Below are 53,585 nucleotides of genomic sequence, written 5' to 3'. Positions count from 1 at the left end.
TCGGCGGCCGCGGGGTGCCATACCGCTTCGGGTCGAGGACGGACAACGACGGCCGTACCCGGCCGGCGACCATCGAGGCCCTGCACGAGATCCTGACCCGCTTCTTCCCCGCCCTGGCGGGCGTGCGGGTGGCACACGCCTGGTCGGGTGTGCTGGGTGTGCCCCGCGACTGGTGCGCCACGGTGACGCTCGACCGCTCCACCGGCCTCGGCTGGGCCGGCGGCTACGTCGGCTCCGGCGTGGCCACCGCCAACCTGGCCGCCCGCACCCTGCGCGACCTGGTCCAGCACGACTCCGGCCAGGGCGGCCGCACCGAGCTGACGGACCTGCCCTGGGTGAACCACAAGGTCCGCAAGTGGGAACCGGAACCCTTCCGCTGGCTCGGCGTCCACGGCATGTACGCCACCTACCGCACCGCCGACCAGCGCGAACGCCTCCGCCCGGGGACGGAGTCCTCGCGGCTGGCGAAGGTGGCGGACCGGCTGGCGGGACGGCACTGAGGCCACACGACGAGAAGGGCCCCGGTCACGAGAGCGGTCCCAGGATCTCCTGGGACTCGATGAGCCCCTGCTCACTGGGGGCCTCACCGTCACCGAAGACGCGTGCGGCCTGCCGGGCGCGGAACGCGAGATGTGCTTCGGCGGGCCTGGCGTAGCCGTGGCGGGCGCGGGCTTCGGCGGGTGTCAGCACCTCCTGGCTGCGGGGCGGGATGCCGAGCTTGACGGGCGCGACCACCGCGACCGTGGAGGGCGAGATCCTGCCCAGCAGGCGCAGTTCGGCCCTGGGGTCGAGGTGGGCGAGCGCGAAGGCCGTCTTCATGACGGGCACGATGAGGATGTCGAGGAGGCGTGACTGCCGGATCCCGGCCATCTCACGCATCCAGCGCGGCATCGTGGCGATCGTGGCGATCCGCTGCGCCTTCGCGACGGCCAGGCTCGCCGGCTTCGCCCAGCGCGGCACCGGCGGCAGGACGAGCTCGGTCCTGAGCAGGTGGTGCATGGCCTGCCGGGCGATCGGGCTGGCGGACAGCCGCGGGCGCATCCGTTCGAAGTACGCCCGGACTCCTTCACGGCTGCGGGGAACGTCGTCGGGGGAGCACGTCTGCAGTTCCGCGGCCAGTGCGCACGCCTCCCAGTACTCCTTCTCCTCCTGCGCGGAGAGCTTCCCGGGCCCGTACTTCTCGTAGGCGTAGAGGATCGAGTGCCAGCCGGTGAGCTGGATCCACAGCTGCGAGGCGGGGTCGTTGGCATCGTAGGTCCCGCCGCCGTAGGGCAGGTCGCCGATCGCCTTGGAGTGGACCTTGACCAGGATGTCCGCGGCCTCGCACACCTGTCGTGAACCGGCGAAGGCCACCATCGCGAAGTACTTCAGGGTCCGGTCGTAACGGGTGCGGGAGCGCCGGTAGATGCCCTGGGTGGCGTGGACGGCGGCCACCAGCGGCGGGTCGAGTTCCTCCACCACCACGGCTCGCTGGAAGCCCACCGTCGGTGCCGTCGGATAGCTCCAGACCTTCCAGACCACCGAGCCGGGACCGAAGAAGCCGTAGTCCTCGTGCCGTTCGATCCCGTCGTGCTCCCGCTTCGCCATGGGGCCGCTCCTCGTGCGTCCGCGGCGTATGCCGCCCTCAATTACGACACTGCTGTCTTAAATTAAGACACGCGTGTCGTAAACTGCCAAGGTGTCAGCGCCCCTCTCTTCGCAGGACAGGCCGCGCAAGCGGCGCCCCTACGCCCCGCGCGTGCCGATCGAGCAGCGTCGCGAGCAACTGCTGGACGCCGCCCTCGCCGTGATCGTGAACGACGGCTACGACCGGGTCTCCATCGACGCCGTCGCCAAGCGGGCCCAGGTCGCCCGGTCGGTGGTCTACGGCGCCTACGAGAACCTCGACGCCCTGCTGACCGCCCTGCTCGACCGGCAGCAGGCGCGCGCCTTCCAACGCCTTCTCCAGACGATCCCCGGCCCCGAGAACCTGCGCGACCCGGCCGCGTTCGCCGCCGAGACCGTGCGCCGGATGTCCGCGATGCTCCACGAGGACCCGGACACCTGGCGGCTGATCCTGCTGCCCCCGGGCAACATGCCCACGGTCGTCCGCGACCGCATCGAGGCGGACAGGGAGCGGTTCCGGCTCCGGGTCGAGGCGTGGATCTCCCTCGCCCTGGCCGACCGGAGCGGCACGGCACCCGGCCCGCGGCTCGACCCGCAGGTCCTCGCCCACGCACTCGTCGCCTGCGCGGAACACTTCGGCCGCCTCGCGCTCACCGATCCCGGCATGTTCGACCCACCGCGCCTGATCGGCCAGCTGCAGGTGATCCTCGGCGCCATCCGGCCACGGACGCGTTGACGACGGCCGGACGGTCCACGGCCGAGAACAGCGTCCTGCCTGGGAGAATCCCCAGGCCGGAGAGTTTTCCAGAGCCCCCTGTCGGATTCGAACCGACGACCTACGCATTACAAGTTGTCCGATCTTGGTCCGGACGTCTCCACGGACATCCGTCACGAGCCTTGCTCCGCTGGTCAGCCGCCATGCCGGACGGCCATGGACGGAAACGAACCACCCCGGAGCTAGCGTCAACTGAGACCGCAACTGGGACCAGAGGTAGATCCCTCACGTCGAGCCGCGATAGTCCGCAGAGGTCCACCCCCACTCCGGGTTGCCGTTCTCGTGTTAGATCAACGCCAGAGTCGATGCGAGCGCGTGGTTGCTTCGAGTGAACTCGGGTCACGGATCGGTGAAAGCGCGTTCACGCTGCCTCCGAGCAGGCGCATCATGCAGCGGAACACCGCCACCACATCGGGGGGAATCGTGGCCAGCTACAGCGATGTCCAGAAGGCCGTGAACACGGAGAAGCGGCGAGTGTGGTTTGCGTGGCTGGCCGGCAACCTGCTCACGCTGTTCATCGCGCAGGCGATCAACGTCCTGACGGGTGTGCCGACGGTGGCGGCGATCCTGTTCGTGGTCGTGTTCCTACTGCTGACCATGACCGCGTACCGCATGCACGCGGCGTTGAACCGTCGCGCGGAACGGGAGCGGCGCCAGGTACTCGGGGAGGACTACCCGGCATGACCACCGGCGCCCCCGCCGGCTGTACGGCCCAGAGCTGGTTCACCCTGCGACACTGCGGGCAGGGCTCGTGAACGCGAGAGGCCCCGGACTGGTCCGGGGCCTCTTATCGGTACGGTGTCAGGAGGCTGCTCCGTTTCCGCTGGTCAAGTCATCATTGACCCCTGTGTCCCCCCTCTGGTGCGGCACTTCGAGGGATGTCGCCGCGTGCCCGGGGGACCCCTCGCGGGATCCAACAGGCAAGAGGTCATGCGGCAGGGCCACCTCGCCGGCCCGACGTTGAGCGAGCCACCCGGAGCGCCTGTGGGACGGTGCCTCGGTGCGTACGTGCTGGAACCCCAACCGCTCGTAGTAGGCGTGCAGCCCGGTGTTCGTGCGCCAGGTGTCGATGCGCACCCAGGTTCGCCCTTCCAGGGCGGCAAGCCGTGACATCCAGTCGATGACCCGGGTTCCGAGCTGCCGGCCGGATGCTTCTCGGGCAACGATCAGCTTGTAGAGGTACAGCGCTGATTCGGGACGGTCGGCATCGGTCCAGAAGTCCCGGTCGACAGGACCACGACTGACGGTGGCGAGCACCTGGTCGCGCTCGCCAACGACGACCCATGCCCGGCCCTCGTCTATGCTCGCGCGCCACTTCGCGATAGCGCGATCGCCGGTCTCCGGGTCGCTCCACTGGTCGGTTCCCTTGGTACGTAGCCACCCTTCGGCCTCTGCGCGTAGGTCCAGGAGGGCGGGTACGTCCTCCGCCGCTGCTGGGCGGAGGTACTCAGTCCGTGCTGACTTCATAGAGGATCTTGTGCCTGTCTCCTGGGAGGATGGTGACCATGCAGCGGAGGGGGCGATCGTCCGCGTCATAGCCCGTTCGGGTGTGCTCTGCGACTGGAGTAGCTGCGGGAAGGCCAAGTTGCTCCGCTTCCTGGTGAGTCGGCATACGGACTGAGATTTCGTCCACGTACTTGGCTTGCACGAGTCCCACGGAGGCGAGGATGCCGCCGGGCGCGGAGACGTCGCGAGGCTCCATCAGGGGCGTGCCGACCACGAGTTCCTGAGGGAAGTACGAGTCAGCGAGTGCATAGGGCCGGTTGTCTATGAATCGGACGCGCTTGCGCGCCACAGCCAATCCGTCTTCGGGGAGCCCAAGACGCTCTCGGACGTGGGGCGGGGGCACGACGATCGACACCGTGATCTCTTGACGGGGAGCGTTCCCGTTCTCCGCGATCGCGCTCGCCCACTGGTCGCCGGCAGTCCGTCCCTCAACCGCGTTGGCGTGGCGAGTCCGACTCTCCAGAGTCGTCCAGTTCCACACGACAGGGGGGTAGTCCTCGCGGACGTATTTCCCCTGTCCCTGTCCCGCGACGACCAAGCCCTCTTCAATCAAGAGGCGTACGCCGGCGCGGATGGTCTCGCGGCTGTAGCCGTAGTGACTCATCATCTTGGACTCGCTGGGCAGGGCTTCACCTGGCGCCAACCTGCCGGACTGGATCTGTTCGCGCAGCTCATAGGCGATTTCCTGAGCCTTCGTCATTCCGCGTCGCACTGCCACGGTGTCCCCTCTGCTCCGACTCCTCCGTACAAGTTAGACCAGGGGGCTTGACTCTCCAAGCACGACTCGTGCAGTCTCTTGCCGAGACACTCCTCCAGACAAGTCGGATGGGGTGTCACGTACGGCTCTGCCGTACAGGTGCGCCGGAGGGAAGCCCCATCTCAGCCGGGGTGAGCACGAAGGAAGCGCCGATTGCTTGAGAACTCAACAGAGAGCTGATGAGGAAGACCGCCCCACCTCTGCGAGCAAGAGGGCGGCGTACGCGGGTTCTGTCCCTGCGTGCGAGTACAGCGCAACTCGACCTTTTCGCAGCTCAACGGCTGCGGCCGGTTGCCTCCGCTGCTCGTCTCGTACGAGCAGCGCCGAGGGGAGCCGGATGTACCGACTTCAACGGCGTGCGCCCCCGGTGCGGGAACACCGGGGGCGCTGTTCGGGCCGTTCCTGTCCGAGAGGAACCAGACCCAATGAGCCACATCGTCACTGTTCAGGACGCTGTTACCGCGTTCGCCGACTTCATGGAGCCGACGGACGCAGAGCTGAACGCGATCGAGCGCGAGATGCCGCTGATCCTGGCGGACGTCGACCTGCTCGACGCGCAGATCATCACCCTGGACCGCGTCCCGACCGAACTGGACGCCCGCCGTATCCGCCGTGCCCGCCGCCGGGTGCTCGCCGAGCGGACGACGCTGACCAACCGCGCGACCACGGTGAGCCAGCCGGGGGGCGCGGCGTGAAGGCGAAGACCGCGCTGCCCGCCGTCGCGATGACGGCGGTGTCCATGGTCCTCACTCTGGCCGTGGTCGTGATGTGGCTCGGCACGGCGGTGCCGTGGCTGGTCGCCCTGGTGGTCGGTCTCGGGATCGACGGAGGATGGCTGGCCACCCTCGCATACGAGCGTCGTCTCGCCGCGCAGGGCGACCACAGCCACGCCGTGACCGGCGTCGGCTGGTCCTTCGGCATCATCGCGGCGGGCGTCCTGGTGGCGCATGCGCTGACCGTCGACGGTCACGCGGCGGCGTGGCTGGCCGTGTCCTGGTTCCCGATCGCGGCGAAGGCGCTGTGGCTGGTCCATGGGCTGTGGGAGCGCACCGCGCTGACCCCGGTCGCGCTGGACGCCATCCGGGGCATCCAGCAAGAGGCCCGCGATGAGGCGGCCGTGGCCCGCGCCCGGCTGCGTGCCGAAGCGGCCACTGAGGAGACCCGGCTGACGGCCGTGACGGGGGCCGGGGCCCGCGTCGCACGCGTCCAGGCCAAGACCGCTCAGACCCTGGCTGGGGCGTGGTCGACGCTGGAGACGGCCCGCGCCGGTGAGGAGACCGGGCGGGCGCTGACCAGCGTGACGGCCCGCGTCACGCCCGGTGTCACACCCTGCTGGGAACTGCCCGTCTGGGGCCCGCTGGAACCGGTTGTGCCGGCGCTGGAAGGGCCCGCGCTCACCGATGCGGCACTGGATGTGCTGGTGGACGACATCCGGCGCAGCGAGGACCCGGCCTTGTCCTACCGGGAGATGGCATCGCGCTTCCGGTCGGCGGGTCACTCCGCTTCCGAGGTCCGGCTGAGGGCCGCGTGGAAGCGGGTTGTGTGATGGGGGCGCTGCCGGTGTTCCGGTGGCGCCTGGCCCCGGACGGCTATGCCACCTACCGCCAGCTGAGGGCGCGCGGCCTGCGGCCCGGTGGCCAGCCGGTGGCCGCCCAGCTCGAACGCCCGCGTCGCAGGCGCGGGCCGCTGGTCGCCTATCTGTACCGCATCGACCTGGCCAAGCCGGTGCGGCCGATGACGGAGGCCAGGTGGGCGGCGCTGGCCAAGGCCAACCGTGCCCGCCGCATCTGCCCCGCCTGCCGCCGCGACGCGGGTTACGTCATCCCGCCCTCGCTCGGCATGTGCACCCCCTGTGCCTTCCCCGAACCTTCCCAAGACCTCAGGAGTGCCTGACATGGGCAAGCCCGACACCCGTCGCCTGGACAAGGCGATCCAGCAGACCACCCGCATGCTGGAGGCGGTCCAGAACCGTGAGATGTGGCCGCTGAACGGCCGCGAGCGCCGCGCCGTGCTGGGCGCGATCGGGTCCGGCGCGTACAGCCTGCACCGGGGTAACGGCACCGCCCGCGCGGACCGGAAGCTGGACACCGCGTGGATGAGCGCCGAGACCCGGCTGACGTCGGAGATCACGGCCCTGCGCATCGAGCGGCGGCGCATCGTGGCCGAGGCCGCCAAGGCCAACGCCGCGAAGAAGTCCTCGGGGTGGTGGTGACCATGACCGCCCAGCAGACGCCTCCTGGCCAGTGCAGGCAGTGCTGGCAGCACGCCTACGACCGGAGCATCCACCGGCGCCTCAAGCCCCGTGAGGACTGCCAGCCGTGCCTGGACCACATGCACAACGGCTGCCCTCCGGACCAGATCGTGCCCAAGAAGTCCTCGCGGTGGTGATGACCGTGTTCCGCACCAAAGACAGCGCCCTGCCCGTCCTCGACGCGCACTTTCACTGCCCGGACTGCGGACCGCTGGCATTCGGCGTCACCCGCGCCATCTGTGGCCAGGTGATCCCCGCTCCGGTCGTCGGCGACGGCCCCAGCCGCACATGCCCGCCGTGCAAGGCAGCACTGCGCGCCCACCAGGCCGGCCACCGACACCGCTGACCCCGTGCCCGCCCCCGCTCGCACTGCTGCAGGGCGGGGGCGGGCACCTGCAGACTTCCCGCCCCCTCGGGGCAGACAGGAGTTCTTCCGCCATGAGCGGCAACGTCGTTCACCTGCACAAAGAACCCAACCCCGACCCGGCCTCCGTGACCACGCTGACCGTGGTTCCCGACTCGCCGGCCGCGCCGCCGGTCCCGCTGTGGGTCCGCTCCGGCCGCGCCATCAAGACGGCCGTCACCCACGAGAGCACCCGCACGACCGCGCGCGCTCTCGCCCGGCACTCCCTGTACGTGGCCGGCGGGGCGAGGATCGTGGCCCGCCGGGCGTGGGACGGGCGGACCGCCGCCCGCTACGAGCGCTACATGCGCACCGCCGAAGCCGCGGGAAACTTCGAGGCGGCAGCGGAGTGGGAAGAGCGCGGGCAGCGCTTCCGCGAGGCCCGCCACCGCCGCCGCATGGACCTCCTGCACTCGCCCCTCGATGCGGCCAAGGGCGCCGCCGTCAGCGCCGGTATGGGCATCGGCGGGCTGGTCCTGCTCGGCATCGCCATGGCCGTCGCCACCAAGGACCCCACCGAGGTCGTCACCCCGCTGATGGCGGTGATCAGGTTCATCAACCTGATGATCACGATCGTGCGCGTGACGTGGGGCCCCGCCATCACCATCGGCCCGTTCCTCGCGCTGCTGGCGCTGTGGTCGGTCGGCGCCCACCAGCAGGCCGCACCCCAGTGGGCGCTCCCGCCCAATGTCCGCTCCGGTGAGGGGGAGCCGATCACGCCGTCCATCGTGGTCAAGGCCCTGCGCGACCTGGGGATTGCTCCCCTGCGCGCCGCCATCAAGGAGATGGGCGACGCCGGCGCGTCGATGCTCTCCCCGATCACGATCGCCGGGTGCGGGGTCGAGGTCGACGTCACCCTGCCCTCGGGCGTGGCCACGGACGAGGTGCAAAAGCGGCGCCGCAAGCTCGCCGAGAACCTCAACCGGCACGAGCACGAGGTGTTCATCACCATCCCGCCCGCCGCCCGCACGGTCCGGCTGTGGATCGCCGATTCCGGCGCGCTGGACGAGCCGATCGGCCCCTCCCCGCTGGTCACGGACCAGACGATGACCGCCAACTACAAGACCGGAAAGGCCCCCTGGGGGCAGGACCTGCGCGGGGATGCGGCGCTGCTGAGCCTGTATCAGCGCCACCTGCTCGTCACGGGCCTGTCCAACCAGGGCAAGACCGCTTCCCTGCGCTCGCTCGCGCTGTGGCTCGCCCTCGACAAGTCGGTGCAGTTCTGGATCGGTGACCTCAAGGGCATCGGGGACTGGAAGATGTTCAACGGCATCGCCGACGTCCTCATCGAGGGCCCGACCGATGACCACGTCATCCAGGTCACGGAGATGGTCGAGGACGCGGTCGCGGAGATGAACCGCCGTCTGCTGGCGCCGTCGGGCACGACGTTTCCACCGCTGATCGTGATCGTGGACGAGGCGCAGGTCGCGTTCATGTGCCCGGTCAAGGACGACGACAAGCGCCCGTATGGCGGTTCGTCCTCGACGTCGCGGTACTTCATGGCCGCCCGGAAGATCCACAATCAGGGGCGGGCGGTCGACGTGCTGCTGTGGCAGGGCACCCAGGACCCCACCGACCAGAACCTTCCCAAGCTGGTCCGCGAGGGCGCCCACACCCGCGCCTCGCTCGTGCTGGGCACCGAGTCACAGTCCCGCATGGCATTGGGCGACAAGGCCGTCAACGGCGGCGCCGCCCCGCACCTGCTCCGCCAGGGGCAGGACAAGGGCACCCTGGTGGTCACTTCGGACGGCATCGAGATCCCCAAGGGACAGACGTCCATCACCGTGCGGACCCACTTCATCGACGACGACCCCGCCGCCGAGATCGCTGAGCGGGCCAAGGCCCTGCGCCACGGCGTGGCCACCCTGCACGCCATCGAGCGGGGTGAGGAGCGCGACCCGCTCGCCGACATCCTCGCCGCGCTGGGCAGCGACGCCCGGGTGCGCACGCAGGACGTCCTCAAGCGGCTCGCCGCGCTGAACGAGGACGCCTACGGCGGCTGGTCCTTCCTCGACCTCAAGCGCGTCCTGGACGGCGCCGGCGCCGAGCCCTACAAGTCCGATGGCCGCATGGTCGTGGCCCGCGACCGCGTCACCGCCGCGCTCGCCAACCGCGACGGCGAGGGTTCCGCTTCCGCCTCCGAGTGAAAGGGAGGCGGGCCCCGCCGGGGCAGGGAGGCAGGGAGAACTCCCTGACCCCCTCCCTGCCCCGCCTCCCTGGCTCTGACCTGCACGGATGATCGTTCAGGGAGGCGGGGAGGGCCGCAGGTCAGGGCCTCTGAAAACCCCTCCACAGCGCACCCCGACGGGGGTGCCTCTGCCTCCCTGACCCATGTCCGGAAGGGATTCCGCATGTACCTCGAACAGGCTCCGCAGACCCCCGCCGAGCGGGCGGTCGACGTCCACCAACCCACCCCGATACAGCCCGTCGTCCTCCAGCCGGCGCCACTGCTTCCCGTGCAGCCGGGTGCGGTTGCGACGGTGGCGAGCATCGTCCTGCCGGACGGGCGGGTCGTCACCGGCTATGCCATCAGCCCCGTCCAGCCCGAACCGGTCGCCACCAAGCCGGCCGTGTCGCGTGCGGCGGTGAACGTCGCCCTCGGAGGCGTCGGGTTCCTCGCCGTGTGCGGCGGACTGCTCCTGCTCACCACGTTCATCACCGCACTGACCGCACTGATCACCCAGCTCATCACCCTCGCTGCCGTCCTCTTCGGCGGCTTCATCGCCGTCCAGGTCTTCAGCGCGAGCGGCCACCGCGAGGGGACCACGATCAACATCCGCAAAGCGATCTTCAAGCGCAACCACTTCCACGGCTGACCAGGGAGACAACCACCGTGATCCGACTTCGCTTCGAGGTCGTCGGCTGCCCCCGCCGGGCACTCGCCCTGACCGACACGCCCCGCCCCGACTGCCCCGCCTGCGAGGGCATCGGAGGCGTCGAGCACGAGTACGGCGACCACTACACCGGCGAGTACGCCGGCAGCGTCTGGGAGTTCTGCCACTGCTGGACCGCGTGGCGCCTGGTCCTGCTGCCGCTCCCGCGTCTGCCTCTCTGGCTGCGCCGTCGGGCCCACTACCGCGACCCCTGGGGCCCGGCTGGCTACAGCGACGAACCGCCCTTCTAGCTACGCCAAGGGCGGCCCCCGTCTCGCCAAAGTCCGGGGCCGCCCTTGTCCAGCCAGTCACCTACAAGGAACTGGAGATACCCAGGATGACCCAACCCACCGACATTCGGGGAGAGCATCTGCGTACCGCTCTCTTCCTGGCGGCCTCGGGCGTGCCGGTGCTGCCGTTACGAGCTGGGAAGGTGCCGTTCGCGAACTGCCGCCGCTGTGCCGACAACGCGTGCGGGGGCCGCCCCAACATGAAGAACGCCGGGCCCTGTGCCTGCCCCGGCCCCTGCCACGCTTGGGCCGCCGCGACCACCGATGCGGACGTCATCCAATCGGGCGTCTGGCGCCGCGCATGGGCGCGTGCGACTGCGGTCGCCTACCACCCGGGCGGGGCGTGGCTGACGGTCGTGGACCTGGACAACGCCGACGCCATCACGTGGGCACGCGAGAACCTCCCGGCCACGCAGTCCGTGCCCACCACCCGTGGTGAGCACTGGATCTACCTAGGGCCCATGCGGTCCGTGAACGCGGTCCGGCCCGGAGTGGATATCAAGTCCACGATGTCCTACGCCCGGTGGCTGGGTCCCGGCACCGGCACCATGACGGCGCTGCCGGAGGCTGTGCGCGCGCTGGCTGTGAAGGAGCCCTCCCCGGTCCGGCCGGCACCGCCCGCCGTCACCGTGCCCACACAGGCCCGGGGCGGGGCGTGCCGCCACCGAACGCCCGCCTACCTGGAACGCGGCATCACCATGGCCGAACAGCGCATCACCGAGGCCGCCAGCGGGATTCACAACACGGTCTACCGGACCTTCCTCGCCGTGCTGTCCGCCCATGGCCGGTGCGGCTGCCTCACCGACGCCCACATCGCGCGGCTGTTCACCGCCGCGCAGGCCAAGGGCGAATCGCCCCGGCACTGCACCGACGCGTGGACCAACGCCCGCACCGCACTGGGGATGTGAGCGATGTCCGAGGACGAGAAGACTCCGGCCCGCCAGATCATCACCGACTACGCCCAAGCGCACTTCCGGTACTTCCGCAGCATCGACGGCACCGTCTACGCGCAGAAGAACGGCCACCCCGTCGCCCGGCCCATCCGCTCCCAGGGCACGACCGGGAGCCACCGGCAAGAACTCATGGTCGGCCTCTTCCGCGATGGGGTCGGCGTGTTCAACGGCACCGCACTCAAGGAGGCGCTGGACTTGATCGAAGCACTCGCCCTGACCGAGGACGTACAGCCCACCCACATCCGCGTCGCCCCCGGATTCGACGGCGCGACCTGGCTCGACCTGGGCCGCGACGACGGCCAGTGCGTCCGCATCCACCCCACCGGCTGGGACATCCTCACCCCCGACCCGCAGGAAGTGTGCTGGCGACGTACCCAGCTCACCGGGGAACTGCCCCTGCCGGCCAAGGACACCGAGGGCAAGGGCATCGATCTCCTGCTGCGCCTGTGCAACTTCGCTAGCGCCGAGACCGAGTGCCTGGCCCTCGCCTGGCTCATCGGCTGCCTGGAACCGTCCGTGCCCGTCCCCGCACCGTTCCTCACCGGCCCGCAGGGAGCGGGCAAGTCCACCGGTGGCCGGATGCTCGTGCGGATCATCGAAGGGATGAGCGGTGACCTGCGCCGAGCGCCGAAGGATGAGGAGAACATGATCACGGCCGTGGCCGCCGGATGGGTCACCGCCCTGGACAACCTCTCCCACCTGCCCCCGGACCTGTCCGACCTCATGTGCTGCATCGTCACCGGCGCCGAGAGCATCAAGCGCGCGCTGTTCACCGACGGCGACGTCGTCCGCTCCCGCTACCGGCGCCCCATGCTGCTGACCGGCATCGACGTCGGCGTCATCCGCCCCGACCTCGCCGAACGCCTCCTCCCGCTCCGTCTCGTGCGGCCCCGGGTGCGGCGGACCGAGGCAGAACTGTGGGCGGAGTACGCGGAGATCCTTCCCGTCGTTCTCGGCTCCCTGCTGGACCTGACGGTGAAGGTGCGGGCCGCCGAGGCGGACACCCCCACCGACCTGCGCATGGCCGACTTCGCCCACCTGTGCGCGCAGCTCGACGCGGCGACCGGCTTCGCCTCGCTGGCCGCCTACCGGGCCAGCCTCGACGACCTCAACGACGACGTGATCGAAGGAGACCTGCTTGCGCAGACGGTTCTGCAGCACGCTGCCGCGCTCGACGCGGGCGCGGAAGTCCGCATGTCGTCGTCGGAGTGGCTGCACTGCCTCACCAGCCTCTACAGCGGCGAGGAATGCCGTCCCCTGCCCAAGGGCTGGCCCACCACCGGCAAAGTCCTCTCCGACCGGCTCAAGCGCCTACAGCCCACCCTCGCCGCACGCGGCGTCCTCATCGACTGGGGCCGCACCAAAACGGCCCGCTACATCGAAATGACCCGCAGCACCCCGCTCACGCTCTCGCACGAGCAGGAAGCAGCGTTCTGACCCGCGCCATCCGGCCGCCGCACCGAACAAGCAAGAGGAGCACCCCGGGCCGCGCGTGCTCCTCTTGCTGTTCCGGCGGCTTGCCGCCACCCGAGGACGCGCCGCGAAGCGGCTCCTTCTTTACGTTCTGAGCCGCGCACCACCACAGACACCACACCCCTCTCTTTTTCCTAAGAGAAGAGACGCTGCGTCACCCACGTCACCAGACACCCCAAACCGGCCCCTGACCAGCGGCTACAGCGATGACGCAGACAGCCGACACCTGCGTCATCCGACGTCACCCGCGTCACCGGTGACAGAGCCCCGCCTCACCCGGTGACACGCCCCAAGCGGCCCGCGTCACCGAATAACCGCAGGTCAAAGCCAACAGGTGACGTGAGTGACGCGATGACGCAGAAATCCGAACCTCGGACAGGCGCGAGCCCTGACAAGCGCCCAAGACCCTCCCGCTTAGGAGACACCCGGATGAGCACCGCGATTGCCGCTCCCGTCGACCGACTCCTGTACAAGCCCGAAGAGGCTGCCGAAGCGCTCGCCATCGGCCGTTCGACTGTCTACGAGCTGATGGCGGAAGGCGCCCTCAAGTACATCAAGTTGGGCCGCACTCGCCGGATCCGGCGTACCGACCTCGAAGCCTATGTGGCCCACCTCGCCCCGCTTCCCAACTGACCCCGACCACGTCACCGAGGCGCCCCGAGCATCCCGCTCGGGGCGCCTCCCGCATGGAGGAGCACATGAGCCCCCGCAAGCCCAACATGGAGTCGTCCATCTACTTCGGCGCCGATGGCTGGTGGCACGGCCGCGTGACGATGGGCGTCAAGAGTGACGGCGGCCCCGACCGACGCCACCGCCGGGCCCGGACCGAGGCCGAGATCAAGCGCAAGGTGAAGGAGCTGGAGCGCCAGCGGGACCAGGGGCGCGCACCCGCCGCCGGCCGTAAGCCGACTGTCGCGGCGTGGATGGAGACCTACCTGACCGACATCGCGAGCCTGAAGCTCAAGCCGCGCTCGCTCGATGACTACTGGTCCAAGACCCGCAACGACATCATCCCCGGCGTCGGCAAGCACCGCATCGACAAGTTGCAACCCGAACACCTGGAGCGGATGTACCGGACCATGCTCGACGCCGGCCACGCGCCCTCGCACGTCGTGAAGGTGCACCGCATCCTGTCCCGCGCCTTGAAGATCGCCCACCGCCGCCGCATCATCAGCGAGAACGTCGCCACGCTCGTGGACCCGCCGAGCATTGACGAGACCGAGGCCAACCCCTTCACCAAGGAGGAGGCGAAAGCGTTCCTCGAAGCCGCAGCGAAGCGGCCTACCTTCATGCGGTGGATCGTCGGTGTCGGCATGGGGTTCCGGCAGGGCGAGACGCTCGGGCTGCGCTGGTCGTACGTCGATCTGGAAGCGGAACTGTTCCGCCCCGAGTGGCAGCTTCAGCGCCTCACGTGGCGGCACGGCTGTGACGACCCGCACGCCTGTGGGGGGCGTCTGCACCGCTTCGAGCCGTGCCCGCCGGACTGTACCGCGCACAGGGGCTACAAGCGTGGCTGCCCGAAGCCGTGCGCCAAGACGTGCACGAAGCACGCGAGCGCCTGCCCGGAGCGCAAGGAAGGCGGGCTCACCTTCACCCGGCCCAAGACCAAGAAGAGCCGGAACGCCGTGCCGATCCCGCCCGTCTTCGTTCCCTTCCTGCACGACCACAGGGCCCAGCAGCAAGCGGCCCGGGAAGCCGCCGGGGAACTGTGGCAGGAGCACGATGTCGTGTTCTCGCGCCCGGACGGCCGGCCACTGGATCCGCGCGCCGACTACGAGGAGTTCAAGGAACTGCTCAGGGAGGCTGGGATCGATGACCGTCGCTTGTACGACGGGAGCCGCCACACCGCCGGCACGATTCTGAACGAGTTGGGCGTCGACATGCCCACGATCATGGAGATCCTGCGGCACACGCAGATCAGTCAGACCCGGCGGTACGTGAAGGGCCGGTCCCACCTGTCCAAGGACGCCATGCGGCGGATGGGCGAGTTCTTCGTGCCGCCGCCTTCGCCTCCGTCGGACCCTAATCCGGACCCCACTGAGACCAGAAGTGAGACCACCGATACCCGTGCGGCACGCTCACTGCGCCGCCGTCGCATCCGCTGAAGGAGAAAGCCCAGCTCAGACACCCTCTGAGCTGGGTTTCAGGGGAGCCCCCTGTCGGATTCGAACCGACGACCTACGCATTACAAGTGCGTTGCTCTGGCCGGACTGAGCTAAGGAGGCCTGCGCATGGGCGCCCGTGCAGTGTACCCAGGTCCGGGCCCGCTCCCGTCGAAAATTTCCGCGAAGTTCACGAGGGCCGGGGTACTGACAGAACGCGTGGCCGCCAGGTAGCGTCCTGAGCCAGTTCGCGCAGTTCACCTGCGTGGACTACACCAACCACCTTCCTACAACGGATCGTCCGGCACGTTCCTGCCGGTAGAAGGGGGCCCATTCACCATGGCCACTGTCACGTTCGACAAGGCGACCCGGATCTACCCGGGTTCCACCAAGCCCGCCGTCGACGCGCTCGACATCGCGATCGAGGACGGCGAGTTCCTCGTCCTGGTCGGCCCGTCGGGTTGCGGAAAGTCCACCTCGCTGCGGATGCTCGCGGGCCTGGAGGACGTCAACGGCGGCGCCATCCGCATCGGTGACCGCGACGTCACGCACCTGCCGCCCAAGGACCGGGACATCGCCATGGTGTTCCAGAACTACGCCCTGTACCCGCACATGACGGTCGCCGACAACATGGGCTTCGCGCTCAAGATCGCCGGTGTCAACAAGGCGGAGATCCGGCAGAAGGTCGAGGAGGCCGCGAAGATCCTCGACCTCACCGAGTACCTGGACCGCAAGCCGAAGGCGCTCTCCGGCGGTCAGCGCCAGCGCGTCGCCATGGGCCGCGCGATCGTGCGTGAGCCGCAGGTCTTCCTCATGGACGAGCCGCTGTCCAACCTGGACGCCAAGCTCCGCGTGAGCACCCGTACGCAGATCGCGTCCCTACAGCGCCGCCTCGGCATCACCACCGTCTACGTCACCCACGACCAGGTCGAGGCCATGACGATGGGCGACCGTGTGGCGGTCCTCAAGGACGGCCTCCTCCAGCAGGTGGACTCGCCGCGGAACATGTACGACAAGCCCGCGAACCTCTTCGTCGCCGGCTTCATCGGCTCCCCCGCCATGAACCTGGTCGAGGTGCCGATCGCCGACGGCGGCGTGAAGTTCGGCAACAGCGTCGTCCCGGTGAGCCGGGACGCCCTGACGGCCGCCTCGGACAAGGGCGACCGCACGGTGACGGTCGGTGTGCGCCCGGAGCACTTCGACGTGGTGGAGCTGGGCGGCGGTGCCGCCGCTTCCCTGACGAAGGACAGCGCGGACGCACCGGCCGGTCTCGCGGTCTCCGTGAACGTGGTCGAGGAGCTCGGCGCCGACGGCTACGTCTACGGCACCGCCGAGGTCGGCGGCGAGACGAAGGACCTGGTGGTCCGCGTCAACGGCCGCCAGGTGCCGGAGAAGGGCTCCACCCTGCACGTCGTGCCGCGGCCGGGCGAGATCCACGTGTTCTCCACCTCGACGGGTGAGCGTCTCTCCGACTGAGCAGCGCGTTTGCGCCCACGTTGACGAAAGGGGCCCCGCGGAGTGCCGCAGGGCCCCTTTCGTGTGACCCATACCCTCGGATATATCCCGGCACAGCGATCATTTCGGGCGCGGCGCGTCAACCCCTTACCCAGAAACACGGGCCAGTTCATCCCCCGAAGGGGTGACCAAATGTCGCCAAATCATTACCCCGCGCTACCCTCACACGCGTGAAGCACTCCACCACCCCACAGACGCGACGCGGCCATCGAGGCGGCCCTGCCCGCCGGATCGGCCGCACTCTCGCCCTCGTCCTGCCCGTCGTCCTGGTGCTCTCCGGGACCCTCGCGGTCACCCGGGTCAACTGGACGGGAAGCCCCTCCAGCTCGGTGCTGGCCGCCTCGGACGTCTCCTCGGCGGAGGTCTCCGCCAAGACGGTCTCCCGCGCCCGGCAGGACGTGCTCCGCGACCAGCTGATCACCGAGCTGCAGAAGAAGGACCCGGGGGTCGTCCTGACCCACCTGCAGCAGGCCGTCAACGGCCACCCCTCGCTGGCCCGGCACTGCGCCGCCATCGCCCGCTCCCTGGGCCAGGCCGCGGCCCGCATCTACGGCGTTCCGCGCGCCCAGTCCTACGCCCGCCCGGTGTGCGACACGTCGTTCGCCTCCGGCGTCCTCGCCGCACGCGGCTGAGGTTCCCGCTAGGCCGGTGCCGGAAAGCGCCGCTGCCGGACGACCCCGGGCGGGGCGCCACGTACAGTGCGGTCATGACCCATCCCAACGCCGCGTCGCGCCCCACCCAGGCCGTGGTCCTGGCCGGTGGCCAGGGCTCCCGGCTGCGTCCGTACACCGACGACCGGCCCAAGCCGATGGTCGAGATCCCCGGCACGGGCACCCCGATCATCGGCCACCAGCTGACCTGGCTCGCCGAGGAAGGCGTGACCGACGTGGTGGTCTCCTGCGGCCACCTCGCCGACGTCCTGCAGAAGTGGCTGGACTCCGCCGACCTGCCCGTCTCCGTCACCACCGTCGTGGAGAGCGAACCCCTCGGCCGCGGCGGCGGCCTCAAGTACGCCGCCGCGCATCTCCCCCGCCCCGACCGGCCTTGGTACGCCACCAACGGCGACATCTGGACCCGCTTCTCCCTGCGGGAGATGGCCGACTTCCACACCGAGCGGGACGCGGTCGCGACCCTGGCCCTGGCCCGGCCGCGTATCCCCTGGGGAGCGGTGAAGACCGACGGGTTCGGGCACATCACCGACTTCATCGAGGCTCCGCCGTCGACGTTCGAGATCAACGCGGGCGTGTACGTCTTCTCGCCCGAGTTCGCCGAGTCGCTGCCCGAGCGGGGGGACCACGAGCGGACGACGTTTCCCCGGCTGGCCCGGGAGGAGAGGCTTTTCGGGTTCCCCATTCCGCAGGGGGCGTACTGGCGGGCCATCGACACGGCCAAGGATCTGACCGAGGCGGCCAAGGAGCTCGCGGCTCTGGGCCGGTAGCCGATCCGCGAAAAGGCCCCGCACCTCACCGGGTGCGGGGCCTCCTCTTCTTGGGACGGTTACCCGAGTTCTTGGGACGGTTACCCGAGCAGGCCGCCCACCAGGCCTTCCTGTCCGCCGGAGGAGTTGCCGCCGGAGCCGGTGGTGCCGCCCGACGACGAGCTGCCCCCGGTGGAGCTGCCACCGGTGCTCGTCGGGCCGGCCGTGGTGCTGGGGGCGCCGCCGGTCGGCGAGGACTGGCGCGGCGAGGTCTGGCCCACGGTGCCCTGGGTCTGGCTGGGAGCCGTGGCCGTGCCGCCGGCGGTCCGGGTGGCGCCCGGAGTCGTCGGCGCGCCGGACGGACTCGCACCGGCCGTGGCGCCGCCCGTGGGCGAGCTGGAGGCCGCCGGGGTCCGCTTGTCGCGCCGGCCGGTGTCCTGCGGGAGCGGGGAGCCGGGGAGGTTGTTGCGGGGGGCCTCGCCGGGGCCGGGGACGACCACACGGCTGGAGTCGCGGACGGCGCCGCCGAGCAGGGAGCCGGCCAGCAGGGTCAGACCGACCGTGACGACGGTGACCAGGGCGCCGCGGCGCAGGACGTACTGGCGAAGGTCCCAGATGTCGGCGCGGGGGCCGAGGCGGCGCCAGGCGCTGGCCGCGATACGGCCGTCCACGGAGTAGACGGGGGCGCCGGCGATGATCAGCGGGGACCAGGCGGCGAGGTAGATGATGTCGGGGGCGTCGTAGGCGGGGACCGTCTTCCAGCTGACGGTGACGATCAGCGCCGCGGAGAGCAGGGCGCCGACGACCGCGGCCACGCGCTGCCAGCAGCCCAGGACGGTCAGGACGCCGACGACCACCTGGAGGAACGCGATCACCAGGCCGGAGCCGACCGGGTGGTGCAGGGCGAACTGGCGCAGGGGTTCGGCGACGTCCCACGGGTGCAGGGTGTTGAGCCACTTGACCATCGAGCCGCGCTTGCCGCCGTCGAAGTAGACGGGGTCGCACAGCTTGCCCATGCCGGCGTAGATGGAGATGAAGCCGAGGAAGACGCGCAGCGGCAGCAGGACCACGCCGAGGTTCATCCGGCGGCCGGGGTAGTAGGCGTGCCGGGACGGGTCGTCCGCGTGCCGCCGGCCCGGCCGGGAGTCGTCGGGATCGTCGTCGTGGTCGAGGTCGTCGAGGTCGTCGTGACCGTCGTAGGGCCCGAGGTCGTCGTCCGTGTAAGGGGGGTCGTCGTAGGCGCCGCCGACCGTGCGCATGTGCGGCAGCAGGCGGGTGCCGTCGGCGTCGGGGGCGGTGCGCTGGTGGCCGACGACGGGGGTCTCGACGGTCTGGTCCAGCGCGTCGTAGGTGTCGGCGTAACCGGTCTGGACGCGCGGGATGACCTGGGTGGCTCCGGCCTCCGGCTCGTCGGCGTGGCGGACGCTGCTGCCCCGCACGGCCTGGAGGAGCCGGTGGGCGCCGGTGTCGTCGGGGGCGGACTTGCCGCTCCACACGACGGGGCGGCGGCGGCCGGCGGCGGCCCGGCCCGCGGCGCCCACGACGGGCATGCGGGCGGCGTCCTGGGTGGCGCTCAGATGCCGGGCGATCCGCGGGGATTGGGTGCGCTTCGCCGACGCGCCCAGCTGCACGCGGAAGCTGGCGTGATTGACGATGACCTGCGCCGGATCGCTCGGCACCTTCACCATGCTCAGCGCGGGAGCGTCGTCGTATCCCGACGAGCGGTCCCCCGTGGGTGTGCGGGGTGTTCTGGTGTCCACACGCATCTAACCGAGTGACGTGGTGTTAGGACACTGCTTTGACGGGGCGGATGTGTCCGGACCCCGTCAAAGCCGCCTCGAACGCCATATGGGCGCCGAAATTCCCCCGCAGGGGTGAAGTTACGGACGGTTGTTCAGCTCCGCCTGCGAGCCGCCTCGTACAGGACGATCCCGGCCGCGACACCCGCGTTCAACGACTCGGCGCCGCCCGGCATCGGGATGCGGACGCGGAAGTCGCAGGTCTCACCGACCAGGCGGGACAGCCCCTTGCCCTCGCTGCCGACGACGATGACGACGGGGCCCTCCAGGGCCTCCAGCTCGCCGAGTTCGGCCTCGCCGTCCGCCGCCAGGCCGACGACCGTGAGGCCGGCCTTCTTGTAGGCCTCCAGGGCCCGGGTGAGGTTGGTGGCACGGGCGACCGGGGTGCGGGCCGCCGTACCGGCGGAGGTCTTCCAGGCGCCGGCGGTCATACCGGCCGAGCGGCGCTCGGGCACGACCACGCCGTGCCCGCCGAAGGCGGAGACGGAGCGGACGACCGCGCCGAGGTTGCGCGGGTCGGTGACGCCGTCGAGCGCGACGACCAGCGGGTCCTCGCCCCCGTCGGCGGCGGCGTCGAGCAGGTCCTCGGGGTGCGCGTACTCGTACGGCGGGACCTGCAGGACCAGGCCCTGGTGGTTGAGGCCGTTCGTCATGCGGTCCAGCTCGGGCCGCGGGGCCTCCATCAGGTTGATACCGCCGCGCTCGGCGGCGAGCTGGAGGGCCTCGCGGACGCGCTCGTCGCTGTCGATGAACTGCTGGACGTAGAGCGTCGAGGCGGGGACGCCCTCGCGGAGTGCCTCGACGACCGGGTTGCGGCCGACGACCAGCTCGGAGGCCGACTTGCCGCCACGGCCCCGGGCCACGGGGCGGCGCGCGGTCTGCTTCGCCTTGGCCGTGGCGATGCGGTTCTTCTTGTGGCCCTTGCGCATCTCGGCCGGCGGGGTCGGCCCCCGGCCCTCCAGGCCCTTGCGCCGCTGGCCGCCACTGCCGACCTGCGCGCCCTTCTTGCCGGACATGCGACGGTTGTTCGCGGCCATGACCTACCTGTTCTCTGCGAAAAAGTGTGCGTACGTCTATGCAGTGTGCCGCCCGGGGGGCCGGGCGGCACAATCGATCAAGGGCCGGGGGGCTACCGGGAACCGAGGCTCCAGCGCGGGCCCTGCGGGCTGTCCTCGATGACCAGGCCGGCCTGGCCCAGCTGGTCGCGGATGGCGTCGGCGGTGGCCCAGTCCTTGCGGGCGCGGGCCGACTCGCGCTGGTCCAGGACCAGGCGGACCAGGCTGTCGACCACGTCGTGCAGGTCCTCGCCGTGGCCGGTGTCCTCGCCGGCCCAGTGCTCGTCCAGCGGGTCCAGGCCCAGGACGCCCAGCATGGCCCGCACCTCGGCGAGCCGTGCCACCGCGGCTTCCTTGTCGTCCGCGGCCAGCGCGCTGTTGCCCTGCCGGACGGTGGTGTGCAGCACGGCCAGGGCCTGCGGGACGCCCAGGTCGTCGTCCATGGCCTCGGCGAACGCGGGCGGGACCTCGGCGGCCGGCTCCACTCCCTTGCCGGCCAGCTCGGTGACCCGCTGCACGAAGCCCTCGATCCGCGCGAACGCCGACTCGGCCTCGCGCAGCGACTCCTCGCTGTACTCCAGCATCGACCGGTAGTGCGGGGCACCCAGGTAGTAGCGGAGCACGATCGGCCGCCACCGCTTGACCATCTCGCTGACCAGGACGCTGTTGCCGAGCGACTTGGACATCTTGTCGCCGGCCATCGTCACCCAGGCGTTGTGCACCCAGTACCGGGCGAAGTCGTCGCCGTAGGCCTTGGACTGGACGATCTCGTTCTCGTGGTGCGGGAAGATCAGATCCAGGCCGCCGCCGTGGATGTCGAACGCGGAGCCCAGGTACTTGTGCGCCATCGCCGAGCACTCCAGGTGCCAGCCGGGCCGGCCCGCGCCCCACGGGGTGGGCCAGGTCGGCTCGCCGGGCTTGGCGGCCTTCCACATGGCGAAGTCACGGGGGTCACGCTTGCCGGTCTCGCCCTCGCCGGCCGGCTGCAGCAGGTTGTCCAGCTCCTGCCGGGACAGCTGCAGGTACTCGGGGAAGGACCGTACGTCGAAGTAGACGTTGCCGTCGGCGGCGTAGGCGTGCCCGCGCTCGATCAGGCGCTGCATCATCTCGACCATCTCGGTGATGTGGCCGGTCGCGCGCGGCTCGTACGTCGGCGGCAGGCAGCCCAGCGCGGTGTAACCCTCGTTGAAGGCGCGCTCGTTCTCGTACCCGATCGACCACCACGGCCGGCCCTGTTCCTGCGCCTTGGCGATGATCTTGTCGTCGATGTCCGTGACGTTGCGGACGAAGGTCACCTCGTAGCCGCGGTAGGAGAACCAGCGGCGCATGATGTCGAAGTTCAGACCCGACCGGATGTGTCCGATGTGCGGTGCCGCCTGCACGGTGGCGCCACACAGGTAGATCGAGACACAACCCTGCTTGAGCGGGGTGAAATCGCGGATCTGCCGGGCGCTGGTGTCGTACAGGCGAATGGTCACCCCTCCAGGGTAGTGGGCGCGAGAGGGTGCCTCACGCCCCTTCCCCACAATGCCGGGGCTCAGAGCGCCCCGACGACCTTCCTCGGCCTGATCCGCACGACCACCCGCTCGGCGTCGTTCGCCGAGGCGGGATTGAAGTCGGCGTATTTCCTGCCCGTGTACTTCTCGCTGAGCTCGTCGATGAATTCCGCGGCGCCCTCGGTCGTCATCTCGGCGGTGCCGCGGATCTCGGCGTACTCGTAGGGCTGGTCGGGGTCCATGACGACGACCGTCACCCGGGCGTCGCGGTCCAGGTTCTTCTTCTTGCGGCGGTCGACCGTGGTGGAGAAGAGGAGGTCGTCACCGTCGCGCTTCACCCAGACGGGGGACAACTGGGGGCTGCCGTCGGGCTGGACGGTGCCGACGACGATGAACACCTTGCCGTCGAGCAGGGACTTCAGGCGGTCGGACAGTACGGCGGACATGGGCACCCTCCGGAATCCAGGGATCACTGGTGGCCGTGTGGGTACCCTCGCACGGCCTCAGTCCACCCGCACCACGAGTGCCGTCGCCACCGCCATCAACCCCTCCTCGCGGCCCGGGAAGCCGAGGCCGTCGGTCGTGGCGCCGGAGACGGAGACGGGCGCGCCGGCCGCCTCGGAGAGGATCTTCTGGGCCTCGTCGCGGCGCTTGCCGATCTTCGGGCGGGGGCCGACCACCTGGACGGCGATGTTGCCGATGGTGAAGCCCGCCTCGCGGACGATCCGGGCCGCCTCGGTGAGCAGGGTGGTTCCGGAGGCGCCGGACCACTCGGGGCGGCCGGTGCCGAAGTGCTGTCCGAGGTCGCCCAGTCCGGCGGCGGAGAAGAGGGCGTTGCACGCGGCGTGGGCGACGACGTCCGCGTCGGAGTGCCCGGCCAGGCCCGGCCCCTCGCCCTCCCACTTCAGGCCCGCGCACCACAGCTCGCGGCCCTCCTCGAAGGCGTGGATGTCGGTGCCGATGCCGACCTGGGGCAGTACCACCGGTGACTGCTCAGAAGCCATCGTTGAGCCTCCTGCGGGCGAGGACCGCCTCGGCGAGGACCAGGTCGAGGGGGCGGGTGACCTTGAAGGCCTCCTCGTGCCCGGGGACGGCGACGACCGTCACACCCAGCTGCTCGACCATGCTCGCGTCGTCGGTGACCTCGTCGCCGACGGTCTCGTGGGCGCGGACCAGGGTCGCGCGGTCGAAGCCCTGGGGGGTCTGGACGGCGCGCAGGCGCGCCCGCTCGGGGGTGGCGACGACCGGCTCGGGGGCGTCGGGCTCGGCCGCGGGCTCGACCTCCTTGACGGTGTCGGCGAGCGGGAGCGCGGGGACCACGGCGGCGGCACCGTCGCGTACGGCCTCGACGACCGCGTCGACCGTGTCGACCGGGACCAGCGGGCGGGCCGCGTCGTGGACGAGGACGATGCCGTACTCGGGCGGCAGGGCGTCCAGGCCGAGCCTGACCGATTCCTGGCGGCTGTCCCCGCCGGGGACGACGAGGAAGTCGGTCCGGTCGGGCAGGGCGTGCGCGTCCAGGAGGGACTTGACCTCGGCGGCGCCGTCCGGCGGGGCCACGACGATCACCAGGGAGACATGGCGGGACGCGGCGAGCGCGCGGACCGCGTGGATGAGCATGGGCGTGCCGTTCAGCGCGCGCAGCGCCTTGGGGGCGCCCGGACCGAGGCGTACGCCCCGGCCGGCTGCTGGAATCACGGCGGCGACGGGGTTCGGCGCGGGTGAGGGGCGCGATTCGTCAGACATCGGTTCCTGTCAGGTTTGTGTGCTCGACCTAGGTGGGTATGGCCTGGAGGAGTGCCGGGCGCGACGCCTTGACCGGACCCTTTCCGTGACCCTGGTCGAGCCATCTGCCCGGGCCCGGCACATCAAGTATCGGGGGGCTTGCTGTTCGGGGGCTTTCCGAAGAACACGGAAGAGCGGCGAAGAGCGGAGCCTTTTCCGTGACCAGGGCGCGATGGGCATCCGGCGCCATGGGTACGAACATGCCGCAGCGCCCGGCGACAGGATCAGTGTCATCGGGCACCGCGGCATTTACTGTGCTGAGCGTTTCCGGAGCGAGGGATCGCTGCCGTGGCGCGTCAGGAGGCGAGCACCTCGTCGAGCAGGGCTTCGGCTTTGTCCTCGTTCGTGTTCTCCGCGAGAGCCAGCTCGCTCACCAGGATCTGCCGCGCCTTGGCGAGCATGCGCTTCTCACCGGCGGACAGTCCACGCTCGCGCTCACGACGCCACAGGTCACGCACGACTTCCGCGACCTTGATGACATCGCCGGAGGCGAGCTTCTCCAGGTTTGCCTTGTAGCGACGCGACCAGTTCGTGGGCTCCTCGGCGTACGGCGCGCGCAGCACCTCGAAGACCCGGTCCAGCCCGTCCTGACCGACCACATCACGCACGCCGACGAACTCCGCATTGTCCGCTGGCACACGTACCGTCAGGTCACCCTGGGCGACCTTCAGCACCAAGTAGGTCTTGTCCACGCCTTTGATCTGGCGAGTTTCGATGGCCTCGATCAGCGCGGCCCCGTGATGGGGATAGACCACGGTGTCGCCAACCTTGAACGTCATGTGACAGGTACCCCTTCCGTGGCTATCCAGGGTAACACGGATACGGCGTCTTCTGAATGGCGTTTTCGCAGGTCAGGGCATATCTCGGGGCTTGACAACTGCGACAGGAACGTGCTGCGAGGGCCCCGCGGAACGAGGAATTCGCAGGTCGGAGGGGCTCTCCGGGCGGGGTGAAACGCGTACGTTACACACTTCCGGAGCCATCTCCAAGTGGATGAACGTCCCGGTTTGTCCGGTTCCAAGCGTACGACTTCCGCTACTCCGTTCGGTGACCCCGGACGCATCCGGGGTGATTCCAAAATTGATCAACGGTCGCCGGAGGGGGTGGCGCGTGATCAATATCGGGGCCGTCACGCATTCCTTCACGGAAAATTTGCGAGCGGTTATGTGAATGACGGACGAGCCCTCGGCAAAGTGACTGGAGGGTCACTTGTGACGGGAGTGGCGATGGGTTCGCGGTACCTCCAGCCGGAGGGAAGCAGGGTGCTCGGGGAGGGTCGGGTGCGGCGGCCCGGGAACGGCTCGGTAGCCTAAGGCCGCTGACAGACACTTAGGGTGGCTTTATAAGGGGAGCCGCCCGCGCGTTCAAGGAGTTGCCGCCGCCGTGAGCAGCAGCCTTCGACGCGGCGCCCTCGCCGCCTCCGCCATCGTTTTCTCGATCGCCTCGCTCGCCGCCTGCGGCGCCGGCAACGACTCACAGACCCTGGAAGTCAAGCCGGACAACGCGGCCACCACCGTCGGAACCATCAAGGTCCAGAACGCGCTGATCATCACCCAGCCCGACCTGAAGGCCCCGGGCCCGGCCGTGATCTCCGCGACCGTGTTCAACGCGGACAAGGACCCCCAGACCCTGCAGTCCATCTCCATCCCGGGCAGCAGCGAGACCGTCAAGCTGACCCCGGCCAAGGGCCAGAGCCTGACGATCCCGGCGCACGGCTCGCTGATCATCGGCGGCAAGGACAACGCCTCCGCCGCGATCCCCAACGGCCACCAGTCGGTCGTGAACGGCAACGCGCAGAAGATCACCTTCACCTTCAGCACGACCGGTGACGTGAGCCTGCGCGCCTTCGTGGTCCCGGCCACGAGCTACTTCGACAAGTGGGGCCCGAGCGAGATCCCGTCCGGCCCGGCGACCAACTCCCCGGCGCCGGGTGCCTCCGCCGGCACCAAGCCGCACAAGGGCGGCAAGGCGAGCCCGTCGTCCTCCCCGAGCGGCTCGGCGAGCGGCAGCCCGAGCACCGGCGCCACCCCGAGCGACTCCGCGTCCCAGTCGGCGGCCGGTCACTGAGCACCGCCGGTCACTGAGCACCGCCGGCCGTCAGGCACCGAGGACGTATGCCGAAGGGCGGCACCCCTGCGCGGGGTGCCGCCCTTCGGCACGGACGGGTGTGTGCGGTCGTACGGCCTACGGCTCGAACTTGTAGCCCAGACCCCGCACCGTCACCAGGTAGCGCGGCGCGCCCGGGTCCGGCTCGATCTTGGCGCGCAGCCGCTTGACGTGGACGTCGAGGGTCTTGGTGTCGCCCACGTAGTCGGCGCCCCAGACGCGGTCGATGAGCTGCATGCGGGTGAGCACGCGGCCCGCGTTGCGCAGCAGCATCTCCAGCAGGTCGAACTCCTTCAGCGGCAGGTCGACCTTGGAGCCGGCGACCGTCACCACGTGGCGGTCGACGTCCATCCGGACCGGGCCCGCCTCCAGCGCGGCCGGGGTGACCTCCTCCGGCTCGCCGCGGCGGCGCAGGACGGCCCGGATACGGGCGACCAGCTCACGCGAGGAGAAGGGCTTGGTGACGTAGTCGTCGGCTCCTATTTCGAGGCCGACGACCTTGTCGATCTCGCTGTCCTTGGCCGTCACCATGATCACGGGGACGTTGGAGCGACCGCGCAGCTGGCGGCACACCTCCGTACCGGGCAGACCCGGCAGCATCAGGTCGAGGAGGACGAGGTCGGCGCCGTTGCGCTCGAACTCGTCGAGTCCGTCGGGGCCGGTGGCCGCCACGGCCACCTCGAAGCCCTCCTTGCGGAGCATGTACGACAGGGCGTCGGAGAAGGACTCCTCGTCCTCGACGACGAGCACTCGGGTCACGGAAGGACCTCCGGGGCGGGAAGCGGTTCGTACGGGGATGACTCAGTGGTGCCGGCCTCGTCGTCGAGGTCGGGGTCGGGGTGCTGCGACGCACGGTCGCGGGCCGCACCCGCCTCCGGCAGCCTGAGGGTGAAGGTGGAGCCCTGGCCTTCGGCACTCCAGACCGTGACCTCCCCGCCGTGCGAGGCGACCACGTGCTTGACGATCGCGAGACCCAGCCCGGTGCCTCCGGTGGCCCGGGAGCGGGCCGGGTCGACGCGGTAGAAGCGCTCGAAGACGCGTTCCTTGTCCTTCTCGGAGATGCCGATGCCCTGGTCCGTCACGGCCAGCTCGATCATGTCGCCGCCGGGCGCGGTGACCCGGCGGGCGGCTATGCCGACGCGGGTACGGGCCGGGGAGTAGTTCACCGCGTTCTCGACCAGGTTGCCGAGGGCGGCGGCCAGCTGGCCGCGGTTGCCCCAGACGGCCAGGTCCGCCGTGCCTCCGGCGGCCATGGTGATCTGTTTGGTACCGGCCTGGTGGCGGCAGCGGTCGACGGCCTCGGCGACCAGCTCGTCCACCCGGACGGGCTCGGCGTCCTCCAGGGGGTCGTCGTTCTGCACCCGGGAGAGGTCGATCAGCTCCTGGACCAGGTTGGTCAGGCGGGTCGCCTCGATCTGCATCCGGCCCGCGAAGCGCTGTACGGCCTCGGGGTCGTCGGAGGCGTCCATGACGGCCTCGGAGAGGAGGGAGAGCGCGCCGACGGGCGTCTTCAGCTCATGGCTGACGTTCGCCACGAAGTCGCGCCGCACCGCCTCGATCCTGCGGGCCTCGGTCAGATCCTCGACCAGCAGCAGGACCAGGCGGGAGCCGAGCGGGGCCACGCGCGCGGAGACGGCGAGGGCCTCGCCGCGTCCGGTGCCACGCCGGGGCAGATCCAGCTCGACCTGCCGTATCTCCCCGTCACGTCTGGTGTCCCGGGCCATCTGGAGCATCGGCTCGACGGCGAGCTTGCCGCCGCGGACCAGCCCGAGGGCGTAGGCGGCGGAGCTGGCCTTGACGACGGCGTCGGCCTCGTCGAGGACGACGGCCGAGGAGCGGAGCACGGACAGTACGGTGTCCACGCCGGGCGGGAGTACGGGATCGGTGTGCAAGGAAGTCCTGGTCGGTCGCTTCTGGTCGCGTTCGCTCCAGCGGAACGCCAGCATGGCGATGACGCCGGTGAGCACCCCGGCGATCGCTGCCGCTGCGGCGACCGCCGCGTTCACGTCCATGCCTCAAGGTTAAGCAGGGCGTACGACATGACCACAGCCGTCGAGGGGCGACCTCGGACACTCGTCGCCCAGAGTTCACCTTGGGGCCAGGATTGGTTCATTTGGGGTGGCGGAAACGGACGCGTGCGGGGCAGAACGTGGGAGCGTGGGGACCAAGCACACCTATGAGAGGGAACCCTGATGCGGGACGCGTACCACGAGGAACTTGACTCGATCGGCGACGGTCTGGTGGAGATGGCCCGGCTGGTCGGGTCGGCGATCGGACGCGCCACGACCGCCATCCTGGACGCCGACCTGAAGCTGGCCGAGAGCGTCATCGAGGCGGACCAGAAGGTCGACGAGCTGCAGCACGACCTGGAGGCGCGGGCCATAGCCCTGCTCGCCCGGCAGCAGCCGGTGGCGACCGACCTCCGTATCGTCGTCACCTCCCTGCGCATGTCCGCCGACCTGGAGCGCTCCGGCGACCTCGCCCAGCACGTGGCGAAGCTGGCGCGGCTGCGGTTCCCCGCGCGGGGCGTCCCGCAGGACCTGCACGCGACCATCCTGGAGATGGGCCAGCTCGCGCAGCGACTGATGGCGAAGGCGGCCGAGGTGATCATCACGAAGGACATCGACCTCGCGCTCCAGCTGGAGCAGGACGACGACGAGATGGACCTGCTGCACCGCACGCTGTTCCAGCACCTGATCGACGATCGCTGGAAGCACGGCATCGAGACCGCCGTCGACGTCACCCTGCTCGGCCGCTACTACGAGCGGTACGCCGACCACGCCGTCGCCGTCGCCAAGCGCGTCGTCTACCTGGTCACGGGCGAGCACGCGGACGAACTCCAGCAGGACATCCAGCCGGTCACGGGCGTCGAGGGCGCCTGACCCGGACCGGCCCCGCGGACGCGCGGGGCCGGTGGGGCGGATGTGGCTCCCGGATTCCGCGGGTCTGCGCCCGGGGCGCGTGGGCGCCTCCGTGCGCCGTTGATGCGCCCGGGGAAACGGGCATGAAATGGACGAGGGCATCCCTGCCCCAGCGTCTAGGAGGGACCCATGGCCGAATCCCCCAGCACCACGCCCGACCCCACGCAGGAGCGCGAGACCCAGCAGCCCGCCGCCCCGACGAGCCTTCCACTGATCGGTGCGTGCGGCTGCGGTTCGGGCTGCGGGTGCGGGTGCCAGTCGGGCGCGCCCTGCCAGTGCGGCTGAGGACGGTACGACTGCGTAGGGCCGGTGTGAACACGTTTCACACCGGCCCTCCTTCGTGCCCCTGCGCCCAGCGGTGCAGATCCTCCAGGGCGTCCCGGACCGTGGTCGTCCGGTACCGGTCCAGCCACGCCCCCGCCTCCCGGGCGACCCGGTCCAGCGCGCCGAGCTCGGCCCATCACCGTTGACCGTCCCTTCCCTCGTCCCCGCCGTCACGCCCGTCCTCACTGGCGTAGTCCCTGCGGTCACCGCCGTCGTCGGCCTGGGGCTCCGGGCTCCATCTGGAAGCGGAGCCTGCGGGCCAGGACCTCGCGGGCCACTTGGCTGACCGTGCGGCCCTCGGCGTACGCACGGCCCCGCAGCCGGTCCAGGGCCTGCTCGGCGTCCAGGTCCAGCTGCACCATCACCATGCCGACCGCCTGGTAGACCTCGGTGTGGTCGGCCTCGGACGCCGCCATCCACGACGCCACCTCGTCCTCCGTGTCCTCCTCGGCCCCCTCGTGCCCGGCCGCCTGGAGGCTCATCAGCGCGAAGGTGACGGCGTCGCGCGCCCACAGCGCCGTCCGCATGTCCCGCTCGGTCAGGCCGCCGACGGATTCGCTGTACAGGTCCAGGGTGCCGACGGCGGCGCCGTTGACGCCGAGCGGCAGCGAGAAGACCGCGCGCACGCCGAGTGCCACCGCCTCGTACGCGAAGATCGGCCAGCGGCGGGCGTCCGGGCCGCCGGTGAGGTCGGACGCGACGACCGGGGCGCCCCGGTCGAGAGCGCTCTGGCAGGGCCCGTCCCCCAGGGTGTACTGCAGTTCGGCGAGCCGGGCCGCGACCCGGTCACTGGCGCACCAGGTGACGCGTACGCCCTTCCCGCCGGAGATCGACACCGAGGAGCCGCTGATCGGCAGCAGCCGTACGCAGACCGCGCAGAGCGCGCCCGGCACCTGCTCGGGGGCGTCGGCGCCCCGCGCGGCGGCGGCGAGCGTCCGGGTGACCCACAGCCGTGCCTGCCCGTCCGGCGGCCCTCCGCCGCCGGCCGGCTCCTCCGGCCGCTCGGGCGACATGGTCAACACCCCCGTCGCAGCCCATCGTCATCAGACATGATCCACCAGTATTCCGTCGGCAGCCCCGGACGGTTGTCCCACGCTCCGAGTGCCCAGCTTGGGACGAGTGACATACCGCTTTCGACGACTGCCTCAGGGAGGCCCTTCGGCGGCTCCGACCGCCCCTGCGACAATGCCGCCACGCGGCACCGGTCGTGGGTAGGGGAGGGAACGGCGTGATCGCGCGTGTGGTGCTGACACTGCTCCTGCTGCTCGCGGGCGGCGCGTGCACGGCCGTGGCCTGCGGCTACCGCGGTGTCGATGTGCGGGTGTGGGACTGGGCGGACGTCGTGGTCACGCGGCGCACCGCGTACGGAGCGCCCTGGCGGAGCCTGACCGTCATGCGGATCAACTTCGGGCTCATGGGGATCGCCCTCCTGGCATGCGGCCTGACCACCCTGACGAGCTGACGGCACCCGTGGCCGGAGCTGATCACTATGGTGTGACGCCATGGCCCTGCAGATGAAGCTGACGGCGATAACACTCGACTGCCCCGACCCTGAGGCGCTGGTTGCGTTCTACGCACAGGCCACCGGGCTCGGGATCCACCCCGGATCCGACCGTGACTTCGCCGGGCTCGACGGCGATGACGGGCTCTTCATCGGGTTCCAGCGGGTCGACGGCTATCAGGCTCCGCGCTGGCCCGACCAGACCGTGCCGCAACAGATCCACCTCGACTTCGAGGTCGACGACCTCGACCAGGGTGAGGCGCTGCTGTTGGCGCTGGGCGCGGCCAGGCCGGACTGTCAACCGGGCGGTGACAGGTGGCGCGTCCTCACCGACCCGGCCGGACATCCCTTCTGCCTGACCAGACGGAAGGTCTAGCTGCTCACAGAGGGCCCAAGAACCCCGAAAAGCCCCCACCCGCAGAGAAACCGCAGGTTGGGGGCTTGATGGGTAGGGCTTACTTCTTCTTGCCCTGGTTCTTGACCGCCTCGATCGCTGCTGCGGCCGCCTCGGGGTCGAGGTACCTGCCGCCGGGGGTGGTCGGCTTGAAGTCGGCGTCCAGCTCGTAGTACAGCGGGATGCCGGTCGGGATGTTCAGGCCCGCGATGTCGGCGTCGGAGATGCCGTCCAGGTGCTTGACCAGGGCGCGCAGCGAGTTGCCGTGGGCGGCGACCAGGACCGTGCGGCCGGCCAGGAGGTCGGGGACGATGCCGTCGTACCAGTAGGGCAGCATCCGGACGACGACGTCCTTCAGGCACTCCGTGTCCGGGCGCAGCTCCGGCGGGATCGTCGCGTAGCGGGCGTCGTGCGCCTGGGAGAACTCGGAGTCGTCGGGGAGCGCGGGCGGCGGGGTGTCGTACGAGCGGCGCCAGAGCATGAACTGCTCCTCGCCGAACTCGGCCAGCGTCGCCGCCTTGTCCTTGCCCTGGAGGGCGCCGTAGTGGCGCTCGTTCAGGCGCCAGCTGCGGTGGACCGGGATCCAGTGACGGTCCGCGGCCTCAAGGGCGAGCTGGGCCGTGCGGATCGCGCGCTTCTGCAGGGACGTGTGGACCACGTCGGGGAGGAGGTCGGCGTCCTTCAGGAGCTCGCCGCCGCGGACCGCCTCCTTCTCGCCCTTCTCGTTCAGGTTGACGTCCACCCAGCCGGTGAACAGGTTCTTCGCGTTCCATTCGCTCTCGCCGTGGCGGAGGAGGATCAGCTTGTACGGTGCGTCGGCCATGGGAAAGAGCGTAATCCACGGCCTCCCGCGCCCGCCCCGGCCGACCGGTGGGTGGACCGTTGACGGCCTCTGTTAAACGAGTGGCCGCCCGTGGATCACCTCGGTAAGTTGTGCCTACCGCTAGTGCCGCTTACAGCATCCGCACCGGGTGCCTTCGATCCGTGGGGGGATCCCGCTATGTCCGCCGCCCGTCTCAGACGTGCCGCCCGGGAGACGGTCTCCGGACTCCCCCGTGAGTTCTGGTGGCTGTGGACCAGCACCCTCGTCAACCGCCTCGGCGCGTTCGTGGCCACCTTCATGGCCCTGTACCTCACCCTGGACCGCGGTTACTCGGCGTCCTACGCCGGTCTCGTCGCCTCCCTGCACGGGCTGGGCGGTGTCGTCTCCTCGCTGGCAGGCGGGGTGATGGCCGACCGGCTGGGACGGCGGCCGACGCTGCTCATCGCCCAGTCCGCCACCGCCGCCTCCGTCGCGCTGCTCGGCTTCATGACCAGCCCGGTCGCCATCGCCGCCGTCGCCTTCCTCGTCGGCATGGCCTCCAACGCGTCCCGGCCGGCCGTCCAGGCGATGATGGCGGACATCGTCCGCCCCGAGGACCGGATCCGCGCCTTCTCCCTCAACTACTGGGCCATCAACCTCGGCTTCGCCGTCTCCTCGATGGGCGCCGGGTTCATCGCGGAGTTCAGCTATCGCGCCGGGTTCCTGATCGAGGCCGGGATGACGGCCCTCTGCGCGGTCGTCGTCTTCCTCAAGCTGCCCGAGTCGCGGCCCGCGGCCACGGCCCGGCAGGCGGACACGGACGTCAGCCTCGGCACGGTGCTGCGCGACGGGCGGTACATGGCTGTCGTCGGACTGTCCTTCCTGGTCGCCCTGGTCTTCCAGCAGGGGTCCGTCGGCCTGCCCGTGGCCATGGGGCGGGCGGGGTTCTCGCCCGCCGACTACGGCCTGGCCATCGCCGTCAACGGCGTCCTGATCGTCGCCCTGCAGATCCCGGTCACCCGCTTCATCGAGCACCGCGACCCGCGCACCCTGCTGGTGGTCTCCTCGGTGCTCGCGGGGTACGGCTTCGGGCTCACCGCCTTCGCCGGATCGGTCGGCGTCTTCGCGCTCACGGTCTGCGTGTGGACCCTCGCCGAGATCGTCAACGCGCCGACGCAGACCGGGCTCGTGGTGCGGCTGTCCCCGGTGCACGGGCGCGGGCGGTACCAGGGCGTGTACACGCTGTCCTGGTCCGTCGCCTCGCTGATCGCGCCGCTGATGTCCGGTGCGGTCATCGACCGGCTGGGCGCGCAGTGGCTGTGGGGGATGTGCGCGGCGGTGGGGACGGTGGCCGGGCTGGGGTACGGGGTGCTCATGCGGAAGCTGCCGAGCGCAGGGCCGGCTCCGGCGCCGCGGCCGTCCGCTTCGGTCCGGGTCGCGGAGGGCTGAGCCGAAAGCCTTCGGTCCGGGTCGCGGAGGGCTGAGCCGAAAGCCGCCCCACACGCACCACGGCTCCCGGCATCCCACCCGACGTCCCACGCCCCGCACCGAGCGCAGCACGGTGCGGGGCGTCTGCCAGGAAGGACAGGAAGGCCAGGAAGGAAGGGACGGCCTAGTGGGTGGCGGCCGGTGACTTGTCGAAGATGGCCCCGGTCTTGCTGAAATCGGGCATGTCCTGGCTGTCGTCGGACGCGCCCTGACCGGAGTCGGACGCGCCCTGGCCGAGTTCGGACGCGGCCGGTGCGCTGGTCCCGAAATCGACTCCGACGTTGCCCATGTCGTCGCCGTCGTCGGCGAGGGCCTGGGCCGCTCCTCCGAACAGAACGGTCCCGGCGAGAGCGGTGGCGGCCAGCACGGTGGTTACACGCATATGCGTCTCCTTCGGTCGGTGTGTGCTCGCCAGACGTATGCCGCCGGCCCACCGGCGAGAAGCGGTGACGTGCACACAAGCACCCGAATAGACGGTGCGGAGGAGGGGTGCCCCTCCTCCGCGTGCGGGCCTGCGGTCAGGACAGGGTGCGGCCGGTCCAGCCCGAGCCGACGCGGACCCGGCTGCCGAAGGTGCCGTGCCCGGTGCCCGGGTTGAGCCAGGCCACGCCGGCCGAGTCGACCGAGAGCAGGTCGGCCCGGCCGTCCCCGTTCAGGTCGGCGGCACCGAGCACCTGGCGGTAGCTCTTGCCCCAGTCGCGGAAGACCAGCACACGGTCGGCGAGCTTGCCGGTGCCGGTGCCGTTGTAGCGCCACAGCTCGCCGGAGCTGTCGAGGGCCAGCACGTCTCCGCGCCCGTCGCCGGTGAGGTCACCGGCGCCGATCACCCGGGTGTACCCCTTCCAGGCGGACCTGATCTTGACGCGCGGGGCGAATCCGGCGGTGCCGTCGCCGGCGTACAGGTAGAGGTCACCGGTGGCGGCGGAGCGGGCCAGCAGGTCGGCGCGGCCGTCGCCGGTCAGGTCGCCGGGGCTGGTGAGGACGTCGTAGCCGCGCCAGTCGCTGCTCGTCTTCTTGTACGGGGACGCCGGCGCGGGCAGCCTGCCCGCCGGGGTCTCGTACACGCGGGCCTCGCCCGTGGGCAGCACGGCGAGGACGTCGTTGAGGCGGTCCCCGTTCAGGTCGCCGAAGCCGGTGAACCGGGTGCCGGCGGGCCAGCCGGTGGTGACCGCGCCGCTGTGCACCGGGCCCGTGGCGAGGTGGCCCGCGGCGTCGCCGTCGTACCGGGTCAGGGTGGTGCCGGTCAGGGCGAGCACGTCGGCGCGGCCGTCGTCGCCGTAGTCGCGGGCGCGGGGCAGCGCGCGGGTGGTGCCGGAGACGGCGTGCAGCGGGCCGCCGAGTGCGGAGCTGTCGTACCAGAGCGCGGTGGGGCGGGTGCCGGCGACCGTGAGGGCGCCGTCGACGGTCCGGTTGCCGGTGGTGGTGGCCAGCGTCTTGGGGGCCGACCAGCCGCCACGGGTGCGGAAGCCGGCGACGAAGCGGTACGAGCCGTTGCCGATGGACACGGCCCAGCCCGCGTGCACGGTGCCGTCGCCGGCGATGCCGGAGCTGACGGCCGAGCCGGCGGGACGGCGGTCGTCGGCCTGCTCGACGGCGCCCCAGACGCCGGTGCGGGCGGAGCGGGTCGTCGAGATCACCGCCTTGTCCGCGGCCCCCACGAGGGTGACGTCACCGTTCGGGGCGGTCAGCGGGCGGGGCAGGGCGCGGGGGGCGTACCAGCCGGTGAGCCCGGTCTGCTCGGCGGCGCTCCACTCGGCGCCGGGGGCGGCCTTGCGGGCGAAGCGGACGGGGCCGCCGACGCTCGCCCACAGGAGGGTGAGTCCGCCGGCCGGGTCGGCGTCGAGGCGGAGGGCACCGGGCTGGGTGCCGGTGAGCGGGGTCAGGTCCTCGGCGTCGCCCCACGTGGTCGCACCGGCCTTGCGCTCCATGATCCGGGAGTGGTACGAGGGCCCGCCCGCGGGGGTCGCGCCGCCGCCGTCGCGGGGGCGGTCGTCGAGGTTCCACGCGACGGCCGCGTTGCCCGATTTGTCGAGGGCGGCGTGCAGCCCGGTCAGGAACCACTCCCCGTCCTCGGCGTCGCTCTTGACGGTGTCGAACACGGTGGGCGCGGACCAGGCGTCGCCGGGGGCCGGCCGCTCGGTCATGCGCAGCTCACGGCCGCCCGTGATCCGGACGGCCCAGACGGCCGCGAGGCGGCCGGTGGCGCTGCCGAAGACCAGGGGGTGCTCGGCCCAGGAGGAGAGGGTGGCGACGGTGGTGGGGTCGGACCAGCGGGTGGCGCCCGGGGCCAGGGTGGCGGCCTTGAGCAGGCTCTTGCCCTCCGGGAGGCTCTCGCTCCAGTAGGCGACGAAGGAGCCGTCGGCCTGCGGGGCGAGGGCGCTGTCGTAGAGGCCGGCGGTGGTGGACAGCGTCTGGGGCGCGGCCCATGTGGTGCTGCCCGCCGGGCGGACCTGGACGGTGAGCCGGCGGACCTCGGCGGTCTGCGCGGGGTCCTGCGGCTGGTCGCGCAGGGCGACGAGGGCGCCGTCGGCGCGGGCCTGCAGGCCCAGCACGCGGTGCGGGGCGGTGGCGGCGACCTCGGTGGAGGTGCCCCAGACGCCGGGCTGTACGGGGTCGGTGGCCACCGCCGCACCGGCCGCGGTGCCCGCGCCCGGTGCGGCCGCCGCTTCGGCGGACAGCGCGGGCAGGGCCCCCAGGAGGCTCCCGCTCAGTACGAGCGCGAACGTCCCTCTTATGACATACCGGTTCACGATCCGGTCCCCCCAGGTTCCAGACTTGGTGAGAAAAGTGTGTGGATCTTATAGGACCGGAATGACTGAGCCCCTGCCGGGAGTTGTCCGCCGGCAGGGGCTCGGTGCGCTGATCGCAGCGATCAGAGGGCGGCGTTGAAGCCGACCTGGTGCGACTGGCCGAGGGCGCCCAGCGCCTCGCCCTGGACGGCGCCGAGCTGGGACAGCACGTCGGCGCTGCTGAGGGTGGTGTTGTCGAGCGTGAGGCTGACCTCGGGGGCCAGACCGCCGGCGACGGTGTCGAGGTCGGCGTCGGAGATCTCGAGGGTCTCAACCTGGTGAGCGGAGTTCATGGGGAAACTGCCCTTCGCATGGGTGGTCCACAGGGGAGCGGCACCGCTGGGGACAGACGGTGGACCGCGACCGCGGGCGTGCGCCGTCCCTTTCAGGACACCGTGGCGTGAACCCGGCGGCGCGAGCGATCAAACCACGGGAGCGCGCCGGGCAGCCAGCCAACCGGCGCCCGCCCCGGGTCAGTTGTCCCCGGCGGTGACCGAACCGTGCGGGCCCGGTCACGCTATGGGGGGAGTTTCTCCACACCCCCGCACGGCACAGACGGGCCACGGGTATTGCCAGCGCCGCGCCGACCGGGACAACTCCGTACCAACGGAACCCACCGGCCGCGCACTTGCGTACGCGCTGTGCAGATTCGGGCGCGATCTTCCACAGCACCGGGCCGTCCGGGTGCCCCGCAGGTCTCGTGGCGCGCGTCACCGGTGGTCGTGTCACATCTCCCCGGATCGTTCCGTCAGAGACGGTGTAACCATCGGCCACCCCACGGGAGCAGATCATGGACGCGCGACTGAACCTCTTCGAGAACGCCGTCTCCGGCAGGTTCTTCAAGTACCTCAACTCGGCGGGCAAGGCGGTCTCCGAGTCCAGCCTGCCGGCGGCGACCCAGGAGCTGGTGAAGATCCGGGCCAGCCAGATCAACGGCTGCGGGATGTGCCTCGACATGCACACCAAGGACGCAGCCGCCGCCGGGGAGACCGCGCAGCGGCTGCACCTCGTCGCGGCCTGGCGGGAGGCCAAGGTGTTCAGCGACGCCGAGCGGGCCGCGCTGGAGCTGACGGAGCAGGGCACCCGGATCGCCGACGCGGCCGGCGGCGTCCCGGACGAGGTCTGGGCGAACGCCGCCAAGCACCACGACGAGGACCAGCTCGCCGCGCTCGTCGCGCTGATCGCCCTCATCAACGCCTACAACCGCGTCAACGTCCTCGTCCAGCAGCCCGCCGGTGACTACGTGCCCGGCATGTTCGGCTGACGCGGACCCCGGCGAAGGCGGGGAGACGCGGTCACGGGTGCATCCGGGCACCCTTCAGCACCTTGTCCACCGCGTTGCGGGGGCCGTGGACCGCCAGTCCCACCAGGTCCAGCTCGGCCGTCGGCACGGCCCGGACCGCGGCGCGGTTGTCGCGGTCGTTGCCCGTGGCGAACAGGTCCGAGGTGAAGACGGCGCGGGGCAGGGCGCGGCCCAGGGCCCTGTCGTGCGCCGCCTTCAGGGTCTCCTTCGACCCCTCGAAGACCAGCACGGGCTGGCGGAACATGGGGAGGTACGACACCCCGTCCGCGTCCTCGTACGGCTCCCCGATCACCTCGGGAACCGTCGCGCCCAGGCCGCTGACCAGGAACGCGGTGACGTTGAGCCGCTGCCAGGGCTCCAGGTCCGCGCGCAGCAGCACGGCGATCTTCGTGTCGAAACGGATGGGTTCAGCGCTCATGGGACGAGACTGCCGGGCGTCGTACGCGAGCGTCTTGTACGTTCTTTGCGTGGCCGCCCGGCAGGAAGTCAGCGCGTGGCGCCCCCGCGTCCCGGGCGTCACCGAGGTCTTCCACGCCCGCTTCACCGAGTACTCCTACCCGATGCACGTCCACGACGCCTGGACGCTGCTCATCGTGGACGACGGGGCCGTGCGGTACGACCTCGACCGGCACGAGCACGGCACCCCGCACGACACGGTCACCCTGCTCCCGCCGCACGTCCCGCACAACGGCTCGCCGGCCACCCCGGACGGCTTCCGCAAGCGGGTCGTGTACCTCGACAGCAGCCGGCTCGGCGAGGACCTGATCGGGGCCGCCGTGGACGGGCCCGATCTGCCAGACCCGGTACTGCGCCGGCGCGTCGGGCAGCTGCACTCCGCGCTCGCCCGGCCCGGTGACGAGCTGGAGGCGGAGAGCAGGCTGACCCTCGTCGGGGAGCGGCTGCGCGACCATCTGCGGCGGCGCCCGGACGCACCGGCGCACCGCCCGGATCCGGTCCTCGGCCGGCGGCTGCGGGAGCTGCTCGACGCCCGGGTCGTCGACGGGGTCGCGCTGGCGGAGGCCGCGCGCCTGTTGCACGCCCATCCCGCCCATCTGGTGCGGGCGTTCAGCGGCGCGTACGGCATCGCCCCGCACCAGTACCTGATGTCGCGGCGGGTCGGGCGCGCCCGGCGGCTGCTGCTGGACGGGCTGGCACCGGGCGAGGTGGCGGCGGCCACCGGGTTCTACGACCAGGCCCATCTCACCCGGCACTTCAAGAAGCTGGTCGGGGTGCCGCCGGGGCGCTACCGGCGCGGTTCGCGCTGAGCCTCGTACAGGTTGCGCGGACGGCACCGGCGGCGACACCGAAGGCCGACCAGCTGCCGGCCGAGAAGGAGCCGGCCGACGCCCTGCGGGCCTTCGCCGACGCACTCGGCCACAGCGGCGCGAGCGGGAAGCGGGAGCCGCGCCCGTCCTGAGCCGCCGGGTGATCCGCGGTCAGTCCGCCGGGCGTTCGATCAGGTGCCTGAACGCGTCCAGGTTGCGCGTGGACTCGCCGCGGGACACCCGCCAGGCGTACTCCTTGCGGATCGAGGAGGCGAAGCCCAGTTCCAGAAGGGTGTTGAAGGCGCCGTCGGCCGCTTCCAGGACCTGGCCGAGGAGACGGTCGATCTCGTCGGGGGTGACGGAGGCGAGGGGCAGCCGGGCGGTGACGTAGATGTCGCCGAGGCGGTCGACGGCGTAACTGACGCCGTACAGCTTGAGGTTGCGCTCCAGCAGCCAGCGGTGGACGCCCGCCTCGTTCTCGTCGGGGTGCCGGACGACGAAGGCGTTGAGGGAGAGGGAGTGGCGGCCCACCAGGAAGGAGACCGTCGTGGAGAGCTTGCGGGTGCCGGGGAGCTTGACCACGTAGGTGCCGGGGTCGGGGCTCTCCCACTCCAGTTCGGCGTCCTTCAGGGCAGCTTCCAGGACCTGCCCGACCGCCTTCTCGCCATCACCCATGGTGGGAGCGTACGCGACGGCGGTGGGACTGGGTCGCGGCCGTGTAGACGTCGGCGGTCGCGGCGGCCGCGGTGTCCCAGCCGAAGGACCGGGCGTGGCGGGCGGCGGCCTCGCCCATGCTCGCCGACAGGGACGGCTCGTCGGCGAAACGGCGCAGCACGCGCGCGTAGTCGGCCGGGTCGTGACCGGACACGAGGAAGCCGGTGACGCCGTCGCGCACGGCCACGGGCAGCCCGCCGACCGAGGCCGCGAGCACCGGCGTACCGGCCGCCTGCGCCTCTATGGCGACCAGGCCGAAGGACTCGCTGTAGGACGGCATCACGAGCACGGACGCGGCCCGGAACCAGTCCGCGAGCTGCTCCTGGCCGACCGGCGGGCGGAACCGTACGACGTCCGAGACGCCGAGCCGCGCGGCGAGCTTCTGCAGGCCCTCCGGCTTGGCGAGCCCGCTGCCGCTCGGGCCGCCGACGACCGGGACGAGGATGCGGGAGCGGAGCTCGGGACGCTCGTCGAGCAGGACGGCCACCGCGCGCAGGAGGACGTCCGGTGCCTTCAGGGGCTGTATGCGGCCGGCGAAGAGCGGGATCAGGGCGTCCTGCGGCAGGCCGAGGCGGGCGCGGGCGGCGGCGCGGCCGTCGGCCGGACGGAAGCGGTCGAGGTTGACGCCCGGGTGGACGACGGCGACCTTCGCGGGGTCGGCCGTGTAGTGCCGTACCAGCTCGTCGGCCTCCTCCTCCGTGTTGGCGATGAGCCGGTCGGCGGCGGCCACGATCTGGGTCTCGCCGATGACCCGGGCGGCGGGCTCGGGCGAGTCCCCGTCGGCCAGGTTGGCGTTCTTGACCTTGGCCATGGTGTGCATCGCGTGCACCAGCGGCACGCCCCAGCGCTGGGCGGCGAGCCAGCCGACGTGGCCGGAGAGCCAGTAGTGGGAGTGGACGAGGTCGTAGTGGCCGGGGCGGTGACCGGCCCAGGCCTGCATCACGCCGTGCGTGAAGGCGCACAGCTGGGCCGGGAGGTCCTCCTTGGCCAGGCCCTCGTAGGGGCCCGCGTCGACGTGCCGGACGAGGACGCCGGGGGCCAGCTCGACCGTGGGCGCGAGGCCGCCGGCCGTGGCCCGGGTGAAGATCTCGACCTCGATGTTGATCGCGGCGAGCCGCTGGGCCAGCTCCACGATGTAGACGTTCATGCCGCCGGCGTCGCCGGTGCCTGGCTGGTGGAGCGGAGAGGTGTGCACGGAGAGCATCGCGACCCTGCGGGGCCGGCGGAGCAGACGGAGCCGTGACGCGGCCGACGGGGAACGTCGCCCGAGCCTGCTGACGTACTGGCTCACGTGGCCGTCCTCCTTGCTGCGGGCATGCCGGACGGAGGACCGACCGCGCCCTCCACGGTGGTGCAACAGCGGACGGGTGCTCCGCCATTTCCCGAACAAGCGGCTTTGCCCAATCATTACCTTCGGGAGGTGGCGGCCCTCCACCGGGGGGTGCGGATGCGCCACGGCCGGCCCGCTTACCCTCGTAGACATGACAGCCCGCGCAGCGACCCGCCCCGTGGGAGCGGTGACGCGCGGGACGACCAACCCCAACCGGCTGCGCCGCATGGACCGCTGGATCGCCGCCACCCATGGCGGGGAGCTCCGGCGCGCCGACGATCCGCTCGCCGTCGACCTCGGCTACGGCGCCGCCCCCTGGACCGCCGTGGAACTGCTCGGGCGGCTGCGCACCGTCGCACCCCGCGCCCGCGTCGTCGGCATCGAGATCGAGCCGGAGCGGGTAGCCGCCGCGCGGCCGTACGAGCGGGAGGGGCTGGCCTTCCGGCACGGCGGCTTCGAGGTCCCCGTGCCCGGGCGGCCGCTGCTCATCCGGGCCGCCAATGTGCTGCGCCAGTACGACGAGGCCGAGGTCGCCGCCGTCTGGGAGCGGCTGTGCGCGCGGCTCGCCCCGGCGGGCGGCGGCTCGCGCGGCGGGCTGCTGGTCGAGGGGACGTGCGACGAGATCGGGCGGCGGCACGTGTGGGTGGCGCTCGGTCCGGAGGGGCCGCGGACGGTGACGTTCGCGACCCGGCTGGGCTCCCTGGAGCGGCCCTCCGACCTCGCCGAACGGCTGCCGAAGGCGCTGATCCACCGCAACGTCCCCGGCGAGCCCGTGCACGCCTTCCTGCGGGACTTCGACCGCGCCTGGGCCGCCGCCGCGCCCTACGCCTCCTACGGCGCCCGCCAGCGCTGGCTGCGCACGGTACGGGACCTGACGGCCGACTGGCCGGTCACGGACTCCCCGGCCCGCTGGCGGCAGGGCGAAGTGACCGTGGCGTGGCGGGCGTTGGCGCCAGCGGGCTGACGTCACCCGTTCGGGCGCGCCGGGACGGAACGATTCCCGTGCGCCGCTCGTCACACCGGCGGGAGATCGTCGTGCCCGGCGGACACGGGGGACAGCCACCTGTGCCGGCCGCTTCCGCGACCGCTGCCGCCGGCCGCCCGTGCCGTCGGCCTCTGTCGCTTTGTGCCGCGGCATGGCACCATCCCCGGAGCACCGTAAGTTACTGACGGTAAATCAGCTTGGGGGCATGTGTGATGGGCTGGGGCAAGCGCGGCATCCTCGCGGCCGCCGTGACCGTGGTCTGCGCGGTGACCGTGCTGGGCGCACCTGGCACGGCCTTCGCCGCCCCGGCGCCCACACCGAGCGCGTCCCCGACTCCCCCGCCGGACAAGGATCTGGAGAAGGTCCGCGAGAGGCTCGACAAGCTCTACCACGACGCGGCCGTCGCCACCGACGCCTACAACGCGGCCGAGGAGAAGGCCAAGCAGCAGTCCGCCGCGATCGTCGCGCTGGCGAAGAAGATCGACGCGGGGCAGCAGCGGCTCGCCCGGCTCAGGAACCAGGCGGGCGCGGCCGCCCGCGAGCAGTACCGCACCGGCGGCGTGCCGCCCACCGCCCAGTTCCTGCTCAGTGACGATCCCGGCCAGGTCCTGGACGGGGCCGGACTGGTGCTGCAGGGCCAGCGGGCGACGAAGTCCCTGATCGGGGAAGTGTCCGACACCCAGAAGCAGTTGCAGGGCTACGCCGACGACGCCGCCGAGCAGTGGAAGAAACTGGACGCCGAGCGCAAGGCGAAGGCCACCGCGAAGAAGAAGATCCAGCAGCAGATCTCCGCCGCCGAGAAGCTGGAGTCGGAACTGGAGAAGAAGGACCTGGAGCGGCTCGCCAGGCTGGAGGAGCAGGACGCGCTGAAGGCGCAGACGAAGTGGCTCGGCACCGGGATCCTCAAGAAGATCCACGGCGTGGCGTCCGCGCAGGGCGAGAAGGCCGTCGCGTTCGCCACCGCCCAGCTCGGCAAGCCGTACGTGTGGGGCGCCGAGGGCCCGAAGGCCTACGACTGCTCAGGGCTGACCTCCCAGGCCTGGGCGGCGGCCGGCCACCCCATCCCGCGCACCTCGCAGGAGCAGTGGAAGCAGCTCAAGCACGTCGACGTGAAGGACATGCGCCCCGGCGACCTCGTCATCTACTTCGACGACGCCAGCCATGTCGCCCTCTACATCGGCGACGGCGCGATCATCCAGGCCCCCCGCCCGGGCCGCACGATCACGGTCGCGGGCGCCGGCTCGATGCCGATCCTGGGGATCGTACGACCGGACGCGTGAGCCAGGTCATGTGACGCCCGCCATTCCTTCACAGGACACACGCGACGCACACGATGTGACCCAGTCCACCTCCAACCGCCGTGCAGACCGGGGCGGTACGTGAGCTTCGTCATCCCCTCCGCCGGGTGGTCCTGTCCAACTGTCGTACGGAAAGCGGCATATGACGGCGGCCTGCGCGGGAGCGACCCGGCTCACACCATTCCATCGGGGTGGGAGCACCCGCTATGGTCCCGGTCGGTGGGTCGAGACCCCTCGACACCGCCGTGCCCTCGGGGGGAGGGAAGGAACCCAGACGATGCCCGTACCCATACCGCGGCAGAGAGCGATCCCGGCCGTGGAGAGTGGTCAGGCGCAGGCCGCCCCGGTTGCCGGCGGCCCCCTCAAGGAAGAGGCCCACCGCGACGCCACGCCCGTGAACGGCACCGGCGCCACTCTCACACTGCTGCTGATCGAGGACGATCCGGCCGCCTCGCCGATCGTGCCCGACCTGCTGGACCCCTCCGGCAAGCCGATCCGCGTCCGCACGGCCCGTAACCTCACCGAGGCCGGGCGGCTGCTCACCGACGACGTCCACTGCATCCTGCTGGACCTGGCGCTCCCGGCGCCGGGCGGCAGCGACAGCGACGACGAGCTGGCCGTGCTCAGGCACGTCCTCCAGCTCGCGCCCCGGCACGCCGTACTCGCGCTGACCGCCTCCGGCGACGCCGAGCGCGGCGCCGAGGCCGTGCGCGTGGGCGCGCAGGACTATCTCTTCCGGGACGAGCTGGACGGCCGGCTGCTCAGCCGCGCCATCCGGTACGCCGTGGAGCGGAAACGGTCCGACACGGCCGAGCGGCGGCTGGCCGAGGGCCGGCTGCGCGCGCAGGAGAACCGCCGCCTGGAGCGCGGGCTGCTGCCCACGCCCCTGCTGGAGGGCTCCGCGCTGCGCTTCGCCGCCCGCTACCGGCCCGGCCGCTCGCGCGCCCTGCTCGGCGGCGACTTCTACGACGCCGTGCGCACGCCCGACGGCACCGTGCACGCCATGATCGGCGACGTCTGCGGCCACGGCCCGGACGAGGCCGCGCTCGGCGTGGAGCTGCGCATCGCCTGGCGGGCGCTGACGCTCGCGGGGCTGAGCGGCGACGAACTGCTCGGCACGCTCCAGGAGGTGCTGGAGCACGAGCGCGCCGACGAGGAGATCTTCGCGACGGTGTGCACGGTGGACATCGCCTCGGACGGCCGCAGTGCGGGCCTGTGCCTGGCCGGCCACCCGGCCCCGCTGCTCGCCCGCCCGGGCCACCCGGCGCGGCTGCTGCCGTACGACGACAACGGCCCCGCCCTCGGTCTGCTGCCCGGCGCCCGCTGGCCGCGGATGGACGTGGAGCTGGGCGCCGAGTGGAGCCTGATGCTCTACACCGACGGTCTGATCGAGGGCCGGGTCGGCGAGGGCGGGGAGCGGCTCGGTCAGGACGGCATGCTGCGGATGATCCGCCGGCAGCTGTCCGAGGGACTGCGCGGGGAGAACCTGCTGCGGGCCGCGGTGAGCGAGGTGCGGGATCTCAACGGCGGGGAGCTGACGGACGACGTGGCGGTCGTCCTGCTGGACCGGGCGCCGTAAGGGGTGCTTCGCCGTGGCCGGGTGCGGGTTCGTCGCGGCGCGTCGCGCAGTTCCCCGCGCCCCTGGGGCCGGTCAGCCGCGGCCTGCCTGAAGGGGGCGCGGGCAACTGCGGCGAGGTGCTTTCAGCGCCCGCCGTTCCAGGGTCCGTAGGGGCCGTCGCTGCTGCTTCCCCTGCGGCGGCGGAAGCCCTTCCCGCCCGAGACCTGCTGAAGCGCCGGCCGCACGTCCACGAAGAAGACGATCGTGGCGACCAGGCCCGCCAGCTGCAGGAACAGCATGGGCACGAACAGGTTCACGGCGACCGCGACGCCGAGGATGATCAGCCAGAAGCCCTTGTTCTGCTTGTCCGCGGCGCGGTACGCGTCCTCTCGGAAGATCGCGGCCATCACGAACGCCACGATGGCGAGTGCCAGCATGGCGGTGAAGATCAGCCACATCACTCCGCCGACTGCTGTCATCAGCACAATGCCCACCACCCGAGTCGAGTCGTCCGTACAGCCACCGTACCCGTACAACGGGCCGGGCACCCCCAAGGTGCCCGGCCCGTTGTGACCTGCCCTGCCGCGGTCACTTGGCCGGAGGCGTCGTCTTCTTCGCGGGGGTGGCCTTGCGGGCGGCCGGGGCCTTCTTCGCCGCCGGCTTCCTGTCCTCCGCGGGCTCGGCCGTGGCCTCGGCCGGCTTCGGCTCGTCCCCGGCCGGCTCGGACCTGCCCTCGACGGTGATCGCGAGCTCCTCGATCTCCTCGGCGGCCTCGCCACGCCAGTTCTTCACGGCCTGCTCGCCGTGCTCGGCGACCTTCTCGTAGGTCTCACGGGCCTTGACGGCGTACTCGGCGGCGACACCCACGCCGCGCAGGGCCAGGTCCTGGGCCTGCTCACCGAGCTTCTTCAGGTCGACGTCGAGGGTGCCGATGAACTCGTTGACCTTGGTCTGGAGGTTCTCCTGCGCCTCCTTGGCCCGGGCGGCGGCCTTCTCCTGCACGGCCTTCGGGTCGGTGTTGCGCACGGCCTCGATACGGGCCGGGGCCTCGGCACGCAGCTGCTCGACCAGGGCGGGCACCTTCTTGGCCTGCTGGAGGGCGAGGTCGGCGGTGCCGGCCGCGAAGTAGAGGGGGGTCGGGTCGCTGAAGGTCTTGCGCAGGTCGTCGGTGATGGCCATGGTGATCAGGTCCTCCCGGATTCGCGTTCGGCTGAGGTTGGTGTGGTCCGCGGTGGGGCGGCCGGCGCCCTGGTCCGGTTACCCGGCCGTCCGCCGCGGACCGGCATCGGCATCGTGTCCGTCGGCCGCGCCGGTGCCGTGCACGGCGGTGTCGCCCGCGCCCTGTGCCGCGTGCTCGGGCTCCTCGGCCACGGCGGGCTCGCCGATCCCGAATCCGTTCTCCTTGCGGAAGGACTCGTAGATCTGGAGCAGCACCTGCTTCTGCCGCTCGTTCAGCGAGGGATCGGCGAGGATGACGGCGCGCGTCTCCACTTCGTCCCGGTCCCGCTCGGCGTCCAGGATCCCGGCGCGGACGTACAGCGTCTCGGCGGAGATCCGCAGGGCCTTGGCGACCTGCTGGAGCACCTCCGCGCTCGGCTTGCGCAGCCCGCGCTCGATCTGGCTCAGGTAGGGATTGGACACCCCGGCGGCGTCGGCGAGTTGCCGCAGCGACAGCTGGGCGTTCCGCCGCTGTTCGCGCAGGTACTCACCGAGGTTGCCGACGTTCAGCGATGCCATGCCTCCACCTTGCCCCACTCTCGCTAACAATTGCAAGCACCCTGCTTGCAAGAGTGTGTCGCGGAGTGGGGCACGGGACGGCGGGGGCTACCGGGCGAGGGCGGACGGCTGGTTCAGACGGGTCAGCTTGCCGGGGTTGCGGACCACGTGGATGCGGGTGATCCGGCCGTGTTCCACCGTGAGGCTCACCGCGCTCGGTTCGCCGTCGAACTCGACCCGGCCGGCCGGTGTGCCGTTGAGCCACACGGCCGCCGTCTCCAGCGTGTCCACCACCCGGTGTGCGCGCGCGAGCACCTCCGCGACCGGGCCGGCGCCGTGGAACGGAACCAGCGCGGCGGCGACCACCCCTCCCCCGTCGGTGACCATGACCACGTCCGGGGCCATGAGCTCCAGCAGCTCCTGCAGCTGCCCGGTGCGCAGCGCGGCCAGGAAGCGTTCCACCACGGCCTGCTGCTCCGAGCGGCTCACCCGCACGCGCGGGCGCCGGGCCGCCACGTGCGCGCGGGCCCGCCGCGCGATCTGCCGTACCGCGGCCGTCGTCTTCCCGACCGCCTCGGCGATGTCGCCGTAGCTCAGCTCGAAGACCTCGCGGAGCACGAACACGGCGCGCTCGGTGGGTCCGAGGGTCTCCAGCACGGTCAGCACCGCGATCGAGACGCTCTCCGCGAGTTCGATGTCCTCGGCGACATCGGGGCTGGTCAGCAGAGGTTCCGGCAGCCATTCGCCGACGTACTCCTCGCGGCTGCGGGCGAGGCTGCGCAGCCGGTTGAGCGCCTGCCGGGTGACGAGCCGGACCAGGTACGCCCGCGGGTCGCGCACCTGTGCCTGGTCGGCGCCGGCCCACCGCAGCCAGCTCTCCTGCAGCACGTCCTCGGCGTCGGCCGCCGAGCCGAGCATCTCGTAGGCGACCGTGAAAAGCAGGCTGCGGTGGGTGACGAACGGATCCTGCGTCATGCCGTCGGCGCCGTCCCGAAGTCCGCGGAACGAGCGGCCAGGGGGATCGGGCAGGCCTCGGAGTAGCCCTGCGAGGTGATCCCGTGCGCCGTGTTGCACCTGGCCGCCATGTTGGCGAACCCGATGAACGCGGTGAGTTCGACCAGCGCCGCCGGGCCGAGCCGGTCGAGCAGGCTCGCCGACAGCTCGTCGGTGACGGCCGACGGCGTGACCGTCATGGCCTCGGCGTACTCCAGCACGTCCCGCTCCAGCGGCGTGAACACCTCCGACTCCCGCCAGCGCGGCACCTGGCTCGCCTTGGTCAGGTCCAGCTCCTGGTGCAGCGCGAGGAAGTAGTTGATGTCGAGGCACCAGCTGCAGCCGACCTGGGCCGCGACGGCCATGTGCGCGAACGTCTTCAGGCTCGCGTCGGCCGCGTCCCACGTGGCCGCACTGGCCGAGAACTCCTGGTTGGCCTCGGCGAGTTTCGGGTTGTGCCACAGCACCGCGAAGGGCTCGGGCACCTTGCCGACCTGCTTGATCAGGTTCTCCTCCAGCTCGGCGGGCAGTTCTGCCTTCGGAACGCGCAACGTCATCGTCTTCTCCCTGTGGGGTGGCCCGTACGGCCGCCGTACGGCCGCCGTACGGGTGCCTGTCCGGCCGTTCGGCATGAAGACACCGCCGGGGCCGTGGATGTGACACCCCGGCGGACCCCGTCACCACCGCCGCTGGGAACCCACCGGCTCCTCCTGTTCCAGCAGCCGGTGCTGGGAGATGAGGTAGCCGAGTTCGGCGCGGCTACGGCTGCCCAGGATCTCGGCGACCTTCTTGATGTGCGCGGAGACCGTGCGGGAACTCACGCCCAGGCGGGCCGCGATCGTCTCGTCGGTGTGGCCGGTGACGACCATGCGCAGCATGGTGGCCCGGACCCGGTCGGCCAGCAGATCGGGGCGGTGCTGCTCGGGGACGATGGAGACGGGCTGGGCCCGGTCCCACATGTGCTCGAAGACCTTCACCAGGAAGGCGACGGCACCGGGGTGCCGGACGGCGAGCGCCGCGGTCTTGCGCTCCGGAATGCCGGGGATGAAGGCGACCGTGCGGTCGCAGATGATGACGCGTTCGAAGATCTCGTCCAGGGTGCGCACCTCCGCGCCCTCGGCCGTCACGCGTTCTATGTAGGCGAGGGTCGGCTGGTGGGAGCGGACGCTGTGCTGGTACAGCGTCCGCTGGGTGACGCCGCGCCGCACGAGCGCGAGGTCACGGGGCAGCGCCTCGGCGAGCAGGTCCGGCGAACGGCCGCCGCCCGGCTGCGCCGTGAGCAGCTCCTCCCCGCACGCCTCCACGGCCAGCCGCAGCGACTGGCTGATCACGTCCGCACCGCGCAGGGACTCGATGGGGGCGCCGGTGTCGTGCTGCGCCCGGTGATAGAGGCTTTCCGCGGCCACGAAAGAGGACCGCAACGACGCCAGCGTGTTCTGGCGGTGTTCGATCTCCAGGACGACGGACCGGGAAAGCTCCGCCTCAGCGACCTTCGGGGGGATCGGGACATAGAATCCGTCGACGCCCGGCATGGGGCGCAGCAGCCCGAAGTCAAGGAGACACGCGGGTACCTCTCCCGATATTGTTCCGTCGTTCAGGGCTTCGCGATAACGCTCCAGGCCCTGCGCGCAGAAGTACACCCCGTACGGAGATCCAGCGGCGCCGTTTCCGCCGTTGTACTTCTCCTCGATGCCCTTTTCCTGGCACATATGTCCCCCCTTCGTGTTGCCGCGTTGCGTGATCCCGACGCCTTGTCACCCTCGCAACTCCCCCCGCGCCCCAGCATGCTGATCACGAGGGTGCGACGCGGCCGAACAGTGCTCTGCCAGGAAGTTTCGGTCCACCTAGGGACCGCGGCTGATCATTGCCGCCCGCTCGGCCAGATATGACTAAACGTGAAACTAATCACAGAGGAGAGGTATCGGAGATGTTCCAGACCGCCCGGTACGGCCGTTTCTACACCGCCCTTGCCGTGACCTTCACAGCCGCCTGCAACGACTCCGCCTGGGGCTGATCCCGGCCAGAAAGAGAATCTGCGCCACCACTCACCGCCTGTATCACGCAATCACTATCCACGAGTACTTTACGAAATTCTTTCGTCGGATCTAGCAGATTCCCTAGGAAGGAAACTCCGACCCCCCGCAGGTAAAAGAAGTTTCACGGAACACCGGCTTTCGGGAGGAAACACGGTATGACCAGCGAGGCGTACGACGTCGTGGTCGCCGGTGGCGGTCCCGCCGGGCTGATGACCGCGGCCCTCGTGGCCGGGCGGGGCCACCGGGTGCTGCTGCTGGAGCGCGAGCCGGGTCCGGGGCTCCTGGACGGCGTGGAGGTGCGGCAGCGGTGCGCCGCCGTCAACGTGGTGGTCGAGAACGGGCGGGTGGCCGGGCTGCGCCACCGCCCCGAGGGCGGCCCGGGCCGCACCGTGCGGGCCCGTTGGGTCGTGGACGCGTCGGGCGGCGACAGCCTGTTGCGCCGTCATGTCGCGGGCACGCAAGGGCCGTCCGGGCTGGCCGTGCAGGCCCGCTTCGAGACCGCCGGCGGCGCGGCGGGCGGCCCGCGGCGCTTCCCCTTCGCCGGCGGCTGGTTCCGGGTCGCGCCGGCCGGTGACGGACTCGTCCGGGTCGCGGTGGTGGTGCGGCGGGACCTGGCGGACCGGGTGCGCGAGGATCCCGAGGGCGCGCTGCCGGCCTTCGCCGCGTCCTGCCCCCCGGTCAGGGACCTCCTGGCGGCAGCCACCCTGGTGCGCGAGGGCCGCCACGGGGGGATCCGGATGCGCCCGCACTGGTCGTACGCCGACGACCGGCTGTGGCGTCCCGGGATGGTGCTGGTCGGCGACGCCGCGTGCGGTGTCGAGCCGGAACCGGCGCTGGCGCACGGGACACACCTGGCCTGCCACGGCGCCGGCCTCCTGGCCCGCGCCCTCGACGGGTTCCTGCGCGGGACGTCGACCGAGGAGGAGGCCTTCACGGAGTTCGAGCGGCGCTGCCGGCAGGCGTGCGCCGAGGTGCTCCACGGCACGCCCCGACGGGCGCCGGCCGGTGACGAGGGGGCCGGGCCCCAGCCGGTGACGAGGGCGCTGGAGCTCGGTCGGTGACTTCGGTGACCAGGAGGCCGGGGCTCAGTCGGTGACGAGGTCGTCGGGGGCGGATCGGGCCAGTTCGACGAGCACGCCGAGCGCGTGGGACAGGACGTCCGGCCGGGGCGAGGCGAGACCCAGACGGATGGCGTTGGGGGCGTGGCTGCCGCCGACGGTGAACGCGGCGGCGGGCACCACCCCGATGCCGTGCCGCGCGGCGGCGGCGACGAACGTGTCCGCGCGCCACGGGCGGGGCAGTTGCCACCAGCAGTGATAGGAGAGCGGATGGCTCCGCACGGCGAAACCGGCGAGGTGCCGGCCCGCGATCTCCTGCCGTACCGCCGCTTCCCTCTGCTTGGCGTCCACCAGCTTCTTCACGGTGCCGTCCTGCTGCCAGCGGTGGGCGGCCTCCAGGGCGAACCGCATGGGGGCCCAGCCGCCCGAGCGCAGGGACGCCGCGATCTCACTGGACAGGGCGTGCGGTGCCACGGCGAAGCCCAGGGTGAGGCCGGGGGCGATGCGCTTGGAGAGGCTGTCGATCAGAACGGTCCGCTGCGGGGCGTGGGCGGCGAGCGGCGGCAGCTCGTCACGCAGGAAGGCCCAGATGGCGTCCTCGACCGCGACCAGGTCCAGCCTCCCCAGGACCTCGGCCAGCTGCTCCACCCGCCACTCGGGCATGGTGAGCGTCAGCGGGTTGTGCAGCCTCGGCTGCACATAGACGGCGTGCAGCGGGGCCGCCGCGTGGGCCTCCTCGACCGCCTCCGGGACGAGCCCGGCGTCGTCCATGGCCAGCGGGACGAGCGTGATGCCGAGCCGGCCGGCGACCGCCTTGATGACGGGGTACGTCAGCTCCTCCACACCGAGGCGCCCGCCCGGCGGCACCAGCGCGGCGACGACGGCCGAGATGGCCTGCCGCCCGTTGCCGGCGAACAGGATCCGCGCGGGTTCGGGGCGCCAGCCGCCACGGGCGAGGATGTCGGCGGCGGACTCCTGGACCGCGGGAAGTCCCGCCGTGCCGACCGGTTGCAGGGCATACCCCAGGGCGTCGGGCCGCAGCAGGGCGCCGAGCCCTTCGGCGAGCAGCGCGCTCTGTTCGGGTACGGCAGGGTAGTTCAGTTCGAGATCGATCCGGCCGGCCGCCGGCTCGGTCAGCGCGGGGCCGGCCGGACCGGACCAGGCGGACCCCGCGCGCACGAACGTGCCGCGTCCCACCTCGCCCACCGTCAGACCACGCCGGGCCAGCTCCTGGTACACGCGCGTGGCGGTGGAGTTGGCGATGCCGTGCTGCCGGGCGAACTCGCGCTGCGGGGGGAGCCGGTCACCGGGCCGCAGGACGCCGGTCCTGATCTCCTCGGCCACCGCGTCGGCGACGCTCTGATAGTCCTTCACGACCGCGCTCCCCTCGTCCGTGCGGGCGAGCTCCATCCAACCACAGCATTGCACTCAGTGCAATGTTCCGGTTGCATCGAGCTATTGCCCTGCCCTACGCTCCAGGCATTGCCCCGAGGTCAGGAAGGGAGTCCTGGGCTCAGTGAACTCGGCGACACGAACCCGGTCACCACTCGGGCACGGCCCCGCCCTTCTGCCCGACTGCCGTCGCTGCGGCTTCAACTCCCGCCTGATCAGGCAGGACGCGATCGCCGACACACTGCGCGCCTACTGCGCGGCCTGGCAGCGACTGCTGCTCGCCCCGAGACTCGGCTGCCGCCGCACGGGTGCACCCGCCTGGTCACCCCTGGAGTGCGGCTGCCACGTCCGGGACATGTGCCTGCTGTTCCACCTCCGCCTCGATGCAATTCTGGGGCAATCACCAATTGCACCGAGTGGTGCGGACGGTACGGCGACGACCGCGGCCGTCGCCGACTGCCCCCACCCCGTCCCCCATTACCGGGACGAGGAGCCGCACCGCGTGGCCGAGGAGCTGGCGCGGGCCGCCGAGACGCTGGCACGCCGACTGGCCACGCTCACCGCCGACGACTGGGACCGCGACGATCCGAGCCTCGGGGACCCCCGGCTCACCGTCGACTTCTTCACCCGCCACCTCCTGCACGACATCGCGCACGACCTCGGCGAGGCCGTCCGCGACGACGGCGCCGACGCGGCGCACACACAGAACGCAGCACGACGCAACAGCGAATGAGGGGTTTTCATGGTTGAACTGAGCGGGATCCTCGGTGTGTCCGTGGTGGCACTCGGCATGGTGCTGACCCCCGGCCCGAACATGATCTATCTCGTCTCCCGCAGCATCACCCAGGGGCGGCGCGCCGGGATGATCTCCCTCGGCGGTGTGGCGCTGGGCTTCATGATGTACCTGCTCGCCGCGAACCTCGGCCTTTCGGTCGTCTTCCTCGCGGTGCCCGAGCTGTACATCGCCGTGAAGCTGGCCGGCGCCGGCTACCTCGCCTACCTCGCCTGGAACGCGCTCAAGCCGGGCGGCATCTCCGTCTTCGACCCGCAGGACGTGCCGCACGACTCACCGCGCAAGCTGTTCACCATGGGCCTGATGACGAACCTGCTCAACCCGAAGATCGCCATCATGTACCTCTCCCTCATCCCCCAGTTCATCGACCTGCACAAGGGCCACGTCCTGCTTCAGGGCATCATCCTCGGCTCGTTCCAGATCGTGGTCAGCATCGCGGTCAACATGGCCATCGTGCTCGCCGCCGGCACGATCGCCGTCTTCCTCTCCCGGCGCCCCTCCTGGCTGAAGGTGCAGCGCTACATGATGGGCACGGTCCTCGGCGCCCTGGCCGTCACCCTGGCCATCGACACCTCGGGCCCCGCCGTCACCAGCTGACGGAACCGACGGGAACGACGGAAACGACAAGGAGGGGGACACCGTTTCCGGTGTCCCCCTCCAAGGGTTGCTAGTCGCGGGCCGCGGTCAGGTGTTCGGCGTGTTCCTGCAGGGAGCGGACGCCGACGTCGCCGTGGTTGAGGGCGTCGATGCCCTGGACGGCCGCG

At 71.2% G+C, this 53,585-nt stretch carries 59 protein-coding genes and 1 tRNA gene (1 of these 60 running past the window's edge); 32 read left to right on the top strand and 28 right to left on the bottom strand.

The features are described from left to right. Positions 1–500, top strand: the 3' portion of a protein-coding gene (locus IO33_RS0130510; protein WP_031170886.1) for an NAD(P)/FAD-dependent oxidoreductase. 907 nt of this gene lie to the left of the window's left edge; the window shows 500 of its 1,407 coding nt (coding positions 908–1,407); its start codon lies off the left edge, out of view; its stop codon occupies positions 498–500. Positions 501–525: 25 nt separating this feature from the next. On the opposite strand, the gene IO33_RS0130505 is transcribed toward IO33_RS0130510, so the two are convergent. Beyond that, the gene (locus IO33_RS0130505; protein WP_031170884.1) at positions 526–1,587 is read right to left on the bottom strand and encodes an oxygenase MpaB family protein; all 1,062 of its coding nucleotides are present in this window, start codon (positions 1,585–1,587) and stop codon (positions 526–528) included. A 91-nt stretch (positions 1,588–1,678) separates the two neighbouring features. On the opposite strand from IO33_RS0130505, the gene IO33_RS0130500 reads away from it, so the two are divergent. Both IO33_RS0130500 and IO33_RS0130495 read left to right on the top strand, forming a co-directional pair. Then, positions 1,679–2,341: a TetR/AcrR family transcriptional regulator gene (locus IO33_RS0130500; RefSeq protein WP_078963965.1), complete on the top strand. Its 663-nt coding sequence runs from the start codon at positions 1,679–1,681 to the stop codon at positions 2,339–2,341. A 462-nt stretch (positions 2,342–2,803) separates the two neighbouring features. Continuing rightward, positions 2,804–3,064 (top strand): hypothetical protein, encoded by a 261-nt coding sequence (locus IO33_RS0130495; RefSeq protein ID WP_031170879.1) that lies wholly within the window; start codon positions 2,804–2,806, stop codon positions 3,062–3,064. A gap of 117 nt (positions 3,065–3,181) precedes the next feature. Here IO33_RS0130495 and IO33_RS0130490 read toward each other — a convergent pair whose 3' ends face one another. Both IO33_RS0130490 and IO33_RS0130485 read right to left on the bottom strand, forming a co-directional pair. Next, positions 3,182–3,847 (bottom strand): GNAT family N-acetyltransferase, encoded by a 666-nt coding sequence (locus IO33_RS0130490; protein WP_078963964.1) that lies wholly within the window; start codon positions 3,845–3,847, stop codon positions 3,182–3,184. Beyond that, positions 3,828–4,586 carry a GntR family transcriptional regulator gene (locus IO33_RS0130485; protein ID WP_031170875.1) on the bottom strand — a complete coding sequence of 253 codons (759 nt, stop codon included), beginning with the start codon at positions 4,584–4,586 and terminating at the stop codon, positions 3,828–3,830. Before IO33_RS0130485 ends, IO33_RS0130490 begins: the two co-directional genes overlap by 20 nt. A 482-nt stretch (positions 4,587–5,068) precedes the next feature. Here IO33_RS0130485 and IO33_RS0130480 point away from each other — a divergent pair, with 482 nt between their 5' ends. The 13 genes from IO33_RS0130480 (at position 5,069) to IO33_RS0130420 (ending at position 14,991) form a co-directional block, all read left to right on the top strand. After that, positions 5,069–5,338: a DUF6284 family protein gene (locus IO33_RS0130480; protein WP_031170873.1), complete on the top strand. Its 270-nt coding sequence runs from the start codon at positions 5,069–5,071 to the stop codon at positions 5,336–5,338. After that, on the top strand, positions 5,335–6,189 hold the full coding sequence (locus IO33_RS0130475) for a hypothetical protein (protein WP_031170871.1): 855 nt from the start codon (positions 5,335–5,337) through the stop codon (positions 6,187–6,189). The genes IO33_RS0130480 and IO33_RS0130475 overlap by 4 nt, the downstream gene beginning before the upstream one ends. Next, positions 6,189–6,536, top strand: a complete 348-nt coding sequence (locus IO33_RS0130470) for an RRQRL motif-containing zinc-binding protein (RefSeq protein ID WP_031170869.1) — start codon at positions 6,189–6,191, stop codon at positions 6,534–6,536. The genes IO33_RS0130475 and IO33_RS0130470 overlap by 1 nt, the downstream gene beginning before the upstream one ends. Position 6,537: 1 nt before the next feature. Further along, positions 6,538–6,855 carry a hypothetical protein gene (locus IO33_RS0130465; protein ID WP_031170867.1) on the top strand — a complete coding sequence of 106 codons (318 nt, stop codon included), beginning with the start codon at positions 6,538–6,540 and terminating at the stop codon, positions 6,853–6,855. Positions 6,856–6,857: 2 nt separating this feature from the next. Then, positions 6,858–7,031: a hypothetical protein gene (locus IO33_RS0130460; protein ID WP_031170866.1), complete on the top strand. Its 174-nt coding sequence runs from the start codon at positions 6,858–6,860 to the stop codon at positions 7,029–7,031. Further along, the gene (locus IO33_RS0130455; RefSeq protein ID WP_031170864.1) at positions 7,025–7,240 is read left to right on the top strand and encodes a hypothetical protein; all 216 of its coding nucleotides are present in this window, start codon (positions 7,025–7,027) and stop codon (positions 7,238–7,240) included. The genes IO33_RS0130460 and IO33_RS0130455 overlap by 7 nt, the downstream gene beginning before the upstream one ends. A 92-nt stretch (positions 7,241–7,332) precedes the next feature. Next, positions 7,333–9,444, top strand: coding sequence for a P-loop NTPase family protein (locus IO33_RS0130450; protein ID WP_031170863.1), 2,112 nt, complete (start codon positions 7,333–7,335; stop codon positions 9,442–9,444). 204 nt (positions 9,445–9,648) lie between these two features. Beyond that, complete coding sequence (locus IO33_RS0130445) at positions 9,649–10,113, top strand: hypothetical protein (RefSeq protein WP_031170862.1); 465 nt, start codon at positions 9,649–9,651, stop codon at positions 10,111–10,113. Positions 10,114–10,130: 17 nt separating this feature from the next. After that, positions 10,131–10,421 (top strand): hypothetical protein, encoded by a 291-nt coding sequence (locus IO33_RS0130440; protein WP_031170861.1) that lies wholly within the window; start codon positions 10,131–10,133, stop codon positions 10,419–10,421. Positions 10,422–10,507: 86 nt separating this feature from the next. Then, on the top strand, positions 10,508–11,368 hold the full coding sequence (locus tag IO33_RS0130435; RefSeq protein WP_031170860.1) for a bifunctional DNA primase/polymerase: 861 nt from the start codon (positions 10,508–10,510) through the stop codon (positions 11,366–11,368). A 3-nt stretch (positions 11,369–11,371) separates the two neighbouring features. Then, positions 11,372–12,850, top strand: coding sequence for a hypothetical protein (locus tag IO33_RS0130430; protein ID WP_031170858.1), 1,479 nt, complete (start codon positions 11,372–11,374; stop codon positions 12,848–12,850). A gap of 465 nt (positions 12,851–13,315) precedes the next feature. Then, entirely contained in the window at positions 13,316–13,519 is a 204-nt protein-coding gene (locus IO33_RS0130425) for a helix-turn-helix domain-containing protein (RefSeq protein WP_031170856.1), read from the top strand. 65 nt (positions 13,520–13,584) lie between these two features. Next, positions 13,585–14,991 (top strand): tyrosine-type recombinase/integrase, encoded by a 1,407-nt coding sequence (locus IO33_RS0130420; protein ID WP_031170854.1) that lies wholly within the window; start codon positions 13,585–13,587, stop codon positions 14,989–14,991. Positions 14,992–15,036: 45 nt separating this feature from the next. On the opposite strand, the gene IO33_RS0130415 is transcribed toward IO33_RS0130420, so the two are convergent. Continuing rightward, positions 15,037–15,111, bottom strand: a tRNA-Thr gene (locus IO33_RS0130415). Between the two features lie 216 nt (positions 15,112–15,327). On the opposite strand from IO33_RS0130415, the gene msiK reads away from it, so the two are divergent. From msiK to IO33_RS0130400, 3 genes are all read left to right on the top strand, one after another. Next, positions 15,328–16,464, top strand: coding sequence for a diacetylchitobiose ABC transporter ATP-binding protein MsiK (gene msiK / locus IO33_RS0130410; protein ID WP_031170853.1), 1,137 nt, complete (start codon positions 15,328–15,330; stop codon positions 16,462–16,464). A gap of 209 nt (positions 16,465–16,673) precedes the next feature. Continuing rightward, positions 16,674–17,135: a hypothetical protein gene (locus tag IO33_RS0130405; RefSeq protein WP_031170851.1), complete on the top strand. Its 462-nt coding sequence runs from the start codon at positions 16,674–16,676 to the stop codon at positions 17,133–17,135. A gap of 74 nt (positions 17,136–17,209) precedes the next feature. Then, positions 17,210–17,941 (top strand): nucleotidyltransferase family protein, encoded by a 732-nt coding sequence (locus IO33_RS0130400; protein WP_031170848.1) that lies wholly within the window; start codon positions 17,210–17,212, stop codon positions 17,939–17,941. An 80-nt stretch (positions 17,942–18,021) separates the two neighbouring features. Here the strand turns inward: IO33_RS0130400 and IO33_RS0130395 are convergent, their stop codons facing one another. The 7 genes from IO33_RS0130395 to IO33_RS0130365 form a co-directional block, all read right to left on the bottom strand. Next, entirely contained in the window at positions 18,022–19,686 is a 1,665-nt protein-coding gene (locus tag IO33_RS0130395) for a DoxX family membrane protein (protein WP_031170846.1), read from the bottom strand. 128 nt (positions 19,687–19,814) lie between these two features. Beyond that, a complete protein-coding gene (gene rlmB / locus IO33_RS0130390; RefSeq protein WP_031170844.1) occupies positions 19,815–20,756 on the bottom strand; it encodes a 23S rRNA (guanosine(2251)-2'-O)-methyltransferase RlmB in 942 nt (313 codons plus the stop codon). Positions 20,757–20,848: 92 nt separating this feature from the next. After that, positions 20,849–22,252, bottom strand: coding sequence for a cysteine--tRNA ligase (gene cysS, locus IO33_RS0130385; RefSeq protein WP_031170842.1), 1,404 nt, complete (start codon positions 22,250–22,252; stop codon positions 20,849–20,851). Positions 22,253–22,311: 59 nt separating this feature from the next. After that, the gene (locus IO33_RS0130380) at positions 22,312–22,716 is read right to left on the bottom strand and encodes a PPOX class F420-dependent oxidoreductase (protein WP_031170839.1); all 405 of its coding nucleotides are present in this window, start codon (positions 22,714–22,716) and stop codon (positions 22,312–22,314) included. A 57-nt stretch (positions 22,717–22,773) separates the two neighbouring features. Then, entirely contained in the window at positions 22,774–23,274 is a 501-nt protein-coding gene (gene ispF, locus IO33_RS0130375; RefSeq protein ID WP_031170837.1) for a 2-C-methyl-D-erythritol 2,4-cyclodiphosphate synthase, read from the bottom strand. Further along, the gene (gene ispD, locus IO33_RS0130370) at positions 23,264–24,016 is read right to left on the bottom strand and encodes a 2-C-methyl-D-erythritol 4-phosphate cytidylyltransferase (RefSeq protein ID WP_031170835.1); all 753 of its coding nucleotides are present in this window, start codon (positions 24,014–24,016) and stop codon (positions 23,264–23,266) included. The genes ispF and ispD overlap by 11 nt, the downstream gene beginning before the upstream one ends. A gap of 335 nt (positions 24,017–24,351) precedes the next feature. Further along, positions 24,352–24,834, bottom strand: a complete 483-nt coding sequence (locus IO33_RS0130365; protein ID WP_003953493.1) for a CarD family transcriptional regulator — start codon at positions 24,832–24,834, stop codon at positions 24,352–24,354. Positions 24,835–25,438: 604 nt separating this feature from the next. Here IO33_RS0130365 and IO33_RS0130360 point away from each other — a divergent pair. Beyond that, on the top strand, positions 25,439–26,122 hold the full coding sequence (locus IO33_RS0130360; protein WP_031170833.1) for a hypothetical protein: 684 nt from the start codon (positions 25,439–25,441) through the stop codon (positions 26,120–26,122). Positions 26,123–26,239: 117 nt separating this feature from the next. On the opposite strand, the gene phoP is transcribed toward IO33_RS0130360, so the two are convergent. Together phoP and phoR are read right to left on the bottom strand one after the other, a co-directional pair. Beyond that, on the bottom strand, positions 26,240–26,911 hold the full coding sequence (gene phoP / locus IO33_RS0130355; protein ID WP_466437636.1) for a two-component system response regulator PhoP: 672 nt from the start codon (positions 26,909–26,911) through the stop codon (positions 26,240–26,242). A gap of 5 nt (positions 26,912–26,916) precedes the next feature. Further along, entirely contained in the window at positions 26,917–28,173 is a 1,257-nt protein-coding gene (gene phoR, locus IO33_RS0130350) for a two-component system sensor histidine kinase PhoR (protein ID WP_031170830.1), read from the bottom strand. Between the two features lie 180 nt (positions 28,174–28,353). On the opposite strand from phoR, the gene phoU reads away from it, so the two are divergent. Then, on the top strand, positions 28,354–29,043 hold the full coding sequence (phoU, locus tag IO33_RS0130345) for a phosphate signaling complex protein PhoU (RefSeq protein WP_031170828.1): 690 nt from the start codon (positions 28,354–28,356) through the stop codon (positions 29,041–29,043). A gap of 566 nt (positions 29,044–29,609) precedes the next feature. Here phoU and IO33_RS0130340 read toward each other — a convergent pair. Beyond that, positions 29,610–30,419: a GAF and ANTAR domain-containing protein gene (locus tag IO33_RS0130340; protein WP_063765827.1), complete on the bottom strand. Its 810-nt coding sequence runs from the start codon at positions 30,417–30,419 to the stop codon at positions 29,610–29,612. Between the two features lie 215 nt (positions 30,420–30,634). Between IO33_RS0130340 and IO33_RS0130335 the strand changes: the two genes are divergently transcribed. Further along, positions 30,635–30,868 (top strand): hypothetical protein, encoded by a 234-nt coding sequence (locus tag IO33_RS0130335; protein ID WP_245235923.1) that lies wholly within the window; start codon positions 30,635–30,637, stop codon positions 30,866–30,868. 40 nt (positions 30,869–30,908) lie between these two features. Further along, entirely contained in the window at positions 30,909–31,283 is a 375-nt protein-coding gene (locus tag IO33_RS0130330; RefSeq protein WP_031170822.1) for a VOC family protein, read from the top strand. A gap of 79 nt (positions 31,284–31,362) precedes the next feature. Here IO33_RS0130330 and IO33_RS0130325 read toward each other — a convergent pair whose 3' ends face one another. Then, positions 31,363–32,124 (bottom strand): phosphoglyceromutase, encoded by a 762-nt coding sequence (locus IO33_RS0130325; protein WP_031170820.1) that lies wholly within the window; start codon positions 32,122–32,124, stop codon positions 31,363–31,365. Between the two features lie 177 nt (positions 32,125–32,301). On the opposite strand from IO33_RS0130325, the gene IO33_RS0130320 reads away from it, so the two are divergent. After that, positions 32,302–33,552 carry an MDR family MFS transporter gene (locus IO33_RS0130320; RefSeq protein ID WP_031170817.1) on the top strand — a complete coding sequence of 417 codons (1,251 nt, stop codon included), beginning with the start codon at positions 32,302–32,304 and terminating at the stop codon, positions 33,550–33,552. A gap of 163 nt (positions 33,553–33,715) precedes the next feature. On the opposite strand, the gene IO33_RS0130315 is transcribed toward IO33_RS0130320, so the two are convergent. The 3 genes from IO33_RS0130315 to IO33_RS0130305 all read right to left on the bottom strand — a co-directional run bounded on the left by IO33_RS0130315 (position 33,716) and on the right by IO33_RS0130305 (position 36,673). Beyond that, the gene (locus IO33_RS0130315) at positions 33,716–33,973 is read right to left on the bottom strand and encodes a hypothetical protein (protein WP_031170815.1); all 258 of its coding nucleotides are present in this window, start codon (positions 33,971–33,973) and stop codon (positions 33,716–33,718) included. A 136-nt stretch (positions 33,974–34,109) separates the two neighbouring features. Continuing rightward, positions 34,110–36,341 (bottom strand): FG-GAP repeat domain-containing protein, encoded by a 2,232-nt coding sequence (locus IO33_RS53605; protein WP_031170813.1) that lies wholly within the window; start codon positions 36,339–36,341, stop codon positions 34,110–34,112. Positions 36,342–36,463: 122 nt separating this feature from the next. Beyond that, positions 36,464–36,673: a hypothetical protein gene (locus tag IO33_RS0130305; protein ID WP_031170811.1), complete on the bottom strand. Its 210-nt coding sequence runs from the start codon at positions 36,671–36,673 to the stop codon at positions 36,464–36,466. A 497-nt stretch (positions 36,674–37,170) separates the two neighbouring features. Here IO33_RS0130305 and IO33_RS0130300 point away from each other — a divergent pair, with 497 nt between their 5' ends. Next, positions 37,171–37,644 (top strand): carboxymuconolactone decarboxylase family protein, encoded by a 474-nt coding sequence (locus IO33_RS0130300; RefSeq protein WP_031170809.1) that lies wholly within the window; start codon positions 37,171–37,173, stop codon positions 37,642–37,644. A 31-nt stretch (positions 37,645–37,675) separates the two neighbouring features. Here the strand turns inward: IO33_RS0130300 and IO33_RS0130295 are convergent, their stop codons facing one another. Continuing rightward, positions 37,676–38,101: a DUF2000 domain-containing protein gene (locus IO33_RS0130295; RefSeq protein ID WP_031170807.1), complete on the bottom strand. Its 426-nt coding sequence runs from the start codon at positions 38,099–38,101 to the stop codon at positions 37,676–37,678. On the opposite strand from IO33_RS0130295, the gene IO33_RS0130290 reads away from it, so the two are divergent. Continuing rightward, the gene (locus tag IO33_RS0130290) at positions 38,100–38,948 is read left to right on the top strand and encodes a helix-turn-helix domain-containing protein (protein ID WP_107069414.1); all 849 of its coding nucleotides are present in this window, start codon (positions 38,100–38,102) and stop codon (positions 38,946–38,948) included. The genes IO33_RS0130295 and IO33_RS0130290 overlap by 2 nt on opposite strands. Positions 38,949–39,119: 171 nt before the next feature. On the opposite strand, the gene IO33_RS0130285 is transcribed toward IO33_RS0130290, so the two are convergent. Beyond that, positions 39,120–39,623 carry a type III secretion system chaperone family protein gene (locus tag IO33_RS0130285; RefSeq protein WP_031170803.1) on the bottom strand — a complete coding sequence of 168 codons (504 nt, stop codon included), beginning with the start codon at positions 39,621–39,623 and terminating at the stop codon, positions 39,120–39,122. Beyond that, positions 39,616–40,953, bottom strand: coding sequence for a D-inositol-3-phosphate glycosyltransferase (gene mshA / locus IO33_RS0130280; RefSeq protein ID WP_031170801.1), 1,338 nt, complete (start codon positions 40,951–40,953; stop codon positions 39,616–39,618). The genes IO33_RS0130285 and mshA overlap by 8 nt, the downstream gene beginning before the upstream one ends. A 190-nt stretch (positions 40,954–41,143) precedes the next feature. Here mshA and IO33_RS0130275 point away from each other — a divergent pair, with 190 nt between their 5' ends. The 3 genes from IO33_RS0130275 (at position 41,144) to IO33_RS0130265 (ending at position 44,854) form a co-directional block, all read left to right on the top strand. Next, positions 41,144–41,956, top strand: a complete 813-nt coding sequence (locus tag IO33_RS0130275) for a class I SAM-dependent methyltransferase (RefSeq protein ID WP_209438938.1) — start codon at positions 41,144–41,146, stop codon at positions 41,954–41,956. A gap of 233 nt (positions 41,957–42,189) precedes the next feature. Continuing rightward, positions 42,190–43,257: a C40 family peptidase gene (locus tag IO33_RS0130270; RefSeq protein ID WP_031170797.1), complete on the top strand. Its 1,068-nt coding sequence runs from the start codon at positions 42,190–42,192 to the stop codon at positions 43,255–43,257. Positions 43,258–43,552: 295 nt separating this feature from the next. Then, positions 43,553–44,854, top strand: a complete 1,302-nt coding sequence (locus IO33_RS0130265; protein WP_031170795.1) for a PP2C family protein-serine/threonine phosphatase — start codon at positions 43,553–43,555, stop codon at positions 44,852–44,854. Positions 44,855–44,976: 122 nt separating this feature from the next. Here IO33_RS0130265 and IO33_RS0130260 read toward each other — a convergent pair whose 3' ends face one another. The 6 genes from IO33_RS0130260 to IO33_RS51345 all read right to left on the bottom strand — a co-directional run bounded on the left by IO33_RS0130260 (position 44,977) and on the right by IO33_RS51345 (position 49,251). Beyond that, positions 44,977–45,312 (bottom strand): DUF2516 family protein, encoded by a 336-nt coding sequence (locus tag IO33_RS0130260; RefSeq protein ID WP_373305735.1) that lies wholly within the window; start codon positions 45,310–45,312, stop codon positions 44,977–44,979. Positions 45,313–45,421: 109 nt separating this feature from the next. Next, a complete protein-coding gene (locus tag IO33_RS0130255; protein WP_031170790.1) occupies positions 45,422–46,012 on the bottom strand; it encodes a hypothetical protein in 591 nt (196 codons plus the stop codon). Between the two features lie 78 nt (positions 46,013–46,090). Then, positions 46,091–46,570: a helix-turn-helix domain-containing protein gene (locus IO33_RS0130250; RefSeq protein ID WP_031170789.1), complete on the bottom strand. Its 480-nt coding sequence runs from the start codon at positions 46,568–46,570 to the stop codon at positions 46,091–46,093. Positions 46,571–46,657: 87 nt separating this feature from the next. Beyond that, the gene (locus tag IO33_RS0130245; RefSeq protein ID WP_031170787.1) at positions 46,658–47,524 is read right to left on the bottom strand and encodes an RNA polymerase sigma-70 factor; all 867 of its coding nucleotides are present in this window, start codon (positions 47,522–47,524) and stop codon (positions 46,658–46,660) included. Continuing rightward, a complete protein-coding gene (locus IO33_RS0130240) occupies positions 47,521–48,099 on the bottom strand; it encodes a carboxymuconolactone decarboxylase family protein (protein ID WP_031170785.1) in 579 nt (192 codons plus the stop codon). The genes IO33_RS0130245 and IO33_RS0130240 overlap by 4 nt, the downstream gene beginning before the upstream one ends. A 120-nt stretch (positions 48,100–48,219) precedes the next feature. Beyond that, entirely contained in the window at positions 48,220–49,251 is a 1,032-nt protein-coding gene (locus tag IO33_RS51345) for a LuxR C-terminal-related transcriptional regulator (RefSeq protein ID WP_167349482.1), read from the bottom strand. 482 nt (positions 49,252–49,733) lie between these two features. On the opposite strand from IO33_RS51345, the gene IO33_RS0130225 reads away from it, so the two are divergent. Then, on the top strand, positions 49,734–50,639 hold the full coding sequence (locus IO33_RS0130225; protein ID WP_031170781.1) for an NAD(P)/FAD-dependent oxidoreductase: 906 nt from the start codon (positions 49,734–49,736) through the stop codon (positions 50,637–50,639). A gap of 24 nt (positions 50,640–50,663) precedes the next feature. Here the strand turns inward: IO33_RS0130225 and IO33_RS0130220 are convergent, their stop codons facing one another. After that, a complete protein-coding gene (locus IO33_RS0130220) occupies positions 50,664–52,010 on the bottom strand; it encodes an aminotransferase-like domain-containing protein (RefSeq protein WP_031170779.1) in 1,347 nt (448 codons plus the stop codon). Positions 52,011–52,152: 142 nt separating this feature from the next. Between IO33_RS0130220 and IO33_RS49630 the strand changes: the two genes are divergently transcribed. Together IO33_RS49630 and IO33_RS0130210 are read left to right on the top strand one after the other, a co-directional pair. Next, positions 52,153–52,761, top strand: coding sequence for a DinB family protein (locus IO33_RS49630; protein ID WP_157857941.1), 609 nt, complete (start codon positions 52,153–52,155; stop codon positions 52,759–52,761). A gap of 9 nt (positions 52,762–52,770) precedes the next feature. After that, positions 52,771–53,418: a LysE family translocator gene (locus IO33_RS0130210; protein ID WP_031170775.1), complete on the top strand. Its 648-nt coding sequence runs from the start codon at positions 52,771–52,773 to the stop codon at positions 53,416–53,418. Positions 53,419–53,585 lie beyond the last annotated feature (167 nt).

The organism is Streptomyces durhamensis (assembly GCF_000725475.1).
In the GTDB taxonomy this organism is placed as follows: domain Bacteria; phylum Actinomycetota; class Actinomycetes; order Streptomycetales; family Streptomycetaceae; genus Streptomyces; species Streptomyces filipinensis.
Note: the sequence above shows the minus strand (reverse complement) of the source record. Positions and strands in the feature narration are given on the sequence as shown.

Excerpts from the sequence above, each read along its gene's own strand:
- IO33_RS0130505 (WP_031170884.1), bottom strand. The coding sequence starts at position 1,587 with ATGGCGAAGCGGGAGCACGACGGGATCGAACGGCACGAGGACTACGGC.
- IO33_RS0130490 (WP_078963964.1), bottom strand. The coding sequence starts at position 3,847 with ATGAAGTCAGCACGGACTGAGTACCTCCGCCCAGCAGCGGCGGAGGAC.
- IO33_RS0130485 (WP_031170875.1), bottom strand. The coding sequence starts at position 4,586 with ATGACGAAGGCTCAGGAAATCGCCTATGAGCTGCGCGAACAGATCCAG.
- IO33_RS0130480 (WP_031170873.1), top strand. The coding sequence starts at position 5,069 with ATGAGCCACATCGTCACTGTTCAGGACGCTGTTACCGCGTTCGCCGAC.
- IO33_RS0130470 (WP_031170869.1), top strand. The coding sequence starts at position 6,189 with ATGGGGGCGCTGCCGGTGTTCCGGTGGCGCCTGGCCCCGGACGGCTAT.
- IO33_RS0130465 (WP_031170867.1), top strand. The coding sequence starts at position 6,538 with ATGGGCAAGCCCGACACCCGTCGCCTGGACAAGGCGATCCAGCAGACC.
- IO33_RS0130460 (WP_031170866.1), top strand. The coding sequence starts at position 6,858 with ATGACCGCCCAGCAGACGCCTCCTGGCCAGTGCAGGCAGTGCTGGCAG.
- IO33_RS0130450 (WP_031170863.1), top strand. The coding sequence starts at position 7,333 with ATGAGCGGCAACGTCGTTCACCTGCACAAAGAACCCAACCCCGACCCG.
- IO33_RS0130445 (WP_031170862.1), top strand. The coding sequence starts at position 9,649 with ATGTACCTCGAACAGGCTCCGCAGACCCCCGCCGAGCGGGCGGTCGAC.
- IO33_RS0130435 (WP_031170860.1), top strand. The coding sequence starts at position 10,508 with ATGACCCAACCCACCGACATTCGGGGAGAGCATCTGCGTACCGCTCTC.
- IO33_RS0130430 (WP_031170858.1), top strand. The coding sequence starts at position 11,372 with ATGTCCGAGGACGAGAAGACTCCGGCCCGCCAGATCATCACCGACTAC.
- IO33_RS0130425 (WP_031170856.1), top strand. The coding sequence starts at position 13,316 with ATGAGCACCGCGATTGCCGCTCCCGTCGACCGACTCCTGTACAAGCCC.
- IO33_RS0130420 (WP_031170854.1), top strand. The coding sequence starts at position 13,585 with ATGAGCCCCCGCAAGCCCAACATGGAGTCGTCCATCTACTTCGGCGCC.
- msiK (WP_031170853.1), top strand. The coding sequence starts at position 15,328 with ATGGCCACTGTCACGTTCGACAAGGCGACCCGGATCTACCCGGGTTCC.
- IO33_RS0130400 (WP_031170848.1), top strand. The coding sequence starts at position 17,210 with ATGACCCATCCCAACGCCGCGTCGCGCCCCACCCAGGCCGTGGTCCTG.
- IO33_RS0130395 (WP_031170846.1), bottom strand. The coding sequence starts at position 19,686 with ATGCGTGTGGACACCAGAACACCCCGCACACCCACGGGGGACCGCTCG.
- rlmB (WP_031170844.1), bottom strand. The coding sequence starts at position 20,756 with ATGGCCGCGAACAACCGTCGCATGTCCGGCAAGAAGGGCGCGCAGGTC.
- IO33_RS0130380 (WP_031170839.1), bottom strand. The coding sequence starts at position 22,716 with ATGTCCGCCGTACTGTCCGACCGCCTGAAGTCCCTGCTCGACGGCAAG.
- ispF (WP_031170837.1), bottom strand. The coding sequence starts at position 23,274 with ATGGCTTCTGAGCAGTCACCGGTGGTACTGCCCCAGGTCGGCATCGGC.
- ispD (WP_031170835.1), bottom strand. The coding sequence starts at position 24,016 with ATGTCTGACGAATCGCGCCCCTCACCCGCGCCGAACCCCGTCGCCGCC.
- IO33_RS0130365 (WP_003953493.1), bottom strand. The coding sequence starts at position 24,834 with ATGACGTTCAAGGTTGGCGACACCGTGGTCTATCCCCATCACGGGGCC.
- phoR (WP_031170830.1), bottom strand. The coding sequence starts at position 28,173 with ATGGACGTGAACGCGGCGGTCGCCGCAGCGGCAGCGATCGCCGGGGTG.
- phoU (WP_031170828.1), top strand. The coding sequence starts at position 28,354 with ATGCGGGACGCGTACCACGAGGAACTTGACTCGATCGGCGACGGTCTG.
- IO33_RS0130340 (WP_063765827.1), bottom strand. The coding sequence starts at position 30,419 with ATGTCGCCCGAGCGGCCGGAGGAGCCGGCCGGCGGCGGAGGGCCGCCG.
- IO33_RS0130330 (WP_031170822.1), top strand. The coding sequence starts at position 30,909 with ATGGCCCTGCAGATGAAGCTGACGGCGATAACACTCGACTGCCCCGAC.
- IO33_RS0130325 (WP_031170820.1), bottom strand. The coding sequence starts at position 32,124 with ATGGCCGACGCACCGTACAAGCTGATCCTCCTCCGCCACGGCGAGAGC.
- IO33_RS0130320 (WP_031170817.1), top strand. The coding sequence starts at position 32,302 with ATGTCCGCCGCCCGTCTCAGACGTGCCGCCCGGGAGACGGTCTCCGGA.
- IO33_RS0130315 (WP_031170815.1), bottom strand. The coding sequence starts at position 33,973 with ATGCGTGTAACCACCGTGCTGGCCGCCACCGCTCTCGCCGGGACCGTT.
- IO33_RS0130305 (WP_031170811.1), bottom strand. The coding sequence starts at position 36,673 with ATGAACTCCGCTCACCAGGTTGAGACCCTCGAGATCTCCGACGCCGAC.
- IO33_RS0130300 (WP_031170809.1), top strand. The coding sequence starts at position 37,171 with ATGGACGCGCGACTGAACCTCTTCGAGAACGCCGTCTCCGGCAGGTTC.
- IO33_RS0130290 (WP_107069414.1), top strand. The coding sequence starts at position 38,100 with ATGGGACGAGACTGCCGGGCGTCGTACGCGAGCGTCTTGTACGTTCTT.
- IO33_RS0130295 (WP_031170807.1), bottom strand. The coding sequence starts at position 38,101 with ATGAGCGCTGAACCCATCCGTTTCGACACGAAGATCGCCGTGCTGCTG.
- IO33_RS0130285 (WP_031170803.1), bottom strand. The coding sequence starts at position 39,623 with ATGGGTGATGGCGAGAAGGCGGTCGGGCAGGTCCTGGAAGCTGCCCTG.
- IO33_RS0130275 (WP_209438938.1), top strand. The coding sequence starts at position 41,144 with ATGACAGCCCGCGCAGCGACCCGCCCCGTGGGAGCGGTGACGCGCGGG.
- IO33_RS0130270 (WP_031170797.1), top strand. The coding sequence starts at position 42,190 with ATGGGCTGGGGCAAGCGCGGCATCCTCGCGGCCGCCGTGACCGTGGTC.
- IO33_RS0130265 (WP_031170795.1), top strand. The coding sequence starts at position 43,553 with ATGCCCGTACCCATACCGCGGCAGAGAGCGATCCCGGCCGTGGAGAGT.
- IO33_RS0130260 (WP_373305735.1), bottom strand. The coding sequence starts at position 45,312 with ATGACAGCAGTCGGCGGAGTGATGTGGCTGATCTTCACCGCCATGCTG.
- IO33_RS0130255 (WP_031170790.1), bottom strand. The coding sequence starts at position 46,012 with ATGGCCATCACCGACGACCTGCGCAAGACCTTCAGCGACCCGACCCCC.
- IO33_RS0130250 (WP_031170789.1), bottom strand. The coding sequence starts at position 46,570 with ATGGCATCGCTGAACGTCGGCAACCTCGGTGAGTACCTGCGCGAACAG.
- IO33_RS0130245 (WP_031170787.1), bottom strand. The coding sequence starts at position 47,524 with ATGACGCAGGATCCGTTCGTCACCCACCGCAGCCTGCTTTTCACGGTC.
- IO33_RS0130240 (WP_031170785.1), bottom strand. The coding sequence starts at position 48,099 with ATGACGTTGCGCGTTCCGAAGGCAGAACTGCCCGCCGAGCTGGAGGAG.
- IO33_RS51345 (WP_167349482.1), bottom strand. The coding sequence starts at position 49,251 with ATGTGCCAGGAAAAGGGCATCGAGGAGAAGTACAACGGCGGAAACGGC.
- IO33_RS0130225 (WP_031170781.1), top strand. The coding sequence starts at position 49,734 with ATGACCAGCGAGGCGTACGACGTCGTGGTCGCCGGTGGCGGTCCCGCC.
- IO33_RS0130210 (WP_031170775.1), top strand. The coding sequence starts at position 52,771 with ATGGTTGAACTGAGCGGGATCCTCGGTGTGTCCGTGGTGGCACTCGGC.